General features: G+C 33.7%; 54 protein-coding genes and 1 other RNA gene (2 of these 55 only partly in view). 41 read left to right on the top strand and 14 right to left on the bottom strand.

What is annotated here, in order from left to right; translation table 11 throughout:
• Window positions 1-628, top strand: the final stretch of a protein-coding gene (hutH, locus tag MHI00_RS12670) for a histidine ammonia-lyase (protein ID WP_341114051.1). 932 nt of this gene lie to the left of the window's left edge; only the last 628 of its 1,560 coding nucleotides appear in the window; its start codon lies off the left edge, out of view; its stop codon occupies window positions 626-628.
• A gap of 70 nt (window positions 629-698) precedes the next feature.
• Here hutH and MHI00_RS12665 read toward each other — a convergent pair whose 3' ends face one another.
• Complete coding sequence (locus MHI00_RS12665; protein ID WP_015075741.1) at window positions 699-989, bottom strand: putative quinol monooxygenase; 291 nt, start codon at window positions 987-989, stop codon at window positions 699-701.
• Window positions 990-1,117: 128 nt separating this feature from the next.
• On the opposite strand from MHI00_RS12665, the gene MHI00_RS12660 reads away from it, so the two are divergent.
• The 12 genes from MHI00_RS12660 to MHI00_RS12605 all read left to right on the top strand — a co-directional run bounded on the left by MHI00_RS12660 (window position 1,118) and on the right by MHI00_RS12605 (window position 14,644).
• Complete coding sequence (locus tag MHI00_RS12660) at window positions 1,118-2,077, top strand: DUF4003 family protein (RefSeq protein ID WP_341114049.1); 960 nt, start codon at window positions 1,118-1,120, stop codon at window positions 2,075-2,077.
• A gap of 335 nt (window positions 2,078-2,412) precedes the next feature.
• Complete coding sequence (locus MHI00_RS12655) at window positions 2,413-3,210, top strand: DUF817 domain-containing protein (RefSeq protein WP_056999673.1); 798 nt, start codon at window positions 2,413-2,415, stop codon at window positions 3,208-3,210.
• 171 nt (window positions 3,211-3,381) lie between these two features.
• Window positions 3,382-4,056, top strand: coding sequence for a TIGR00266 family protein (locus MHI00_RS12650; protein WP_010050887.1), 675 nt, complete (start codon window positions 3,382-3,384; stop codon window positions 4,054-4,056).
• A 312-nt stretch (window positions 4,057-4,368) separates the two neighbouring features.
• Window positions 4,369-5,454 (top strand): 3-phosphoserine/phosphohydroxythreonine transaminase, encoded by a 1,086-nt coding sequence (serC, locus tag MHI00_RS12645; protein ID WP_010050888.1) that lies wholly within the window; start codon window positions 4,369-4,371, stop codon window positions 5,452-5,454.
• 1 nt (window position 5,455) lies between these two features.
• Window positions 5,456-6,649 (top strand): 3-phosphoglycerate dehydrogenase family protein, encoded by a 1,194-nt coding sequence (locus MHI00_RS12640; protein WP_015075748.1) that lies wholly within the window; start codon window positions 5,456-5,458, stop codon window positions 6,647-6,649.
• A 63-nt stretch (window positions 6,650-6,712) separates the two neighbouring features.
• On the top strand, window positions 6,713-7,960 hold the full coding sequence (locus MHI00_RS12635) for a DUF1015 domain-containing protein (RefSeq protein WP_056999675.1): 1,248 nt from the start codon (window positions 6,713-6,715) through the stop codon (window positions 7,958-7,960).
• Window positions 7,961-8,119: 159 nt separating this feature from the next.
• Window positions 8,120-8,722 carry a short chain dehydrogenase gene (locus MHI00_RS12630; RefSeq protein ID WP_057000601.1) on the top strand — a complete coding sequence of 201 codons (603 nt, stop codon included), beginning with the start codon at window positions 8,120-8,122 and terminating at the stop codon, window positions 8,720-8,722.
• Between the two features lie 158 nt (window positions 8,723-8,880).
• Complete coding sequence (gene secG / locus MHI00_RS12625; RefSeq protein WP_010050897.1) at window positions 8,881-9,120, top strand: preprotein translocase subunit SecG; 240 nt, start codon at window positions 8,881-8,883, stop codon at window positions 9,118-9,120.
• Window positions 9,121-9,372: 252 nt separating this feature from the next.
• Window positions 9,373-10,128, top strand: a complete 756-nt coding sequence (locus MHI00_RS12620) for an alpha/beta hydrolase (RefSeq protein WP_010050899.1) — start codon at window positions 9,373-9,375, stop codon at window positions 10,126-10,128.
• 3 nt (window positions 10,129-10,131) lie between these two features.
• Window positions 10,132-12,555, top strand: a complete 2,424-nt coding sequence (gene rnr / locus MHI00_RS12615; RefSeq protein WP_057000603.1) for a ribonuclease R — start codon at window positions 10,132-10,134, stop codon at window positions 12,553-12,555.
• 31 nt (window positions 12,556-12,586) lie between these two features.
• Complete coding sequence (gene smpB / locus MHI00_RS12610) at window positions 12,587-13,045, top strand: SsrA-binding protein SmpB (RefSeq protein ID WP_010050903.1); 459 nt, start codon at window positions 12,587-12,589, stop codon at window positions 13,043-13,045.
• 201 nt (window positions 13,046-13,246) lie between these two features.
• A complete protein-coding gene (locus MHI00_RS12605; protein ID WP_010050905.1) occupies window positions 13,247-14,644 on the top strand; it encodes a glycoside hydrolase family 1 protein in 1,398 nt (465 codons plus the stop codon).
• A 185-nt stretch (window positions 14,645-14,829) separates the two neighbouring features.
• Here MHI00_RS12605 and MHI00_RS12600 read toward each other — a convergent pair whose 3' ends face one another.
• The 3 genes from MHI00_RS12600 to MHI00_RS12590 form a co-directional block, all read right to left on the bottom strand.
• Complete coding sequence (locus MHI00_RS12600; RefSeq protein WP_034558278.1) at window positions 14,830-16,434, bottom strand: IS1634 family transposase; 1,605 nt, start codon at window positions 16,432-16,434, stop codon at window positions 14,830-14,832.
• A gap of 123 nt (window positions 16,435-16,557) precedes the next feature.
• On the bottom strand, window positions 16,558-17,880 hold the full coding sequence (locus MHI00_RS12595; RefSeq protein ID WP_318588990.1) for a sensor histidine kinase: 1,323 nt from the start codon (window positions 17,878-17,880) through the stop codon (window positions 16,558-16,560).
• Window positions 17,864-18,583: a LytR/AlgR family response regulator transcription factor gene (locus MHI00_RS12590; RefSeq protein ID WP_010050909.1), complete on the bottom strand. Its 720-nt coding sequence runs from the start codon at window positions 18,581-18,583 to the stop codon at window positions 17,864-17,866. The genes MHI00_RS12595 and MHI00_RS12590 overlap by 17 nt, the downstream gene beginning before the upstream one ends.
• A gap of 142 nt (window positions 18,584-18,725) precedes the next feature.
• On the opposite strand from MHI00_RS12590, the gene rodA reads away from it, so the two are divergent.
• Both rodA and MHI00_RS12580 read left to right on the top strand, forming a co-directional pair.
• The gene (gene rodA, locus MHI00_RS12585) at window positions 18,726-19,874 is read left to right on the top strand and encodes a rod shape-determining protein RodA (RefSeq protein ID WP_010050912.1); all 1,149 of its coding nucleotides are present in this window, start codon (window positions 18,726-18,728) and stop codon (window positions 19,872-19,874) included.
• Window positions 19,875-19,917: 43 nt separating this feature from the next.
• Entirely contained in the window at window positions 19,918-21,042 is a 1,125-nt protein-coding gene (locus MHI00_RS12580; RefSeq protein WP_015075757.1) for an FtsW/RodA/SpoVE family cell cycle protein, read from the top strand.
• 57 nt (window positions 21,043-21,099) lie between these two features.
• Here MHI00_RS12580 and MHI00_RS12575 read toward each other — a convergent pair whose 3' ends face one another.
• On the bottom strand, window positions 21,100-21,519 hold the full coding sequence (locus MHI00_RS12575) for a GNAT family N-acetyltransferase (RefSeq protein WP_010050915.1): 420 nt from the start codon (window positions 21,517-21,519) through the stop codon (window positions 21,100-21,102).
• Window positions 21,520-21,668: 149 nt separating this feature from the next.
• Here MHI00_RS12575 and MHI00_RS12570 point away from each other — a divergent pair, with 149 nt between their 5' ends.
• The 3 genes from MHI00_RS12570 to MHI00_RS12560 all read left to right on the top strand — a co-directional run bounded on the left by MHI00_RS12570 (window position 21,669) and on the right by MHI00_RS12560 (window position 24,813).
• Complete coding sequence (locus MHI00_RS12570) at window positions 21,669-22,388, top strand: hypothetical protein (RefSeq protein ID WP_035064396.1); 720 nt, start codon at window positions 21,669-21,671, stop codon at window positions 22,386-22,388.
• Between the two features lie 72 nt (window positions 22,389-22,460).
• On the top strand, window positions 22,461-23,945 hold the full coding sequence (locus MHI00_RS12565) for a helix-turn-helix domain-containing protein (RefSeq protein WP_341114037.1): 1,485 nt from the start codon (window positions 22,461-22,463) through the stop codon (window positions 23,943-23,945).
• Between the two features lie 151 nt (window positions 23,946-24,096).
• Window positions 24,097-24,813 carry a GntR family transcriptional regulator gene (locus MHI00_RS12560; protein WP_010050918.1) on the top strand — a complete coding sequence of 239 codons (717 nt, stop codon included), beginning with the start codon at window positions 24,097-24,099 and terminating at the stop codon, window positions 24,811-24,813.
• Between the two features lie 36 nt (window positions 24,814-24,849).
• Here MHI00_RS12560 and MHI00_RS12555 read toward each other — a convergent pair whose 3' ends face one another.
• Window positions 24,850-26,136: an HdeD family acid-resistance protein gene (locus tag MHI00_RS12555; RefSeq protein ID WP_010050919.1), complete on the bottom strand. Its 1,287-nt coding sequence runs from the start codon at window positions 26,134-26,136 to the stop codon at window positions 24,850-24,852.
• 267 nt (window positions 26,137-26,403) lie between these two features.
• Here MHI00_RS12555 and MHI00_RS12550 point away from each other — a divergent pair, with 267 nt between their 5' ends.
• The gene (locus tag MHI00_RS12550; protein ID WP_135027191.1) at window positions 26,404-28,368 is read left to right on the top strand and encodes a fructose-1,6-bisphosphatase; all 1,965 of its coding nucleotides are present in this window, start codon (window positions 26,404-26,406) and stop codon (window positions 28,366-28,368) included.
• Window positions 28,369-28,671: 303 nt separating this feature from the next.
• Here the strand turns inward: MHI00_RS12550 and MHI00_RS12545 are convergent, their stop codons facing one another.
• On the bottom strand, window positions 28,672-28,857 hold the full coding sequence (locus MHI00_RS12545; protein ID WP_010050923.1) for a hypothetical protein: 186 nt from the start codon (window positions 28,855-28,857) through the stop codon (window positions 28,672-28,674).
• Between the two features lie 118 nt (window positions 28,858-28,975).
• Between MHI00_RS12545 and MHI00_RS12540 the strand changes: the two genes are divergently transcribed.
• The 6 genes from MHI00_RS12540 to MHI00_RS12515 all read left to right on the top strand — a co-directional run bounded on the left by MHI00_RS12540 (window position 28,976) and on the right by MHI00_RS12515 (window position 36,371).
• Window positions 28,976-29,845, top strand: a complete 870-nt coding sequence (locus MHI00_RS12540; protein WP_035064393.1) for a helix-turn-helix transcriptional regulator — start codon at window positions 28,976-28,978, stop codon at window positions 29,843-29,845.
• A gap of 205 nt (window positions 29,846-30,050) precedes the next feature.
• Window positions 30,051-31,463, top strand: a complete 1,413-nt coding sequence (locus MHI00_RS12535) for a cytochrome ubiquinol oxidase subunit I (RefSeq protein WP_341114030.1) — start codon at window positions 30,051-30,053, stop codon at window positions 31,461-31,463.
• Between the two features lie 8 nt (window positions 31,464-31,471).
• Window positions 31,472-32,488 (top strand): cytochrome d ubiquinol oxidase subunit II, encoded by a 1,017-nt coding sequence (cydB, locus tag MHI00_RS12530; RefSeq protein WP_029451128.1) that lies wholly within the window; start codon window positions 31,472-31,474, stop codon window positions 32,486-32,488.
• 2 nt (window positions 32,489-32,490) lie between these two features.
• Window positions 32,491-34,233 carry a thiol reductant ABC exporter subunit CydD gene (gene cydD, locus MHI00_RS12525; RefSeq protein ID WP_010050931.1) on the top strand — a complete coding sequence of 581 codons (1,743 nt, stop codon included), beginning with the start codon at window positions 32,491-32,493 and terminating at the stop codon, window positions 34,231-34,233.
• A complete protein-coding gene (gene cydC / locus MHI00_RS12520; RefSeq protein WP_341114026.1) occupies window positions 34,226-36,028 on the top strand; it encodes a thiol reductant ABC exporter subunit CydC in 1,803 nt (600 codons plus the stop codon). Before cydD ends, cydC begins: the two co-directional genes overlap by 8 nt.
• 139 nt (window positions 36,029-36,167) lie before the next feature.
• Window positions 36,168-36,371 carry a hypothetical protein gene (locus MHI00_RS12515; RefSeq protein ID WP_057000608.1) on the top strand — a complete coding sequence of 68 codons (204 nt, stop codon included), beginning with the start codon at window positions 36,168-36,170 and terminating at the stop codon, window positions 36,369-36,371.
• Between the two features lie 85 nt (window positions 36,372-36,456).
• Here MHI00_RS12515 and hflX read toward each other — a convergent pair whose 3' ends face one another.
• Both hflX and MHI00_RS12505 read right to left on the bottom strand, forming a co-directional pair.
• Window positions 36,457-37,719, bottom strand: a complete 1,263-nt coding sequence (hflX, locus tag MHI00_RS12510) for a GTPase HflX (protein WP_341114023.1) — start codon at window positions 37,717-37,719, stop codon at window positions 36,457-36,459.
• 483 nt (window positions 37,720-38,202) lie between these two features.
• Entirely contained in the window at window positions 38,203-38,682 is a 480-nt protein-coding gene (locus tag MHI00_RS12505) for a GyrI-like domain-containing protein (RefSeq protein ID WP_056999686.1), read from the bottom strand.
• Between the two features lie 232 nt (window positions 38,683-38,914).
• On the opposite strand from MHI00_RS12505, the gene MHI00_RS12500 reads away from it, so the two are divergent.
• Both MHI00_RS12500 and arr read left to right on the top strand, forming a co-directional pair.
• Complete coding sequence (locus MHI00_RS12500; protein WP_341114021.1) at window positions 38,915-39,874, top strand: helix-turn-helix transcriptional regulator; 960 nt, start codon at window positions 38,915-38,917, stop codon at window positions 39,872-39,874.
• A 528-nt stretch (window positions 39,875-40,402) separates the two neighbouring features.
• On the top strand, window positions 40,403-40,816 hold the full coding sequence (gene arr / locus MHI00_RS12495; protein WP_332631819.1) for an NAD(+)--rifampin ADP-ribosyltransferase: 414 nt from the start codon (window positions 40,403-40,405) through the stop codon (window positions 40,814-40,816).
• Window positions 40,817-40,899: 83 nt separating this feature from the next.
• Here the strand turns inward: arr and MHI00_RS12490 are convergent, their stop codons facing one another.
• Entirely contained in the window at window positions 40,900-41,886 is a 987-nt protein-coding gene (locus MHI00_RS12490; RefSeq protein WP_010050942.1) for a polyprenyl synthetase family protein, read from the bottom strand.
• A gap of 287 nt (window positions 41,887-42,173) precedes the next feature.
• Between MHI00_RS12490 and MHI00_RS12485 the strand changes: the two genes are divergently transcribed.
• The 7 genes from MHI00_RS12485 to ssrA all read left to right on the top strand — a co-directional run bounded on the left by MHI00_RS12485 (window position 42,174) and on the right by ssrA (window position 48,165).
• On the top strand, window positions 42,174-43,082 hold the full coding sequence (locus MHI00_RS12485) for a prenyltransferase (protein ID WP_010050944.1): 909 nt from the start codon (window positions 42,174-42,176) through the stop codon (window positions 43,080-43,082).
• A gap of 108 nt (window positions 43,083-43,190) precedes the next feature.
• Window positions 43,191-43,568 carry a DUF1149 family protein gene (locus MHI00_RS12480; protein WP_010050946.1) on the top strand — a complete coding sequence of 126 codons (378 nt, stop codon included), beginning with the start codon at window positions 43,191-43,193 and terminating at the stop codon, window positions 43,566-43,568.
• 333 nt (window positions 43,569-43,901) lie between these two features.
• Window positions 43,902-45,107, top strand: coding sequence for an NAD(P)/FAD-dependent oxidoreductase (locus MHI00_RS12475; RefSeq protein WP_035064382.1), 1,206 nt, complete (start codon window positions 43,902-43,904; stop codon window positions 45,105-45,107).
• Window positions 45,108-45,229: 122 nt separating this feature from the next.
• Window positions 45,230-45,847, top strand: a complete 618-nt coding sequence (locus MHI00_RS12470) for a class I SAM-dependent methyltransferase (RefSeq protein WP_332490002.1) — start codon at window positions 45,230-45,232, stop codon at window positions 45,845-45,847.
• A 183-nt stretch (window positions 45,848-46,030) separates the two neighbouring features.
• Window positions 46,031-46,699, top strand: coding sequence for a histidine phosphatase family protein (locus MHI00_RS12465; RefSeq protein ID WP_010050950.1), 669 nt, complete (start codon window positions 46,031-46,033; stop codon window positions 46,697-46,699).
• Between the two features lie 193 nt (window positions 46,700-46,892).
• Window positions 46,893-47,669, top strand: coding sequence for a Cof-type HAD-IIB family hydrolase (locus MHI00_RS12460; protein WP_010050952.1), 777 nt, complete (start codon window positions 46,893-46,895; stop codon window positions 47,667-47,669).
• A gap of 129 nt (window positions 47,670-47,798) precedes the next feature.
• Window positions 47,799-48,165: a transfer-messenger RNA gene (ssrA, locus tag MHI00_RS12455) on the top strand.
• A gap of 409 nt (window positions 48,166-48,574) precedes the next feature.
• On the opposite strand, the gene MHI00_RS12450 is transcribed toward ssrA, so the two are convergent.
• Both MHI00_RS12450 and MHI00_RS12445 read right to left on the bottom strand, forming a co-directional pair.
• Window positions 48,575-48,871 carry a bacteriocin immunity protein gene (locus MHI00_RS12450; RefSeq protein ID WP_317912414.1) on the bottom strand — a complete coding sequence of 99 codons (297 nt, stop codon included), beginning with the start codon at window positions 48,869-48,871 and terminating at the stop codon, window positions 48,575-48,577.
• A gap of 224 nt (window positions 48,872-49,095) precedes the next feature.
• Complete coding sequence (locus MHI00_RS12445; RefSeq protein ID WP_341114004.1) at window positions 49,096-49,962, bottom strand: LysR family transcriptional regulator; 867 nt, start codon at window positions 49,960-49,962, stop codon at window positions 49,096-49,098.
• Window positions 49,963-50,088: 126 nt separating this feature from the next.
• Here MHI00_RS12445 and MHI00_RS12440 point away from each other — a divergent pair, with 126 nt between their 5' ends.
• From MHI00_RS12440 to MHI00_RS12425, 4 genes are all read left to right on the top strand, one after another.
• On the top strand, window positions 50,089-50,658 hold the full coding sequence (locus MHI00_RS12440; RefSeq protein ID WP_341114001.1) for a DapH/DapD/GlmU-related protein: 570 nt from the start codon (window positions 50,089-50,091) through the stop codon (window positions 50,656-50,658).
• 30 nt (window positions 50,659-50,688) lie between these two features.
• Window positions 50,689-51,027 carry a cyclophilin-like fold protein gene (locus MHI00_RS12435; RefSeq protein ID WP_015075784.1) on the top strand — a complete coding sequence of 113 codons (339 nt, stop codon included), beginning with the start codon at window positions 50,689-50,691 and terminating at the stop codon, window positions 51,025-51,027.
• A gap of 22 nt (window positions 51,028-51,049) precedes the next feature.
• Window positions 51,050-51,796 carry an SDR family oxidoreductase gene (locus MHI00_RS12430; RefSeq protein ID WP_010050964.1) on the top strand — a complete coding sequence of 249 codons (747 nt, stop codon included), beginning with the start codon at window positions 51,050-51,052 and terminating at the stop codon, window positions 51,794-51,796.
• Between the two features lie 264 nt (window positions 51,797-52,060).
• The gene (locus MHI00_RS12425; protein WP_010050966.1) at window positions 52,061-53,041 is read left to right on the top strand and encodes an aldo/keto reductase; all 981 of its coding nucleotides are present in this window, start codon (window positions 52,061-52,063) and stop codon (window positions 53,039-53,041) included.
• A gap of 40 nt (window positions 53,042-53,081) precedes the next feature.
• Here the strand turns inward: MHI00_RS12425 and MHI00_RS12420 are convergent, their stop codons facing one another.
• The gene (locus MHI00_RS12420) at window positions 53,082-53,882 is read right to left on the bottom strand and encodes an MBL fold metallo-hydrolase (protein WP_332631348.1); all 801 of its coding nucleotides are present in this window, start codon (window positions 53,880-53,882) and stop codon (window positions 53,082-53,084) included.
• Window positions 53,883-53,903: 21 nt separating this feature from the next.
• Window positions 53,904-54,221 carry a carboxymuconolactone decarboxylase family protein gene (locus tag MHI00_RS12415; protein WP_010050968.1) on the bottom strand — a complete coding sequence of 106 codons (318 nt, stop codon included), beginning with the start codon at window positions 54,219-54,221 and terminating at the stop codon, window positions 53,904-53,906.
• Between the two features lie 125 nt (window positions 54,222-54,346).
• Between MHI00_RS12415 and MHI00_RS12410 the strand changes: the two genes are divergently transcribed.
• The 3 genes from MHI00_RS12410 to MHI00_RS12400 all read left to right on the top strand — a co-directional run.
• Complete coding sequence (locus tag MHI00_RS12410) at window positions 54,347-54,727, top strand: MerR family transcriptional regulator (RefSeq protein WP_010050969.1); 381 nt, start codon at window positions 54,347-54,349, stop codon at window positions 54,725-54,727.
• Window positions 54,728-54,761: 34 nt separating this feature from the next.
• A complete protein-coding gene (locus tag MHI00_RS12405; protein ID WP_056999696.1) occupies window positions 54,762-55,655 on the top strand; it encodes a MurR/RpiR family transcriptional regulator in 894 nt (297 codons plus the stop codon).
• Window positions 55,656-55,896: 241 nt separating this feature from the next.
• Window positions 55,897-57,671, top strand: the 5' portion of a protein-coding gene (locus tag MHI00_RS12400) for a beta-glucoside-specific PTS transporter subunit IIABC (RefSeq protein ID WP_015075789.1). It continues 73 nt past the right edge of the window; 1,775 of the gene's 1,848 nt are visible here — the first part of the coding sequence; its start codon is at window positions 55,897-55,899; the stop codon falls past the right edge of the window.

The following is a 57,671-nucleotide window of genomic DNA, read 5'->3' as shown; positions in this document are numbered from 1 at the left end:
AATCAATTCTGTTACAGATAATCCAATTATTACACGCGATAAAGAAGCAATTTCTGGTGGGAATTTCCACGGACAACCAATGGCTTTACCATTTGATTTCTTAGGAATAGCCGTCGCTGAAATTGCAAGTGTTTCTGAGCGTCGCTTAGAGCGTTTAGTTAATGCTGAACATAATAACCTAACCTCATTCTTAGTAGCTAAAAGCGGCTTAAATTCAGGTTTTATGATTACACAATATGCTGCGGCAGCTTTAGTATCAGAAAATAAAATTTTAGCTCATCCAGCATCAGTAGATTCTATTCCATCTTGTGAAAATCAAGAAGATTTAGTTAGTATGGGTACAATTGCAGCTAGAAAAGCTAAAAGTATTGGCGAAAATACCTCACGTGTTGTAGCTACTGAAGTTTTAGCTGCCTGTCAAGCGATTGATATGCGTCGAGCGATTAACCCTGATTATAAATTAGGTAAAGGAACAGAAGCAGCCTATAATGTAGTTCGAAAACATTGTGCTTTCCTTGAAGAAGATAAAAATATTGAAATGTACAAAGAATTAGATACCATTACGAACTTAATCATGAGTGATGAGTTTGTGGATGCTGTTGAAGCAGTCGTAGAAATGACATACTAGATCTAGCATAAATGTAAAAATCCAATCTTATGAAAATGAGATTGGATTTTTTTATGATAGTATTGATTGGCTACTTTTGGAATGCATCCATTCTTAAAAAAGTCCCTGGTTTACTTTGATAAGAATTAATTAATGGAACTAAGCGTGTAAAGTGTTCAGAGTTGCAATGCTTTTCCAAAGCTAGCTCGTTAGGCCATTCTTCAATAAAGATAAAATGTCCTGGATCTTTTTGATCAACAAAAAGATTATATGCGAGACAATCAGGTTCAAGCTGGGTTTTTTCAACCAATTCGCGATAAAGTGGTTTGACTGTTTCAAGATGTTCTAGCTTGATATAATCTTCTGCAATTAATTTTAACATGGCTCTCTTCCTTTCTCTTGTAGCTAAATTGACTGTAGCACAAAATTAGACACAATACGATGAATAAAAGTATAGTAGAATAGATAACGAATGGTATAATGATTAAAAAGAACTTTGGAGGGTGAAAAATGAATCAGAGTAAACAGGTAAATTTATTGCGTGAAAATTATGAAGTAATTAAAAGTAGTGGGGTTCACTTTATTGACAAAAGAATGCGTTACTTAATAGCACGGGTTTTTACAGGAAGTGCTCAACGAATTCAGCCAGAATTATTTTTACATACGAATCTTAAATTAAAGCAACAAAGTGGTTTGTTTACGAATTTAACAAGTACAGTTAGGGCATCAATTGCAAGTTTGCTTATTGCCAATGAAATGAATACAAATCGCTATTACCATGAACTAGCTGATAATTATCAGCTTTTGCTCGATTCAGGATTTAGGCGTTCTGAATTCACTTATTTTTCAGCCTACCAATTGCTACATTCAGAAGCACAAGATCGGAAGAAAATTGTTAGAGAAGGGAAAGCTATTTTCGAAGCAATTCAGAATAATCATCGGTTTTTAAATGGGAGATCAAGTTGCTCAATGGCTATCCTGGTCGCACAATTCAATATTGATAAAAAAGCCACAGAGGTAGCTGAAATAGTAGACTATTACTTCCAAGAATTAAGTCAAATTGGTTTTAGAAAAAATGAACAGTTGTATTATTTAGCTGCTTTGGGAGCTATGTTTTATCAATCCCAGCAACCTATTTTTATCAATCAAATTCAATGTATCTTAAATCAGTTGGATGAAATGGAAATTCCATTAAAACCTCTTTATTATACTACAATTGGTATTCTAGCATATACTCAAGGCGATCAAACTAAATTAATGAATGAAAAGGAATTAAGTGAGTTCATCCAAGAAATACGATTACTACCAGGGATGCGATTCCAAAAAGAGATTTCTTTTGCCTTAGGGTTAAGTTTATATACTGAAAAATTAAATTCAAATTTAAGTAGTCTTGAGATGGAAAGCTTATTATTAGCTTTGCAAATTCAAATTTTTAAAGAAAATCAACGAGTTTACAGTGCTTCAACCTAAGTTCATAAAAAAGCATTTCTTCCTCGCATCATTAGTCTATGTAAAAAAGCACATAAAAAAGCCACCTGTTGGAGTGCAGGTGGCTAAAAGGAGTTGGTTCTCTTTACTTTGGAGGAGTAAAGAAAATGAAAAATAAAAAAGTTTGTTTGTTGTTTGTTGGTATGAAACTAGTATATAACTTAAATATGAATATTTTGTGACCAAAGCATAACGATAATGTAACTTTTTTGTGAAAAAAACGTGACTTTTATAAAATAATTTGATTTAACTTAATAGAAATTTTATGAATAAAGAGGAGAATATAAAGTATCGTTGGTTTCACTAGGAGGAAAAAGATGTCATTTATTAGAGGGTTACTACAATTTACGTATCAGCAAGTTCTGTGTTGTTTATTTCCAGGGGCAATTTTTTTAGCATTAATCGTAACAAAATATTTTTCTATACCCGGAATTGCCAGATATGATTTGCTTTTATTTATTTGTATTTTAATTCAAGTATTGTTACTTTATTTTAAACTAGAGACAGTTGACGAGTTGAAAGTAATTATGTTATTTCATGTAATAGGTCTTGTTTTAGAAATTTATAAAGTCAATATCGGATCATGGAGTTATCCAGGCGCAGGTTTTTGGAAATTAGGTGGCGTGCCTTTATATAGTGGGTTTATGTATTCTAGTATTGGAAGTTATATTTGCAAAGCTTGGAAAGTTTTTGATTTACAATTGAGTAATTGGCCAAATCAAAAATTAGTGATTACTTTAAGTTTAGCTATATATGCTAATTTTTTTACGCATCATTTTATTTGGGATTTCCGTTGGATTTTGATTTTACTTGTTTTTATTTTATTCTATCGAACATGGGTTTATTTTACAGTTGGTGGAAAAGTGTTGAAAATGCCAATGAGTTTTTCATTTTTTTGTATCGCTTTTTTTATCTGGGTAGCTGAAAATATAGCTAGTTTCTTTGGCGCATGGGCATATCCAGATCAATTAGCACGTTGGCAACTTGTTCATATTGGCAAAATAACTAGTTGGTACCTTTTAATCATCATCAGTATTATGATTGTCGCTGAACTAAAATTGAAAAAAACAAGTCAGTTGTTCAATGAAAGTACTGAGATAAAAAGCAATAAATAAGGTTTATAAAAATGTGACGAAGTTAAAATAAATGGAGAGGAGGTCCTATTGTGTTTTAATTCACATTAGAGGGCCGAAAAATTAAGTTTTATGCAAAAAAGCTTTAAAAGCTGATGAAATTAGAGTATAATTAAACAACGTTACATATGTTTATAATTAGGGGGAGTAAAAATGAAGTATTCAATTGAAGGCGATACATTGCCAGTAGTTATTTGTGAGTTGGAAAAAGGTGAAGCGATGGTGAGTGAAAATGGTGGACGTAGTTGGGCATTAGGTGAAATTACTACTGAAACAACCTCTGGTGGCGGGATGAAAAAAATGTTAGGCAGAGCTTTTTCAGGCGAAAGTCTATTTCTAAGTCGTTATGAAGCTCAAAGTAATGCAACAATTGCTTTTGCTTCTTCATTTCCAGGCTGTATCATAGCTAAAGAACTTCAAGCCGGTGAAAGTGTTATTGCGCAAAAAACAGCTTTCTTAGCTGCAACAGAAGGCGTAGAACTAAGCACATTTTTCCAAAAAAAGGGAACAGCAGGTTTCTTTGGTGGAGAAGGCTTTATTATGCAGAAATTACAAGGTCCAGGAACAGTCTTTTTTGAAATTGATGGCAGTACAAAAACGTATGACTTAGCTGCAGGCGAACGTCTAGTTTGTGATACAGGTTTAGTTGCTTTAATGGATGAAACTTGTAAGTTAGAAATTGTAGCTGTTAAAGGGTTAAAAAATAAGTTATTAGGTGGAGAAGGTTTCTTTGATACTGTGGTAACTGGTCCTGGAAAAGTAACTGTCCAAACGATGACATTAGGTGGATTTGCACAAAGTATTTTACCTTTCATGTCTTCTAAATAATAAAATTGTGAAGGAAAAAAACCTAGTCTTATAGCTAGGTTTTTTTTCAAAACTCAATGAGATTAGAATTGGATTAAAAAAAGCGTTTCGCTTTGCTTATAAAGTTGTAAATAGTTCTTTTAGAAAAAAATGGAATTTGTAAAAAGAGAACGTTGTTGTTGTTTGTTAAATTTTTTTAAGAATAAATGCAAAAAAAGCGAATAGATATCATTTTTTTAGTTTTTTTATTCGTTTTTTCTGTTATAATGAAAACTACATTCTTTCTTATAAAATGGTGAGAATGTAGAAATTGAACTAAAAGGGGAAGATAGTGTGGAACGAGTGTATAATTTTTCAGCAGGTCCTGCCGTATTACCGGTGCCTGTCCTAGAACAAGTACAAGCTGAATTACTTTCATATAATGGAAGTGGAATGTCAGTAATGGAATTGAGTCATCGCTCTTCGTGGTTTCAACAGATCATGGATGATGCTGAGGCATTATTAAGAGAATTAATGAACATTCCATCCAACTATCAAGTTCTCTTCTTACAAGGTGGCGCAAGCCTCCAATTTAGTATGGTTCCAATGAATTTAGCTAAAAATAAAAAAATTGCCTTTGTTGATACTGGCTCATGGTCAAAAAAAGCCATTGAAGAAGCCGAAAAAATGAAAGATATGCAAGTGGAAGTGATCGCCAGTTCAAAAGAAAAAAATTATGCTAGCGTTCCAGAAATTCCTGCTGTGGAAACAGATATTGATTATTTACACATTACAACCAACAATACGATTGAAGGAACTTGTTACTTTACGGCACCTACTACAAATGGCGTACCGGTTGTAGCTGATATGTCTTCAAATATTTTATCAAGCGAGTACAATGTAGCAGACTTTGGTTTAATCTATGCAGGTGCACAAAAAAATATTGGACCAGCAGGCTTAACAGTTGTGATTGTTCGAGAAGATCTAATTGCTGAAAGTCTCCCTGGCTTGCCTTCAATGCTAGATTATAAGTTGCAAGCTAAAAACGGTTCTATGTATAACACGCCACCAACATTTGCTATTTATGTGGCTAAATTAGTTTTTGAATGGATTAAAGAATTAGGTGGCGTTTCAGCCATTGAAGCGATTAATCGTGAAAAAGCGGCATTATTATATGATTATTTGGAAGAATCAACTTTATTCTCTTCACCAGTTGAAAAGGCAGCTCGCTCTTTAACCAATATTCCTTTTGTAACAGGAAATCCAGAGTTGGATAAAAAGTTTGTATCAGAGGCGACTGCAGCTGGTTTTGTCAATTTAAAAGGACATCGTTCTGTGGGCGGTATGCGTGCTAGTCTTTATAACGCATTTCCAATTGAAGGCGTAACAGCCTTAGTTGCATTTATGCAGAAATTTGCTGAAAATGAGGGGGAAAAATAAAATGGTTTTTCAAATAAAAACATATAACGCAATTGCTAAAGAAGGACTACAAAAATTTGATGGTCCAGATTATCAAATCGATCAAACTGAAGAGCCAGATGCCCTTTTAATCAGGAGTCAAAATCTCCATGAAACATTTATTCCAAACAGTGTTCTAGCTATTGGTCGTGCTGGAGCAGGAGTTAATAATATTCCTGTAGAAGAGTGCACCGAAAATGGTGTTGTTGTATTTAATACACCGGGAGCAAATGCAAATGCAGTTAAAGAATTGGTATTAGCTAGTTTATTTATGGCAGCACGCCCTATTTTACAAGGTGCAGCTTGGACAAAAACATTGCCAACTAATGATCCTGCAGTTGAAAAGACAGTAGAAGCTGAAAAAAAACGCTTTGCTGGAACTGAATTGCAAGATAAAAAATTAGGTGTCATTGGACTAGGTGCGATTGGTGCAATGGTCGCTAATGATGCCTATCGCTTAGGTATGGATGTTGTCGGATACGATCCATATGTGTCTGTCGATACAGCTTGGACAATTTCTAGTCGGGTAAAAAGAGCCTTGACGTTAGAAGAAGTCTTAGCAACTTGTGATTATTTAACGATTCATATTCCTTTAATGCCACAAACTAAGCATTTAATTAATAGTGAAAAATTAGCTTTAGTTAAAGAAGGAACGGTATTATTAAACTTTGCGCGTGGTGGCTTGGTTGATAACGAAGCTGTTCTTAAGTCTTTAAATGCAGGTGGGTTAAAGCAATATATTGTTGATTTTGCAGCTCCGGAATTATTGGCGGAAGAAAAAGTTCTTGTTTTACCACATTTAGGTGCTTCAACTGAAGAAGCTGAAGTTAATTGTGCTAAAATGGCCGCCCGAACATTAAAATATTATCTAGAAACAGGTAATATTAAACGTTCTGTTAATTTCCCAACTGTGGATATGAAATTTCAAGCGCCAATCAGATTAGCATTGATTCATCGAAATGTGCCAAGTATGGTAGGTACGATGACAATCGAGCTAGCAAATCATAATATAAATATTGTTGATATGATTAATCGTAGTAAAGGCAACCATGCCTATACCTTGATTGATATTGAAGATACTTCTAAGGAGCAGTTAGAAAAAATTGTTGCTAAATTGACCAGTGTTGAAGATATTATTCATGTACGTACTATTGAAAATCAAGCAGTCCACTTTTAAAGGAATAAAAGTTATACTAGATAATGAGTTAAGACTAAGATAGATCAAAGGAGTTAATAGTACATGGTTAAAATTAAAGCATTTAAAGGGATTCGTCCTCAACCAGAACATGCACAAAAAGTAGCTTCATTGCCTTATGATGTCATGAATTCTGCAGAAGCTCGTGTGATTGGAGATGAAAATCCAGAATCTTTTTTACACATTGATAAAGCTGAAATTGATTTGGCAAAAGATATATCTCCTTATGCGGACGTTGTTTATCAAAAAGCTGCTGAAAATCTTAAAGCTTTTCTGGAACGTCAGTGGTTATTAAAAGATGCAACAGAAAAATTTTATATTTATGAATTAACCATGAACGGTAGAAGCCAAACAGGTTTAGTTGTTTGTACAGCAATTGATGATTATTTAGATGAAAAAATAAAAAAACATGAATTTACACGTGAAGAAAAAGAGTTAGACCGTATTCGTCATGTGGATGCTTGTGATGCGAATACAAGTCCAATCTTTTTAACTTATCGTGAAAATCAATCCGTCAATCAAGTGATTGCAGATTGGACAAAAAACAACGCCCCAATTTATGATTTTACAAGTTTTTATGATGTTGAACATAAAGTTTGGATGATAGATGACAGTCAAGTAACGGCTCATTTAGAAAATCTATTTGACCAAGAAGTTGCAGCATTGTATATTGCCGATGGTCATCATCGCACAGAATCAGCTGTTAAAGTTGGTTTGAAACGCCGAATTGAGTTCCCTAAAGCACCAGAAACAGCTGAATTTAATTACTTTCTTTCTGTTTTATTTCCTAAAGAACAATTGGAAATTTTAGATTACAATCGTGTTGTGAATGTTCCTCTTTCAGCTGATTTTATCACACAGTTAGAAAAGAGTTTTACACTCGAAAAAGCAGGTTTAGAGCCGTATAAGCCAAAAGAGCCTAAAACAATCGGCATGTATTTCTCTGGTGAATGGTATCAGTTAAAAGCTAAGCCTGAAGTAATCGTTACAGACCCCGTTGCCGGACTAGATGTTTCAATTTTACAAGATCAAGTCTTAACACCAATTTTTGGTATTGAAGACATTCGAACAGATAAACGAATTGACTTTGTAGGTGGAATTCGTGGTCTGAAAGAATTGGCAGAACTAGTTGATAGTGGAGCTTTTACAGTGGCTTTTTCTATGTATCCAACAACGATGGAAGATTTATTAACGGTTGCTGATAGTGGGCAAATTATGCCGCCAAAATCAACTTGGTTTGAACCTAAGCTATTAAGTGGTTTGTTTGTTCATGATTTAGAAAGTTCTGATTAATAATTAAATAGAAGTTGAAAATAGGGTATGACAGTTGTCTTACCCTATTTTTTTGCAAACAAGTAGAAATGAGAAAAACATAGGTAAAAGTTGCACCAGTTTTAAAAAAAGCGTATGCTGAAAAAAAACAATCAGCCAAAAAGAAAGAGGGAAGGATAAATGAAAAAAGCATTGATAATCGGAGGAAACGGAACTATTGGCTCTGCTGTTTCAAATGCGTTGAATGATTCCTATGAAATAATTACTGCAGGACGTACCCACGGAGATGTTAAAGTCGATATCACCTCAGTCGAGAGTATTACGCGATTATTTGAAACAGTTGGAGAAGTTGACGCAGTCATTATTACAGCTGGCCAAGCTCATTTCGGAGCATTAAAAGACATGACACCGCAAGATAATTTAATCAGTGTTAACAGTAAGCTTTTAGGTCAAGTGAATACTGTTCTAATTGGAACAAACTATGTGAAAGATCATGGCAGTTTTACATTAGTAACTGGAATCATGATGGATGATCCTATTTTAGCAGGCGCTTCCGCTGCCTTAGCCAATGGTGGGGTAAAAGCTTTCGCTAAATCCGCTGCTTTGGAACTGCCACGTGGAATTCGGATAAATACAGTTAGTCCTAATGTGTTAGAAGAATCGTGGGAAAATTATAAAGACTTCTTTATTGGTTTTAATCCTGTCTCAGCAAAAAAAGTAGCAAATGCTTTTGTTAAAAGTGTCAAAGGCGGACAAACTGGACAAAGCTACGAAGTCTATTAAAAAACATTTTCATTCTTAAATCGCTCATTTAACAGGAATTTAGCTCACTTTTATTGCGGCATTTAGTGATTGAGGGGATAAAAGTTTTTCTAGTATTTTAAGTTTAATTATGGTAGAATAAATAGCATATGAAATGTTAAGACGGGAGGGCAATAAATTTGTATAATGCACTTTTACTTGCTATGTTAGTAATTTCGGTTTTATTAATTATTGTTATCACCATGCAACCTACAAAGACAAATAGTGCCTCAAGTGCCTTAACAGGTGGCGCGGAGCAATTATTCGGTAAACAAAAAGCTCGCGGATTTGAAGCAGTTTTGCAACGTGTAACAGTTATATTAGGAATTGCATTTTTTGTAATTGCACTAGTACTTGCTTATGTAACAGCCCAAGGCTAAATAAACTGATTAGTAGTGAACCACCTGTTTGTAAAACAGGTGGTTTTTGCTTTTTTTGAACATGTAAGAGATGAAATTGTTCAAACTTTATAAAAATAGCTAAGAAAAAATTTTTCTTGCTTCATTCAAACGAATAGTTATTAATCAAAGTTAACTCTATTCGGTTTTCTTTCTAAGTAAAATACAGTAAAATAGATGTAGCAAGTGATTTGATTATAAAATATACCTTTATTTATAAGGAGGATAAACTTAATGAAAAAAATAGCTTTACCAGAACCTTTTTTCTTTGAGAACGGGCCAAGAGCAATCCTGTTATTACATGCTTATACAGGCAGCTCCAATGATATGAGAATGTTAGGAAGAGCATTAGAAAAAGAGGGATATACGGTGTATGCTCCCCACTTTAAAGGTCATGGTACATTGGATCCAACAGATATATTAGCAGCAACGCCAGCTGATTGGTGGTTGGATACTCAAAATGCACTAGCTTTCTTAAGAGAAAAAGGCTATCAAGAAATTGCTGTTTTTGGTTTATCATTAGGTGGTATATTTGCTACAAAAGCACTGGAAGAAGAAGGTTTATTGGCAGCAGGTACATTATGCTCGCCGTTATTTTTAAATGAAAATAATCATGTTGTAGATAGCTTTTTAAAGTATGTTGCAACTGTTCAAAAGATTGCTGGGATTGAACCTACTAAAATAGCCGAAAGTTTACCAAAAATAAAAATAGAAGTTCAACAGCAATTACTGGAAATTGGCAATTATTTGCCACCGATTCAAATGAAAATTCCAGAAATTACAAAACCGTTTTTTATTGCCCAAGCTGGGCAAGATGAATTAATTGATTCACAATCAGCCTATGAACTGAAAAAAGCACTAGTACAAGCTGCTGTTTCATTTCATTGGTATGAAGAGAGTAGCCATGTGATAACAGTAGGAAGAGACCATCATGCATTAGAAAATGATGTGTTAGATTTCCTAAATCAGTTACACTGGAATGAGGGATAAAATATGACAATAAAAAAAACAACGAAGGAAGCAATTATTGCTTACCTTGAAGGCAGCACGAAGAAATCATTTGCTGTCAAAGATATCAGTGAAGGCATGGGCTTAACGAGTGCCGCTGATTTTAAGATGTTAGTAAGTGCTCTTGCTGAAATGGAACGTAAAGGTAGTCTTAAATTAAATAAAAAAGGGCATTTTAAATTGCCAACTAAGAAACCTGTTTTAACGGGAATCTTTAGAGCTAATGATCGCGGCTTCGGATTTGTCTCTATTGAAGATGAAGAAGATGATGTGTATATTCCACAAGGGCATACTAATTTTGCTTTAGATGGAGATGTGGTGACTGTTGATATTACTCGTGTACCAGAACCTTGGAATGATAAAGGGGCTGAAGGCGTTGTCGAAACAATTGTTGAGCGGAAATTCCATCAGCTTGTTGGTGAATTTTATGCTTACGATGAAGCAGGAATTGCTGAAACTGATTTATATGGATATGTTCTACCACAAGATAAAAAAATTAACGATATGCGCGTTTTTATCGAAGCAAAAGGGATTAAGCCAGTTGATGGCGCTATTGTATTAGTCGAAATCACCTATTATCCAGATTTAGCTTTTCCAAAAAGCATGCAAGGAATCGTCAGCCAAACAATTGGACATAAAAATGATCCAGGAGTAGATATTTTAGCGATTGTTTACAAGCACGGGATTCCAATTGAATTTCCAGAGGCAGTTTTAGCAGAAGCCGATGCAGTTCCAGAAACTATTTCAGATCAGGACCGGGAAAATCGTCGAGATTTAACTAATGAAATGATTGTGACTATTGATGGAGAAGATGCAAAAGATTTAGATGATGCTGTTACTGTTCGCAAATTGGACAATGGTAACTATCATTTAGGTGTTCATATTGCGGATGTATCTTATTATGTAACGGAAGATAGTGCCTTGGATGGAGAGGCTTTTGAACGAGCAACTAGTGTTTATTTAACGGATAGAGTTATTCCAATGTTGCCTCATCGTTTATCAAATGGTCTGTGTTCTTTAAATCCAAACGAAGATCGTTTGACAATGAGTTGTGAAATGGAAATTAACTCAGCGGGAGAAGTGGTCAACCATGATATTTTCCCAAGTGTAATTCATTCTTCAAAACGAATGACATATACAGCCATAAATCAAATTTTGATGGAAAAAGATCCTGAAGTTCGTGCAGAGTATCAAGAATTTGTCCCGATGTTTGAATTAATGGGAGAATTACATGAACTCTTAGTGAATAAGCGTCAAGCAAGGGGAGCCATTGATTTTGAGGCACCAGAAGCACAAATTATTGTGAATAACGAAGGACATCCAGAAGAAATCGTGATGCGTCATCGAGGAATTGGTGAGCGCTTAATTGAATCCTTTATGCTTTCGGCGAATGAAACAGTTGCTGAGCATTACTTTAAACTAGATGTACCATTTATCTATCGTGTTCATGAGCAGCCAGATAGCGACAGAATGCAACGCTTTATGGAATTTGTGACAGCATTTGGGATATTAATGAAAGGCACTAGTGGTGAAGTTTCACCTAAACAACTTCAAAAAGTTCTACGTGGAGTTAGTGGAGAGCCTGAAGAAGCTGTTATTTCAACGATGTTGTTAAGAAGTATGAAACAAGCCAAATATGATGCAGAAGCTTTAGGACATTTTGGTCTTGGAGCAGAATTTTATACGCATTTTACTTCACCAATTCGTCGTTATCCAGATTTGATTGTACACCGTTTAATTCGAAGTTATGCGACAAAAGGGATAGGTAGCGAAGAAAAAGCTAAATGGGCAGGCTTATTGCCAGAAATTGCAGAGCAAAGTTCTAAAATGGAACGCCGAGCAGTTGATGCTGAACGTGAAACAGATTCTCTTAAGAAAACTGAATATATGTCGGATAAAATTGGTGAAATATTTGATGGCGTTATTAGTTCCGTGACTAAATTTGGTATTTTTGTTGAATTACCTAATACAATTGAAGGTTTAATTCATATTTCAAATATGAAAGAAGATTACTTTACCTTTATTGAAAATCATTTAATGTTAGTTGGAGAACGTACGGGTGTAAGTTACCGTATTGGCCAACCAGTTAAAATTAAGGTGACTAAAGCAGATGTGGAAACGCGGGAAATTGATTTTGAATTAATTCCTGATCCAAATGCACCAAAAGTTCCAGTTATTGAAAGAACTAAAAAAGGCAGAGGCAAGCCCGAAGAACGTCGACGTGGTGCAACATCAAACCGCTCTGGTAAGAAAACAGAGAGTGAACCTAAAAAAACTCATAAGAAAAAAGGCAAATTAAAAGTTGATTTAGCTAGTAAAACAAATGCTGGAAAAGGTAAAAAAACAGCTGCCAAAGGGAAGAACCCGTTTTATTCAGCAGTAGCCAAAAAGAAGAAGAAGAAAAAATAAAAAGTAATCGTTCAAGGAGGCGAACGGTCAAATGCCAAAACACGAAGGCAAATTAGTTGCCCAAAATCGAAAAGCACGCCATGATTATACTATTATCGATACAATAGAAGCTGGTATGGTTTTACAGGGCACTGAAATTAAATCAATTCGAGGAGCTCGAATTAATTTAAAAGATGGTTATGCACGTATTTATAAGGATGAAATCTATTTACACAATGTCCATATTAGTCCTTATGAACAAGGCAATCAATTTAATCATGATCCACTTCGAATTCGCAAACTATTAATGCATAAAAAACAAATTGCCCGTCTAGTAAATGAAACTAAAGGAACAGGAATTACCTTAGTCCCTTTAAAAGTTTATATAAAAAATGGCTATGCAAAAGTCTTAATTGGATTAGCTAAAGGGAAGAAAAACTATGATAAGCGTGAAGATTTAAAACGCAAAGATGCAAAACGTGACTTGGATCGGACGATGAAAATCAGATAGGCTCAATCTACTAAATAATGAAACAAAAAGATTAGGGATATATAACCTGATCTTTTTTTGTTAGCTAATTTTCTCTTTTCTTATTTTTGAACTTATATATGTTTATTATATCAAATGACTAGACAAATTTATTTCGAGATTGTATAATTAAAGTGAATAAATAGATGAACTAAATAGTCGATAACGTGAGGAGAATGTAGCATGGTAAAATATGAATTTCCTGAGAATTTTTGGTGGGGATCAGCAGCAAGCGGACCACAAACAGAAGGTGTTTACCCTGGAGACGGAAAAGGTGAAAGTTTATGGGATTATTGGTACGAAGCTGAACCTGAAAAATTCTTTAATCAAGTCGGACCAGATAAAGCCTCTCGCGTTTATCGTAAATATCCAGAAGATATCCAATTAATGAAAGCAACGGGACACAATAGTTTTAGAACATCAATACAATGGAGTCGCTTAATTCCTAACGGGACAGGAGCTGTAAATCCAGAAGCAGTTACTTTTTATAATAATTTAATTGATGAAATGATTGCTAATGGAATTGAGCCATTTATGAACTTGTATCATTTTGATATTCCAATGGCTTTACAACGTGAAGGTGGTTGGGTGAATCGTAAAACAGTTGATGCTTATGTTGCGTTTGCTAAAACTTGTTTTGAGCTATTTGGCGATCGTGTAAAAAAATGGTTTACTCATAATGAACCAATTGTTCCTGTAGAGGCGGGCTATTTATATCAGTTCCACTATCCAATGGAAATAAATTTACGCCATGCTGTTCAAGTTGGTTTTCATGAGATGTTAGCAAGTGCTAAAGCCATTGAAGCTTATCATGAAATGAAATTAGACGGTGAGATTGGTATTATTTTAAACTTAACACCAAGCTACCCAAGAGATGCTGCAAATCCAGCTGATGTTAAAGCAGCAGCTATTGCAGATGCATTCTTTAATCGTTCGTTTTTAGACCCATCTGTGAAAGGAACATTTCCAACTGAGTTAGTTGAAATTCTTAAAGAGATTGACCACTTACCTGAGTATGAGGCGGATGACTTGAAGACGATAGCTGAAAATACAGTTGATTTATTGGGAATTAATTATTATCAACCACGTCGTATCAAAGCTAAAGAAACACCAATTGATTCAACTAATGGACCAATGCCAGAAGATTACTTTGATAACTACGAAATGCCAGGCCGTAAAATGAATATTTATCGTGGTTGGGAAATCTATGAAAAAGGTATTTATGACATCTTGACAAATGTTCGTGAGAATTATGGAAATATTCGTTGCTTTATTTCTGAAAATGGAATGGGTGTTGAAGGCGAAGAACGTTTTATCAACGATGCTGGTGAAATTGAAGATGATTATCGGATTGAATTTATTAGCGAACATTTAAAATATGTTCACCAAGCAATTGCTGAAGGAAGTAATGTGCAAGGTTACCATATGTGGACTTGTATGGACAACTGGTCTTGGACGAACGCATATAAAAATCGTTATGGCTTTATTTCAGTTAACTTAGATAAAGAAGGCGAAAGAACAATTAAAAAAAGTGGTCATTGGTTTAAAAAAATGACAGATGCCAATGGTTTTAACGATTAATAAAAAAAATTAAAATGAGTAAAGAAGAAACAGACAAATTTTTGTCTGTTTTTTTTTATGCTTTTAAAGGGTTACTATCTCTAAAAAATTTAGTAGGCTTAATAATTTAGTCTAATAAAAAAGTAAATCAAACCTCTAGTTTCAAGTTTGATTTACTTTTTATTTATAGCCTGAATTCCCGGAATTTATAACGAGGGAAGGGCAACGCCTAACGCCTCGTATAATTCCTTCTGCTTCGTCGTAACCTCTCCCAACACGCGACCGTGCCCGGGGGCCTCAAATAATTCAATCATGTCCAGTTCGTCCAGTACACCTTGAAGGGTCCATTGGTTAAATAGCTCGGCATCCTGCATCTTCTTTTTCACGTAGGATAAGTAGATTAAGGCGATGAATTCCACAAAAAGCTTCCCATTCAGGGACAATTCGGATGAAACTTGCATTCTTCTGAAGTTGAGGCGCTCTTTTAAATTGCCGAAGGCTTTTTCAACAACATCCTTGCTGCGATAAAGAGACAACGCTTCAAACGGATCATTGACCTCATTAGAAAGCAAGGCGAAGTAACCATAATTTCTAACCGCATTGCGCATCGCCTCTTCTTTAGGCGTGATTTTCTTCCCTCGTTTAGGTGTCTCAGTAACTTCGAAGTACTTATCATAATCTTTCATACGATAATCTTTTAGTGTATTTTCCTTCAGATCTTGGTGAAGGGCTGTCAGATAGTCGTTCATGTCTACCTGATCTTTAATCGCTTTTTCAGGATTGTAGAACAGATGCAGATACGCGCGCTTTTCCAATTTTATCACATCACCTTTATACGGACGTTCCTGTTCGTATTCCCAGTTTATTGTGCGACATACACCGTAGGTGGTGAACTGTGTTTCGAAGTTTGACCAAAGTTTCAAGTTCTCACGTTCCGCTTCCAACACACCCTTGACATATTTGAGTTTGAGTTGCACTCCTATCACGAATTTCTGGTGGTGTTTATACAAGGCGTTGATATTATCCTTGCTGTAAAAACCTCGATCAAATATCACGTTGACCTTTTTGTAGCCCATTACATCAAATTCCTTCATGAGTTGCCGAACCGTTTTAACATCGGTGATATTTCCGGAGAGCTTGCGGTAATAAAAGGGCAGTCCGGATTGCGCCCCAAACAAGAGTGCCAAGTTGATTTGTGGCAAGCGGTCGTGTTCCTTGTTTCGTCCCTTCTTCACTTGCGATAAGACCTCTGAGTAACTCGATATCGACGTAGTGTCAAATGCCCAATACTCCTTTTCCATCCGGCGGTTGCCTTGTTTCTGAAAGAAGGCCATCCGGCCTTCCTCATCGATTGCTTGGAATAGGTCGCTGCTTCGTTGTGAAGGAATATCCTGGCAATACGGGTGATGATGCAGTTTTTGCCAATGGGAAAAACGACTCAAGGCGTTATTCTCTTCGAGAATCAAGTAATAGGCGATCGACAGAATTTGCTTATAATGCTCCGGGAAGATGGCCTTAAGGTCCGCGTATACGCCTGTCTGCTTGCCAATTTGATCGAGCAGATAACCTGCCCCATAGAAGATTCTTCGGACTTGTGTCATTGGAATCGGCCCTGGCTTAACTTCCGATGAAGTCGGGGCCGGTTTCTTTTTGTACGAACGTGTTGGGACGATTTCACCTGTAACCGGATCGACTTTTCCAATCAGTGTCCTCTTAGCGCGTGATTGTTGCTTTTCCTTATCCCAGTAGGGTTCATTCTGATAGGCATAAGTAATGCCCGTTTTCTTGTTTGTCTGAAAAATAACTGCCATATCAACACTCCTCGTTATACATTATATTATATAACGAGTTATAAGTCTACAAAAAAACCGCTATATATCAATCGTTATAGCGGTTTTTCGAGTGATTATCGTTACACAATTCGGGAATGCAGGTTATAGTGCATCTTTTAAAACTAAAACCAAGGTAAAAGTTTCTTTTTCATTTTTTATTTTTAATTGCCCGTCATATTTACTTACAACTTGCTCCATATTTTTCAAACCAAATCCGTGGTTTTTTTTATTTTCTTTAGTAGTAGGATAAGAGTAGTCTGAATGAAAGTGATAGTGGTTATTTTGGGTATTTTTAAGTGTGATAAATAAATAATTTTTTTTGAAATGCATAGATAAGCAAATTTTCTTTTGGTCCTCTGGAAGTGGTGAAACAGCTTCAAGTGCATTATCAAAAGCATTTCCGAATAGTATCGCTAAATCAATGTCTTTAATTTCTTTTATATTTAATGGTTTGACAACCAAATCCAAATGGATATTTTCAATTAAACAGCGTTCTTCTAATTGAGTTAATAATGCGTCAATTACTAGATTTTCTGTAAAAGAAGTAGGATCAGCTAAGCTTTCCATAGCTAGAAGCTCTTTTAAATAGATTTCAGTACTAGGTAAATCATTTTTTTTGACTAGATAAGAGAGTGAAACAAGATGATTTCGCAAATCATGTTTAAGACTGCGTACCTCTTTTTGAGCTTTGAGCATTTTATCTTGAGTCATTTTTTGATAGTGTAATTGTTGATTTAAGGCTCTATTTTCAAAGTCTAGCTGATAGTGGCGAGCCATTTTTTCGACGAGTTGTATAACAAAATAACTGAAAAATAAAATAACAAAAATCGAAAGAATAGTTAGACTAATATAAATTTTATTTACCTCAAGGAAGATGACTAAGAGTGAATTGTAAATTAAAATTAAATTAATCACAACTAAAGAAAGTGTCATTAAAAAAGTGAGATAGAATTGTTTATTCAAGCCTTTTCTTAGTTGAACAACATTGTAGACAAAGAAAAATTGTAAAATATCACTACAAAAATAAAAGAAAATAATTTTCAAAGAGTCGGAATGTTGAAAATTACTGGATAAAATGTAAATAGCATCGGATACATAAATAACAACTTTTTCAGAAAAGAGAGTCATTATAAAATATAAAGCAGCAGCCTGTAAACGCAGTTTCGTAGATCCTAAAAAAGAAAAACTAATTAGTGTGAGTACACTAATTAAAATTGCTAGATAGATAAAAGGATGCAATTGTTCAAAATAAGTCGTAACAAAGTCTAAGCAAAAGAAACAAGCTAGCAAAAAGACTTTATTTAAACGTGGAACTCCAATGAAGTTCTTAAAAAAATAGAACATTAAAAAGGCTTCAAAACTAGCCTCAAAAAGATGGCTTGCATAAAAAAAGAATGCAGAGTCTATATTAATCAAGCCACTCACCGCCTATAGTTAAATAGTCAAAGAAGGCTTCTTTAAAAGTTTTCCTATGTGCTTTACTAATGGGGAGCAGCAGTTGATTTTCTAATTTCACTTGGTCTTTTATAATTTCAGTGACATAAGGCAAATGAATTAAATAAGACTGGTGACAGCGAGCAAAATGTTTGAACTTTAGTTTTTCCTCTAAATCATTCAGTTTGCCGTACATTTCACTACTTTCCGTAGTGGTATGAAAAAATAATTTACGTTGTCGGCTCTCAATAAAATAAATTTGATCTAAAGCAATCTTTTTTTGACCAAATTTATTGGAAATTGTAAGGCTAGCCTTTGGTTGACTATTTTTTATAGTCTTAAGAAGTTCGTCTAATTGATGTGCTTTAATTGGTTTCAGTAGATAACGTAAGGCTTTGACATGATAGCCTTCTAAAGAATAGTCAAGCATACTTGTTAGAAATACAAGTTCGACCTCAGCATCCATTTGCCTAATTATTTTAGCAGCTTCTATGCCATTTAATTTAGGCAAGGCTATATCTAGAAAAATTAAGTCAAAGCGATTACCAGAATAATGACAAACCTCAATTAAATCCTCAGCGTTACTGAAAACTTCAATAGCTAATGGTGTAGGAAAAAAGCTTTGATAAGCTTGTAATAGGTTGTATAGTTCTTCTTGTTGTACTGTTTCATCTTCACAAATAGCGATATGCATGTAAATGAACTCCAATCTCTAAATAGTTGATTCTGTTCTAATTATTACATTTGGACGTCAAATTACAACCACTCAACTAAATTCTTACTTTTTTCTTTATAAATTTGTGCTAGAAGAACCCGATGATAAGGAGTGTAGATGTATGACAAAAGAAAAAAATAATGAACAAAATTTTGCAATTGTCTTGTTATTGATGATTTTAGCTTTAATTAGTTTAGCAACGATTCATAGTGCGACTGGTGGATGGCACTATGTGATTATGCAAGGAGCATGGTACTTGGTGGGGGCAGTGATTGTCTTTATCGTGATGCAATTTGATAGTGAACAACTTTGGAAACTAGCTCCAGTCGCTTATGGGATTGGAATTATTCTTTTAATTGCTGTTTTGATAGTTGGAGTTGAAATTAATGGGTCTACGAGATGGATCAATTTAGGCTTTATGAATTTTCAAACTTCTGAAGTAATGAAAATTGCATTTATTTTAACTTTAGCTCGACTATTAACTAGCCACAATCGAAAAGTGATGAACCGAACGATAAAATCGGATTGTTGGTTGTTGGCTAAAATTGTTCTTTTAAGTTTACCACCGATCGGATTAATTATGTTACAATCAGATTTAGGGACAACAATTGTTTTTATTGCGATTATTGCAGGAATGACCTTATTATCAGGCGTTAGTTGGAAAATTTTAGGACCTTTAATTGGAATTGTTAGCAGTATTTTAATTGGTATGTTTTGTTTAATATTATTTAATCGCGAAATTCTTTATAAAATTGGGTTTCACAGTTATCAATTTGATCGGGTTGATGTGTGGTTAGATCCTTATCTAGATGTTTCTGGGGACTCTTATCAATCAATTCAGAGTATGAAGGCGATTGGTTCAGGACAAATAGGTGGAAAAGGCTTTGGGATGTCAGAAGTTTATGTTCCTGAAAATCATACAGATTTTATTTTTACCGTTTTAGGAGAAAATTTTGGATTTATCGGAAGTGCTATACTGCTGTTTGTTTATTTTTTACTGATTTATCGTTTTGTTTTAACTTGTTTCAAAATTAGAAATGAATTTTATTCTTACATTGTGACTGGGGTTATTATGCTGGTTAGTTTTCATATTTTTGAAAATATTGGTATGACAATTGGCTTGCTTCCAGTGACGGGAATTCCATTACCGTTTATTAGCTATGGAGGGTCCTCTTTATTAGGGAACATGATTGCCGTTGGTTTAGTATTATCCATGAACCATCATAATCATGATTATATTTTTTCTGAAAAAGATAAAAATTTTGAGTAAGTAGAGTTTGGCTGTCTATTTAGTCAAAAAGAAAGGTGAGAGAATGAAAAAAATAGATTATTATTTGCTAGTACCTTATCTGACATTGATCTTCATAGGTTCTTTAATGGTCTATAGTGCAAGCGCAGATGTTTCTTTGGTACAATATGGCACAGGTACTAAATATTTTGTTGGTCAGCTTGTCTTTATTGGTGCTGGGATGACGATGCTTGTTATAACTAGCCAACTTAAAATGAGCTTTTTAAAAAATAAAAATTTAGTTTTATGTTTATTTTTTGCGATGCTACTTTTGTTAGCTTCAGTTTTAATAATTGGTGAGAATATTAATGGTGCTAAGCGGTGGATCGACATTGGTTTTTTCAATATCCAACCAGTTGAAATTTCAAAGTTAGTCTTGGTTTGGTATACTGCGTATATTTTATCTCGTCGGCAATCACAAATGCAAAGAAATTGGTTTAAAGCTATTTTACCCCCCATTGTTATAGTAGGAATTAGTTCTTTGCTGATTTTGCTGCAACCAGATGCTGGTAGTGTCATTATTATTGCAATTGTTATTGTGGTTCAAATTTTTGCAAGTGGGATGCCTTTTAAAATTGGGATGATTAGTAGTTTGGCTGCTTCAGGAGTGATTGCTGGGTACTTAAAATTACTTACGATTTATGGAGCAAAGATGCCAGGGATGTCAACCTATCGCTATGCCCGTTTTGAAGCTTTTTGGAACCCTTTTGAATTAGCCGATAGTTCTGGTATGCAGTTAAGCGGTTCCTATTTAGCTTTAGGCCGAGGTGGTGTTTTTGGTGTTGGCTTGGGAAAAAGTGTTCTGAAAAAGGGCTACTTGCCTGAGCCACATACTGATTTTATCCTAGCTATTATTGGGGAAGAATTTGGATTGATCGGGGTTTGCCTTATTTTGGTAGCATTAAGTACGCTGATTTTACGTATCTTTTATTTAGCAAATCATACAAAAGATTCTTTTTCTTCCTTACTGTGCATAGGGATAGGGACGATGATGTTGATTCAAACGGGTATTAATATTGGTGGTGTGATTGGACTTGTGCCGATTAGTGGGGTTACTTTACCTTTTGTTAGTTATGGTGGATCCAGTATTTTAATACTATCAATCGCACTGGGGCTAGTTTTTAATGTGAGTCGAAGAATAACTAAATAGATGGATGAGTCACAAAAAACAGGCTGTGGAATTCCCACAAGCCTATTTTTTATTTGCTTAAGATAATCTTTTTTGAAAAGAATATTGTGCCTCACCTTTAATTGGATAATCTTCAACAGTACCAAAAAGAGTATAGCCGTGTTTTGGGTAGAACTTAGGTGCTTGCCAGCTCATGGTTTCTAATAAAATTAATGTACAGTTATTTTCACGAGCAATAAGTTCGATTTGTTCAAGTAAGCGACTTCCAACACCACCTTTTTGGTTATCTGGATGAATGGCTAATAAACTTACATGAAGATGATTCCAAAAAATTTCACCGGTAATACCGCCTAAAAAAGTAGCACCATCATATGCAGCTAACGAAATTTCTTTTTTTTCGTAAACAGGGATGTTTTTATTCTGACTTTGACTGTAATTTTCTAAAAGCGTTGAAAGCATTTCTTGATTTTTTTTACTGTCAACTTCTCTAATTTCCATTTTTTCACCTCATTATTTAGTTGGATACTAATTAGTATACTACAAACTGTATGATAAAATCGTTAAAATTTGACGTAAGCAATCTATTTCTATTATATTTAAGACAGATAGGTTAAAGCTATTTAAATGCTAGCCAAGAGGAGGAAACTATGCGTTATTTGAAAAATCACCTAATGATAATTTCTATTATTTTTATTGGGTTTTTACTTTTATTTATTCCTATTTTCACTGGTGCAGTAGATCGGGAATTAACGATTGATGGGATGTATAATTTTATCGGCTCTTTTTTTGGAATAATTGGCGCAATATTGCTTGCATTTAGTGAATCAAAGACACAGAATACAGCATTGCGTGAAGAAATAGAGCTAAACTCTAAAAAAGAACGCCAAATTCAAGCAGAATTTTTGTATAAAGAAATGTTATTTCAAAAAATTGAAAATTTGTATGCAAAGTTAAATACGAGTATTTATAAAAATGAGGAAATTATTCGCTTTATAAGAGATACCAATTCTATTTTGGCTAATGAACAAATTACAGTACGTTTAGTTCAAAATAGAAATGAAACCGAAAAGCTTATCCATGATATTGAGTTGATTAGCATTTATTTTACTGAAAATGGCAATAAAGTTGAAAAAATAGTCTCGCTATTTAATTATAGTAATAAATATTTAAGTAAACTAGAACACGAATTTTTAATTGATCAAGGAAGAAACTTCAATAAAGAATTATCGAGTTATCAAGCCATATTGAAGCGTTTGGTTTTTCTGCTAGATGATTTGTCGATTGATATGATTACTATTATGAAAAATGAAATTACAAAGTTAAATGATTTAAGCAATTTAAATCAATTTGGAGAAAAACAATCTTAAGTATTTTTTTGAGAAATAGAAGCTATCAAAATTAAGGATATGTTTGGTTGGACTGAGGGTAGGAGGATTAACATGGATATCTTATTAGATAAGCTTGGCACTCGCAAAGTGAAAATTTTAGAATTGTTGATTTCTGAAGATCGTTATTGGCGATTAGATGAAATTGCTGATAGAATTAAGAGTTCTAAAAAAACGGTGCAACTAGATATGAAAATGATTCAGCACGATATTGCAGAGTGGAGTACAGATGAGATTAAATTGGATGTCTCTTCAAGAGGTTCCTTTTTAAAGAAGAGCAATGATTTTTATATGCATAAAATCTATTTATCCTATATTAAATCTGGTATTCCATATCATCTTTTTGATGCTTTATTTCAAGAAGATATTGAGTCGCTAACTTACTTTGCTGAAGATCAGCATGTTAGTTATACTAGTTTTTATAAGCAAATTAAAGAATTAAGAGAATGGTTAGATTATTATGCCATCTCAATAGTGAATAATCCTCCAGCTTTTAGAGGCACCGAAAAGCAAATACGTTATTGTGGTATGCATATCTATTGGCGTGTCTTTAAAGGTTTGGAATGGCCATTTCCTACTATTGATAGGGAACCTATCCTCGAAATGATTATAGCTGCAGAAAAGGTTTACGGGCATACCTTTAATTTAATTGAGCGAGAACAAACTGCTTATTGGGCGGCTTGCGCACAAGTTCGAATTTTGGGTGGTGATTTGATTGACTGTGTGGATGAATTTCAAGGAATTAAAGAAGGAAATCCGCTATATAAAGAGTTAGAACCATTAATTTTGAACATGTTTAAAGAAATGCCATTAAGTGGAGATGCTTTAACAAATGAAGTCGATTACATTTTTTCTTTGTTTAATATTATTCCACATCAAATTGAAACGACAGAGCTTGTAAAAGATACAGTTGGTTTTTTGAAACAAAATCAGCTACCATCCTACCAAGCAACAGAATTAATACTAGATGAGTTTCTAAAAAATTTACACACTATTGGTTTGAAAAAGGATAATCTTTTATTAATTGAAAGTTTAAGTAGTATCCACTATCATGCCTATTTATTTAAAGCCGATTCAATTCGTTTTTATTTTTCTAAATTTGCTTATAATGAGCGCAATTATCATCGTCTTTTTTACAAAAAATTTCAACCAATTGCGGAAAGATTAGCAAAAATACCTGAAGTAGCTCCAATTTTTGAGCAAAGTGAATTCTTATTTAATCATTATATTCCATTTATCGCCCCATATATAGATTGGAGTTATTATGAAAAAATTATCAGAGTCCAAATTTTAACCGAAAATGGTCGCTATACTGAAATTAAATTAGGTAAGGATATCATAAATATCTTGCCTCATAGACTTGAAATAGTTTCTTCTTATCAACTTGAACCAGCTCACGAAGCAGAGGTTGATTTGATTGTGACAGATTGTTTAATTACAGGTATAGATACTCCCGTTTTTATTTGTAAAATTCCTCCAACAATGGGAGACTGGACTCGTTTAGAACGATATATTTCAGATATAAGTATGAGAGAATAAGCCAAAATGTCTAATTTCGTTTGGTAAGTAACACTCGTGAAATCAGAATAAGGCTAGTTTTGCTTAAAAACTAGCTTTATTTGTCTAGTCTTTTGTAAAAAAATCATGTATGATAAAGGAAATCATTAATAATAATGCGAGGGTGAAAAAAATGGTGAAGTACCAAGAAATCGCAAATGAAATCAGACAGCGAATTAAAATGGGATTATATCCAGTTGATACGCTCATTCCAGATCAGATTACATTAGCTAAAGAATTTGATGTCAGCCGAATGACAATGAAAAAAGCACTAGATATTTTAGCTATGGAAGGCTTAATTTATCGTCAAAGAGGAGCGGGAACATTTGTCATGAAGAATGCCTTGGCTCATCCTTTAGATGCTCCGGCTAAAGAATACGAAGGTTTAACGAAACAATTAAAAGGACAGCAATTAACTAGTCAAGTAATCTACTTTAATATTGAATTTCCTAGTCAAGAAGTGATGGATCAGTTGATGTTAAAAGAGAGTCAACCGGTCTACAAAATTATTCGGTTAAGAAGTGTAAATCAAGAGCCATACGTAATAGAGCATACGTACATGCCAGCAGATATTGTTACAGGATTGACTGAAGACGTTCTTTTAGGCTCTATTTATGCCTATTTAAAAGAAGAATTAGGCTTCGTGTTTGGTGGAGCTTATCGGAAAATTCATGCAGATAAGGCATCTGAGTATGATCAAAAATATTTAGAATGTGGGGAGCATGATCCCGTTTTAGAAGTAGAACAACTTGTTTATTTAAAAGATGGACGACCATTTGAATATTCAAGAAGTCGACATCGTTATGATAAAAGAAGTTATACTGTTTTAGAAGTTAGTAATAACAGCTAAAAAACATGAAGGGGATTAGATTCCCTTCATGTTTTTTTAGTTATATATTTCATAGCTAATCACATTACTATCCGTTTTTTTTAGTTCTTGACGTAAATAATGTAAGTAAGTACCTGGGGAAAGGATTCCGTTAAGTTTTAATAAATCAATTCCAGAGGGACCTAAAATTGTATCAGCTAAGAGGACACAATTTGTTGTTAAAACAAAATAAGATTTGAAAGGTTCATTTTTAAATTTATAAAATGAAGCAGCAATTTCCTTGGAAACATCGCTAGCATAATCTGAATAGTCGTTTGGATTTATATTGGGATTATCCATCAAAGCTAATTCTAACTCAGAACGCCAAGGAGTGGCGGTGGACTTTAGTTCGCTAATAGCATTTCGAACTTTTACTACTTGTTCATCCGTTAAGATAATTCCAAATCCAAATAATGTTTTTTGACTGTATTTAATACAAAAAGGAATATAATCCTCTTTACTTGAAGTCATAAGTACACCATCCCCCATGGTATCAAAAAGTCGATAGGAAGCTTCATCGTAATTTCCGTAAGAAATAATCTCGCCATCAAAGTACAGATCCATATGCCCAATAGCACCGAAGCTTTTTTCAGTCACATGAATAAATATTTCTAAATTTGGGACTAAATCATTTTTTTTATCAACAAATTCTGAGATTGAACTAGGATCAGAACTAGTTTTTAAAAAATTATTGGTTTCTTTTAGGACCATCTTAGGAAGAAATGCTTCCACGAAAATGGGTAATGTAATTCGAATTTTTCGTTTAAAATCATCAATCTTTGTCCGTTCAAGCAAATTTAAAAGAAAAAAGTAAAGATTTACAATGCCATACATTAAGAAGTAGAGCCCAAATGTATTTAACGTTTGATTTAAGTGGAAAAAAGGTGAAAATAAAAGTAGAAATCCAATCGTCAAAAGAAAAATACCACTAACGAGTAACTGGTACCAACCGGCTAAATGACTTTTTCGAAGAGTGCGGTAAGCAATAATCTTAGCAAAGCCTTTAATGGCGGTATATCCTCCAAAAATCATCATAACGAGATGGATTGGAACTGTGGGTAAATAATAAATAATTAAGCCAACAAAAACTTTTATTGAGCTATCTTGAAGCAATTTCCAGTCTTTCTGTTTATGGATAAAAAAGCGAATAAGATGAGATAAACCGTCGATAAAAAAGGCAATCGCTACTAAAAAAAATAAAGGCATAAAAATGGTTTCATTAAAAACAATGATGATTCCACCTAATGCGACTAATAAAATTCCAGTGCAAAATAAAATAAATTGATTTTGATATTTTGTAGACATATAATGTAAACCTTTCTAAAAATAAATAATAATAAAGCTATTTTATAGAGATGAAACGCATAAATCATGTAATTGACGTACTCTTCATTCTACCATTTTATTGATTTAAGTTAAAGCCAGCCAATTAGAGTCTGAATAAAAGAAGAACTTGTTTTATAGGTATACTTAGGTTTTTGTTGTATCAACACTGTGTATGTATTGTCTATCTTTATTTTTTTTTCGTGTTATACTAATTGGTATATATATTATTGAAGGTGGATTGATGATATGAATGACCAACAAAAGTACTTAAAATTATTAGCAAAACAATTTCCAACAATTGAGCAAACTGCCAGTGAAATCATTAATTTAGAAGCTATATTAAATCTTCCAAAAGGTACAGAACATTTTATTAGTGATGTTCATGGTGAATACGATGCTTTTCAGCACGTACTGCGAAATGGTTCTGGAAATGTGAAGCAGAAGATCAAGGTACTGTTTAAAGGCAGGTTGAACCAGCAAGAAATGAAGCAATTAGCTACCTTGATTTACTACCCAGAAGAAAAAACAGCTCGTACAATTAGTCAGTTGCAATCAAAAGCAGAAATTGAGTTGTGGTATCAAAAAACACTCATTCAATTGATTGAACTTTGTGAATTTGTAGCTTCTAAATATACCCGTTCTAAGGTGAGAAAGGCAATGCCACAAGAATTTTCTTATATTATTGAAGAGCTTCTTTTTAAATCTAGTACAATTTCTGATAAAGAGGATTACTATCAAGAAATTATCGCGACGATTATATTGTTGGAACAAGGGACAGAATTCATTGCAGCGATGTCTTATTTGATTCAGCGCTTAGTTGTTGATCATCTCCATGTCGTTGGTGATATTTATGACCGAGGTCCTTTTCCTGATAAAATAATCGATACACTTATGAACTATCATTCCGTAGATATCCAATGGGGCAATCATGATATTTTATGGATGGGGGCAGCTAGTGGTTCGGCTGTTAGCTTAGCAAATGTAATCCGTATTTGTGCACGCTATGATAACTTAGCTATTTTAGAAGAAGGTTATGGGATTTCATTACGTCCTTTACTGACTTTTTCAGATATGACTTATGCAGATGATTCCAATAATTGGTTTAAGCCAAAAATGAACGTGAAGAATCAAGAGTATTCAGCTGAAGAAATTCGCCAAATTACAAAAATGCACCAAGCGATTGCAATTATTCAATTTAAATTAGAAGGAGCGATTATTGAACGTCATCCAGAATTTGATATGGATTCTCGCTTAGTTTTATCGAGGATTGATTACAGTGCAGGAACGATTAATTTAAATGGCCGTAAGTATCCTTTGAAACATCATTACTTTCCAACAATTAATCCTAAAAATCCGTATCAACTGACCTGTGAAGAAGAAAAGTTAATTCAAAAATTAGTGGCTGCTTTCAAATCTAGTGAACGTTTGCAAAAACATATTGCTTTTTTATTTCAAAAAGGGAACATGTATTTAACCTACAATAACAATTTATTATTACATGGTTGTTTGCCTTTAAATCCGGATGGAAGTTTTATGCAAATGCAGATTTCGGGGAATAGTTATAGTGGCAAAGGTTTATTGGATCAATTTGAACGAGAATTAAGATTAGCCTATCACAAAAAGGATGGGACTAAGGAAGTTCATTTAGATATGCTTTGGTATTTATGGACAGGAGCCGTCTCACCTTTATTTGGTAAAAATCAAATGACGACATTTGAACGCTATTTTGTAGAAGATGAGGAAACGCATATTGAAAAGAAAAATGCTTATTATCATTTAAGGAACAATAGTGAAATATGTAAAAATATCCTAAGAGAATTTGAAGTTGATCCAGAAATAGGCCATATTATTAATGGCCATACGCCTGTAAAAGAAAAAATTGGAGAGAGTCCGATTAAAGCAGACGGTAAGCTAATTGTCATTGATGGTGGTTTTTCAAAAGCATATCAAAAGACAACTGGTTTAGCAGGTTACACATTACTTTACAATTCTTATGGAATGGAATTAGCTTCACATCAACCTTATAGTTCAAAAAAAGAAGCTATTGAAAATGAGCAAGATATTGTTTCGACTATTCGTGTGATTGACCGAGAGTTGAAACGAAAAAAAGTTCGCGAAACAGATAATGGGAAAGAATTAAAAAAACAATTGATTGATTTAAAAGCACTATTAAATGCCTATCGAGCAGGAGAAATTTTTGAGGAAAGATAACAGTTAGATGACCTTCCGTTAAATCGGGAGGTTTTTTTGCGATTTAAAATATAAAAATGATAGATTAAAGATAATTTAGTGAACAAATTCAAAATTAACAAATTATGACTATCATAATGATATGTATTTTGATAGTATAGGGAAAGTGATGAATTGGAAAATAAATAAGAATAGATTGAGTAGACAAAAATAGAATAAGAACCAATGGGAAAGTCCCAAAAATGCTAAATAAAGGGACGAGAGAATTAAATCTCTAGCCCCTATAATGGTCTTATTTTTGTAAATAACGAATCTTTAGTAGTATTAGCGAGAGCCTTCCAATAAACGGCAGTCGGTTTTACGGACAATCAATTTCCCATGGTATTTCTCATTTAAATCTGTATCAGAGTTGAGAGCAACGACTAAGAATGAATTTTCATAAACTTTTTCGATGTATCCTTCAAATTCTTTGTCTTCAACGGTGAACACGATTTGGTCTGCATATTCCATTTTTTTCGCCTCCAAGCAACTATAACGAACTATTCAAAATTTGAATATCATCATTATGCAGTAAATTTAAAAAATAATAAAATGCAAATTCGCATATTTTTTGAAAGAGAGGTCATTTATGTCTCAACTGGGTCATCGAATTAAAATTATCAGGAAAAAAAATAATATGACACAAAAAATTTTAGCAGATAAAATCTGTTCTCAAAGTGTCTTAAGTCGCATCGAAACAGGAGAAGAAGTCCCAAATGCTGTCGTATTACATCAACTATGTGAACGATTAGGAATCACAGTTGAGCAAGTAATGTCGAATAATATGCAGAGTATTTCGAATCATACAGAACTAATAAAAAAAATGCGGGTATATTTTGACAATAATCGTTACGAAGAACTAGCACTTTTTTTGAAAGAAAGTAATTGCATCAATGAGTTTCACGAAGATGTTGACTTACAATTTTATTACTATTGTTTAGGGAGCTGTCGCTATTACTTAGATAAGGAATATAAAGAAGCCTTACATGATTTACAAATGGCATTAGAGTATACTTACTCCCCCAATAACCATTACTACACAAACTATGAAATTTTAATTTTAAGCTGTATTGGGAAAACGTATTTTTCGATGGGACAAGTCCAGAAAGCTTTTTATTACTTGCATGAAAGTCTAGCTGCATTATCAAGTGTATCCATTAATGAAAATACCTATCTTCTAACGCGAATTTTTTATAACATTGCGACAACCCATGCCTTGAATGGTACTTACGAAGAAGCGCAGATCTATCTAGAAAAGGGGATTCAGTTCGCTAATCAAGTTCACAATAGTTACTATTTATCAGAATTATTCTATGAGAAGGCTATTATTTCTCACTTACAAAGAAATATAGAAGTGGCAATTGAAGAAATGTATATTGCTAGTGGTGTCGCTAAAGCTGTGGATAACCAAGAACTTGTTGCTTTGACCCAAGAGAAAATTGACCTATGGAAAGAATAAAGAAAATCTAAGGCTGAAATACAGGAAATAAATGTGAAATTTAGCCTCATTCATAAAAATGATGGAAAAATAAACTAAGATTAATGGTTAGGTGTTGTAAATATGAATTAGAATGATTATAATATGAGATGACGTCTAAAAATTAATATATGGAAGACATTTATTTACAACATTAGACAAGATAAATAAGAAGGAGGTTTTTTTGATGAGCTTTGATATTGAAAGTTTAGCTCGTTTTCAATTTGCAATGACAACAGTGTTTCACTATTTTTTTGTGCCCTTATCAATTGGTTTAGCTTTAACTGTTGCGATTATGCAAACAATGTATGTTGTTAAGAAAAATGAAATGTACAAAGAAATGGCAAAATTTTGGGGACATATTTTCCTATTAAGTTTTGCAGTAGGGGTTGTAACGGGGATTATTCAAGAATTCCAGTTTGGTATGAACTGGTCGGATTATTCACGTTTTGTCGGTGATATTTTTGGAGCACCATTAGCCGTAGAGGCCTTACTAGCCTTCTTTATGGAATCAACCTTTATTGGTTTATGGATGTTTGGTTGGGACAAGTTTAATAAAAAACTTCACTTAGCATTCATTTGGTTAGTTGTATTTGGTTCAATGATGTCTGCTTTCTGGATTTTAGTAGCCAACGGCTTTATGCAACATCCAGTCGGATATGAGTTAAACAATGGTCGTGCTGAGCTAGTTGATTTTGGAGCAGTTTTAACCAGTCATCAAGTTTGGTATGAATTTACGCACGTTATCTTCTCTGCAATTATGTTAGGTGCTTTTGTAGTCGCTGGACTTTCAGCTTTCAGATTATTGAAAAAAGAGCACAAAGCATTTTACCAAAGTTCATTAAATATTGGTTTAGTTATTGGTTTAGTTGCAGCTGTATTAACAATTGGAGCTGGGGATTTACAAACGAAAGCTTTAGTTAATGATCAACCAATGAAATTTGCGGCAACTGAAGGTTTGTATGAAGATTCAGGAGATCCTGCATCATGGACTTTAATCGGTTTCCAAGATACCGATAAAAAAGAAACTGTTTGGTCTATTGAAATTCCTTATTTATTAAGTATTCTTTCTTTTAACAAGCCAGAAGGTGGCGTTAAAGGAATGTTAACTATTAACGAGGAATTAATTGCACAGTACGGCAAGCAGAATTATTTCCCACCTGTTAAAACATTGTTTTGGAGTTTCAGAATTATGGCAGGAAGTGGCGTATTTTTAGCTTTAGTCGCAGTGGTTGGCTTATGGTTTAGTCGTAAGAAAAAAACATTATTAGAAAAGAAATGGCTTTTATATGTCATCGCATTTTGTACATTTGTTCCATTTATTGGGACAACAGCCGGTTGGTTAATTACTGAATTAGGTCGTTATCCTTGGACTGTCTACGGATTGTTTACAATTGCTGACTCTGTTTCACCAAATGTTTCTGTAACAGCATTACTAATTAGTAATACAATTTATTTCTTATTATTTGCTAGTTTAGGTTCCGTTTTAGTTTATCTAATTACTCGAGAATTAAATCAAGGACCGTATCATGAAGCAAAAGTGAAAGATCATGATCAAAAAGCAAACGTAGATCCATTTGAAAAGGAGGCATTCAAATAATGGCTGATATTAGTGGATTACAGTTTTTCTGGTTTATTTTAATAGGTGTATTGTTCGCCGGTTTCTTCTTTTTAGAAGGTTTTGACTTTGGAGTCGGAATGTCAACACGTTTTCTAGCTCGTGACCGCGAAGAGCGCGATCAAGTCATTGGCACAATTGGGCCCTTCTGGGATGGGAACGAGGTTTGGTTAATAACAGCCGGTGGGGCAATGTTTGCTTCGTTTCCAAATTGGTATGCTGCTGTATTTAGTGGTTATTACTTGATTTTATTCGCAATCTTATTTGGTTTAATTATCCGTGGTGTTTCATTTGAATTCCGTCATAAAATGGCAACTGAAAAAGGCCGTCATTTCTGGGATTGGACGCTATTCTTCGGGAGTATTATCCCACCATTTTTCTTTGGTGTTTTATTTACTAGTATGGTAAGTGGTATGCCTTTGGATGCAGATGGAAATATGATGGCAACTTTTACTGATTATTTCACACCATTCTCAGTAGTTGGTGGAGTAGCTGTAACATTACTTTGCTTCTTACATGGTTTAAATTATATCCGTATTAAAACATTAGGTGACATTCGTGAGCGTGCAGAAGCTCTAGCTAAGAAATTGTATATTCTTTTATTTGTTGGCTTAGTTGCTTTCGCTGGATTACTGTATTTCTATACAGATTTCTTTACAGTTCATTTAGTTTCAACTTTAGTACTTCTAGTAATCATTATCTTGTTAAGTGTAATGGCTACGTATGGTGCTTACAAGAATAAAGAAATGTTATCATTTATTACAAGTGGGTTAACTTTAATTGCTGTTGTAGCATTGTTATTCTTTGGATTATTCCCAAGATTAATGGTCAGCTCACTAGATCCAGCTTATGATTTATTAATTGCTACTGGATCAAGTTCACCTTATACGCTTAAATTAATGACATGGATATCGTTATCGATTCTGCCGTTTGTGTTAGGCTATCAAGGTTGGAGTTACTACATTTTCCGCCAACGTATTTCTAAGGAGAAAGCGGTGAAATATTAATTATGATGGATAAACGTTTATTGAGTTTATCTGGCATGAAAAAAATGATGGTGATGCTTGCAGGGATTTCGTTCCTGCAAGCTTTTATGATTATTTTTCAAGCTAGATATTTAGCTCTTTCAATTACAGGTTTATGGAATGGTGAAGGTTTGACGAGTCAGTTTAGCCATATGCTGTTCTTTTTTTTAGCATTTGCAGGACGTCATTTACTGACTTTAATTCGTGAAAAAGTATTAGACCGATTTTCTTATGAAAAAGGGAAAGAATTACGCAAAGAATTGTTAACAAAAGTCTTTTCTTTAGGACCAAATCTCGTTCAAAAAGCTGGAACAGGTAATGTTGTCACAATGGCTTTAGAGGGAATTCGTCAGGCTGAAAATTATATCACGCTTTTTTTATCAAAAATGATGAATATGATGATTATTCCTTGGTTGGTTTTAGCGTATGTCTTTATGTTAGATGTTGATTCAGGCGTGACGATGATTATTGTTTTCCCAATTATTATTATTTTCATGGTAATTTTAGGCTATGCTGCGCGTGGGAAAGCGGATCGCCAATATGAAACTTACCGTGTTCTTTCTAATCATTTTGTCGACTCTTTACAAGGCTTAGAAACCTTAAAGCTTTTAGGTTTAAGTAAGAAATATCAAAAAAATGTTCATGATGTTAGTGAGAGTTATCGCAAGGCAACGATGAGCACATTGAAAATTGCGATTTTATCCACTTTTGCATTAGATTTCTTCACAACGCTATCAATCGCCGTAATCGCTTTATTCTTAGGACTGCGCTTGTTAGATGGCGGTTTGACTTTATTACCAGCTTTAACTGTTCTAATCTTATCGCCAGAGTTTTTCTTGCCATTACGTGAATTTTCAAGCGATTATCATGATACACTAGATGGAAAAAATGCAATGGGGGCTATTTTAGATGTTTTAGCTTTAGAAAGTCCAACAGATGTGGATATTTTAACAGAAGCGGAAGGGAAATGGACTGTTGATAGTCAATTAGTAATTAAAGATTTAACAGTTCAGTATGAAAATAGTGACACTTCTGCTTTAAAAAATATTGATTTTAACTGGCAAGGCTTTGGTAAAATTGGTTTAATCGGTGCGAGTGGATCTGGTAAATCTTCGTTTATTGAAACAATAGGAGGTTTTTTACAGCCAGAGTCTGTAGCCGAAATTAAAATAAACAATGTTAAGGTTCCTCATTTTGCGCAACGGAATTGGCAAAAAGAAATGCTTTATATTCCGCAAAAACCCTATTTATTTCATGATACATTAGCAAATAATATCCGTTTTTATGTACCTACTGCTAGCGATAATGAAGTTGAAGCTGCTGCTGAAAAAGCTGGATTAAAAGACTTTATTAAAGAGTTACCAGACGGGATAGAAACAATTATTGGCGAAAGTGGTCGTATGATAAGTGGTGGACAAGCACAACGTGTGGCAATAGCTCGGGCGTTTTTAGATACTGAACGCAAAATTTTATTGTTTGACGAACCAACGGCTCACTTAGACATTGAAACGGAAGTTGCTTTGAAAGAAGCAATATTGCCATTAATGGACAATCATTTAGTCTTTTTCGCAACGCATCGACTTCATTGGACGAATGAGATGGATTATATTTTAGTAATTGATAATGGAGAAATTGTTGAGGCAGGAACACATGAAGAACTGCTAGGCAAAGCGGGAGCTTATGTTGCTTTGATGAATCAAATGAGAGGAGGAAACCATCATGAATAAAAAAAGAGGGCAAGAAATTCGTGAAACCTTCTCTCAAGATACTTGGGTGAAGCCTTATTTGACGAAATATCGTAAATTACTGTATCTCGTTTTATTTTTAGGCTTTATGACTTTATTTTGTGGCAGTGCGTTGATGTTTACTTCTGGTTTTTTAATTAGTAAATCAGCTAGTATGGGTATTTCTATTCGAAATGGTAGTAATGAAAACATTATGTTAGTTTATGTGCCGATTGTTTTAACTAGAGCATTTGGAATTGGCAGACCTAGTTTTCGCTATGTCGAACGCTTAACAAGTCATAATTGGGTTTTGAAAATGACATCTGATTTACGTGTTAAACTTTATCGTTCATTAGAAAAAGATGCTATATTCTTTAAGGGCAAGTATAAAACTGGAGATATTTTAGCTGTTTTAGCAGAAGATATTGAACATATTCAAAATTTGTATTTACGTACGATTTTTCCAACACTAATTTCTTGGGGAATTTATGTGGTCGTTGTGATTGCTTTAGGTTTCTTTTCAATCCCATTTGCGATTATGATGTTGATTATGTTGGCTGTTGTAACGATCCTTTTACCGCTAGTTTCACTTTTAGTTAATGGAGCTCGAATGTACTCACAAAAGACAGCACGGACAGGATTATACAATAAATTAACAGATGCTGTTCTAGGTGTAGGCGACTGGTTATTTAGTGGTCGTAAAAGTGATTTTATTGCCAGTTATGAAGGCAATGAGTTTGATGTACGAAAAGATGATGCGAAAATCAAACAATTTGATCGTACACGAGATTTTATTGTCCAGTTAATTTTTGCTCTAATTGCTTTAGTTGTTTTAACTTGGACTAGTATGATTTTTCAAGGAGAGCACGGCGGAGCCGCTAACTGGATAGGTGCTTTTGTCTTAGCTATATTTCCTTTGATTGATGCTTTTGCTCCGGTTCCAAGTGCGGTTTCTGAATTAACTATCTATGAAGATTCAGTTAAACGTATGAATGCCTTGCCAGTTGTAGAAGAGACTGAAGTAAGTCCTGGTACACTAGCAGCGATAAAAGAGTTGGAAACAGAATCATTTAAAGAACTTTTGATTGATGATGTTTGTTTTTCTTATGAACAAGATCAAAAACAAATTTTAGAGAATGTGACTCTTCGTATTCCTAAAGGTAAAAAAATAGCGATTTTAGGCAAAAGTGGAGCGGGTAAAAGCACATTAGGAAAATTAATTCGTGGTGACTTAAAACCGCAACAAGGAAGAGTTTTATTAAATAATGTTTCAACTTACCAACTGCAAGATACCGTTGCAAATTGGATAGGGGTCATCAATCAAAATCCTTATCTTTTCAACACAACGGTCTTAAATAATGTTCGTTTAGGGAATATAAATGCAACGGATGAAGAAGTTATCGCTGCTTTATATCAAGTTGGTTTAGGCGAGATGCTAGCAGCTTTACCTGATGGTTTTCATACAATTGTTGAAGAAGCAGGTGGACGCTTCTCAGGAGGCGAAAGACAACGTTTGGCGTTAGCTCGGATTTTATTACAAGATGCACCAATTGTCCTATTGGATGAACCAACAGTTGGCTTAGATCCGATTACTGAACAAGTCCTATTAGATGTTCTTTTCAATGTGTTGTCGGATAAAACCATTATCTGGATTACCCATCATTTACAAGGTGTTGATCAAATGGATCAAGTTGTGTTTATTGAGTCTGGAAAAATTGAAATTGAAGGCACTCCAAAAGAGTTATTAGCCAACAATAAACGTTACCAAACACTCTACCATTTAGATCGTGGCGAATAAAATTAAATGACTAAGAAGCCTCTCATTTTTATGTGAGGCTTTTTTTTTTTGAAAAATAGCGTGAAAATAAAAAGATAAGTTCCTTTTTACATATAGTTTAGTTGAGTAAGATCAAATAAATCAATTGGAAGGTGTAAGTATGTATAAGAGTAAAAGGGGTTACCTAGCTAAAGAAGATGGTCAGAACTATATCGATTTTGCGCGAGATATTAAAGTAGCCAAGTATTTATTACGGAAAAAATTTCCTTTTCAACAGGTATTAGATGCTACAAATTTAAATCCTAAAGAGCTTAGTATGGTGATTAAAGAAGTACGTAAAGAAGCTAATTATCAATACGAATAGAGAGGATGGTTAGTAAACAATAGAAAAAAGACTAGGATTATAGATAAATCCTAGTCTTTTTGTAAATTTACGAATTAGTTGTTGCTTAGTCAGAGTCAATATGAAACATAGTCAATTTATTTAAATCAATAGGGCTCACTTCTGCGACTATTTTTGTTCCATTGTCCAAGTATTCTTCGCTTTCAACGGCTGCTTTTTCATTTAAATAAGCAACATATTGTGTTTGATTATAGGGAATTAAAAAGGTAGCTTTTGTATATTCCTTAAAAATCGTACTTTTGATGATCTCAACTAGCATACTTAAAGATTTTTCATCACGTGCAGAGTAGATAAAATGATTATCCTCATAGGTTGGATAAGAAATTTCAGGAATTAAGTCTGCTTTATTATAAGCTAAGATGACGGGAATATCTAATATCCCAATTTCAGCTAATGTTTTATCGGTTGTATCCATCATTAATTGATAGTTAGGATCTGAATAATCAACCACATGAATTAACAAATCCGCTTGTTTGGCTTCCTCAAGTGTTGAGCGAAAGGCTTTAACTAATTGATGCGGTAATTTACTGACAAATCCGACAGTATCACTTAATAAGAATTTTTTCCGATCAGGTAGCACAATTTCTCTGACACTTGTATCTAAAGTAGCAAAAAGCATATCTTTTTCAAAAACAGTTTTGGCTTCTTGAGAATGAAAATGCTGAAGTAATTGATTCATCGTTGTTGATTTTCCAGCATTTGTATAGCCGACTAAGGAGACTAATGGAATCTGATTTTTTTGTCGCTTATGTCTTCTAGTTTGCTGTTCTTTTGTAATGGATTCTAATTCCTGATTTAAACGTTTAATTTGATTTTTTATTGTTCGACGATCCAGTTCAATTTGTTTTTCACCAGAACCACGATTATTAAGACCAGATCCACCACCTTGTTGATCCAAAATTGTTCCTTGATCTGTACGAAGTCTAGGCATTTCGTAGTTTAGTTGAGCAATTTCAACTTGTAATTTAGCTTCTTTACTTTGAGCTCGCTCTGCAAAAATAGCCAATATTAATCGTGTTCGATCAATGACTGTTAATTCAAGTTGTGCTTCTAAGTTGCGCAATTGAGTAGGAGTTAATTCATCGTTCGTTACAATAGTATCAACTTCTAATTCAGCTGCTAAGTTGATAATTTCGGTTAATTTACCTTTTCCAACGTAAGTGGCAACATGTGCTTTGGCTAGATTTTGACGAATCTCACCAACAACCTTAAGTTGGTTAGCAAAAGCTAATTCTTTTAATTCGGTCATTGAATAATCAAAATTTTCTTGATTTCCACTGACACCTACAATAATAATATTTTTTTCCATATAAAAAGACCTCCTGAAATTTTAGTTTCAGTGCGGTCAGGAAAGGCAAACAGAAGTCATACTCATGATGGAGAAGAGAGTACAAAAAAGAAGCCTGATCGTTTCAGCGCTTCTTCAATAATTTATTCAAGAATGAAAAAATGGACGCACTATACCAATCCCAACCTGTAAAATTACAGGTTATCCGCACTATTTAGTTAGTTAGGCATGAAACTGGGAAACGTAAGCGTATAAAGTACATTTTTTTTCAAGCTCCTTTGTAAGTTCAATTTGTCAACGATATCATTCTAACACGGAGAAAAAAAGAATGCAAATCTTAGAGTACAGCTAAATCTTATTCAAGCTTGTTTTGTGCAGAAGAGTAGTAAATAAGTTAAAAGACGATTCACCTTAAAGGTGAATCGTCTTAAATAGTGATTAAAAAAATGCTAAAAAGATTTTATTAGGAAAAGTAGAGTGATTTTTACAAATAATTAAGTCAAATTATTGTTTTACAACTGGAATCCACATTTCGCCAACTAAAACGCCATCGCGAGTTCCCATTTCAACACTTGTATTTGGTCCACCAACATAAGCAACATTGGTTACCTCTGGTAGCACTTGGCCAAATGTCATCCCTGTTAAATTGTTACTTAATTCCTCAGAAGTCGCACCTTCACCTTTAACTACTAGATACTCTCCTTTAGGGAATTGAATCAACCTTGTAGCTTCTGGTAACTCTTCCTTTGACATAACCCCTACATAATACATCATTTTATTGTTCACAGCTTCATTGACAATAAAGAAATAACTATTTGAAGCAACTGATTTTAAGGTATCAATTGTTCCATCCGCTTGTACTTTTTGAAGAAAATCTGATTTTTCTTGGTTGATACCAACAAAATCGGTATAGTCACTTTTTAGCTCAACCCCAAATCCTAGAATTGTAAAACTTTCTTTTTCCTCTAATACATAATTTGACATGTCGCATCCTCTTTTCTTTAATTATTAAAAAGTTCGTTGAGCCGATTAGCTCTGACAAAAAGATAGGAAAATACACACAAAGTATCTTTTTACTTTGAGGGGATTTTATCTTCTTTTCGAAGAGTTGGCTCAAAAGAACTAGCCTACTAATTCAAATGTTTTCTTTTTTCATTTGATAAGTATATAATAACTTTAAACCATGTCAAAAAATGATACTGTTTAGGAGGAATTGATGAATAAGGTAGAACGAATTAATACTATGATGCGTTATATCAACAATCGTGCTCATTTTACTATTTCCGAAATTATGTCAGAATTTAATATTTCTCGATCAACAGCGATTAGAGATATTAATGAAATAGAGACTATTGGTATTCCTTTGGTATCAGAAGTTGGAAGAAGTGGTGGCTATTTTGTCATGAACAATTCTTTTTTACCCGCAATTCGTTTCACTAACAATGAGGTGAAGGCTCTTTTTATTGCATTTATGGCAACGAGAAACCAGCAGCTTCCTTATTTAAGTAGCCGCCAGTCATTAGCTGAAAAGTTAATCGGTCTAATTCCAGAAAATCAGCAAGATGATTTAGTCAATTTAAATCAAATGCTATTGTTCGAAGGAACCAATCCTTACAATCCTGATTTACTTGATTTATCCGATTTACCTCACCCAATCTTAGAAAAATTAATTCAATTTTTTCTAATTGATCGTTATTTAATTTTAACTATTAATGAAGAAAAAAAACTGATACAAATAAAATTTTACTTGGTACATCTCTACAAAGAAAAAAATAGTTGGCATTTAGAGGGACTTGATTTGACTAGCAAAAATAAACGAAAATTTCAAGTAGACAGCTTAGAAGATGTAGAAATTTATCCTACGAAAAGCAGGTTGAGCGCTAAGCAAATTCAGGAACATATGACAAAAATTGAAAAGGCACCAAATATTATTATTGAAATGGGGCTTGAAGCTATTTTACAGTTTAAAAAATACAGCCCATATCGGTTGTCGTTATTTTATATCAATCCTTTTCAAACAAAAGCGCTATTAAAAATAGTTGTAGATGTAACTAAACAAGCAGAATTAGTAGAAATGGCTAATTGGTTATTATTTCTTGGAGAAGATATGCACATAAAAAAGTTACCCAAAGAAATAGAAGACTATATTCAAACAAAAGAGTTAGTTAATCGGTAGTTAATAAAGTTGAAATTACACTGGTTAAGGCTAGTTTTTATGATCCAGACCTTCGTAAAAAAGATAAATTCCCAAAAAAGTAAAAAAAACACTTTTCTTGGAATTTTCTATTTTTCGGTCAGGCCTAACCGGCTCAACAAACTTTTTATCAAGGCCAGTTCTTATGAGCCAACTCTTCGAGAAAAAGATAAAAATTCGAGAGGACAAAAAGCGTCCTATCAATTTTTCCTATTTTCTTGCCAGAGCTAATCGGCTCAACAAACTTTTTATTAAGGCCAGTTCTTATGAACCAACTCTTCGGAAAAAAGATGAAATTTCGAGGTGACAAAAAGCGTCACATCAAATTTTCCTATTTTCTTGCCAGAGCTAACCGGCTCAACAAACTTTTTATTAAGGCAAGTTCTTATGAGCCAACTCTTCGGAAAAAAGATGAAATTTCGAGGTGACAAAAAGCGTCACATCAAATTTCCCTATTTTTCTGCCAGAGCTAATCGGCTCAATAAACTTTTTATTAAGGAGTAGATAGGTATGGAAGAAGTATTAGACAAAGGGCCTTTTTTTCATGGAACAAAGGCAAATCTAGCGATAGGAGAGTTTTTAGAGCCTAAGCACGAATCAAATTTTGAAGAAAAGAGAATTTCAAATTATATTTACTTTACTGGGACGTTAGATGCTGCCAAATGGGGAGCAGAATTGGCTGTAGGAGCTGACTTAAAAGAACGGATTTATCTAGTTGAACCACTAGGTGAGTTTGAAAATGATCCAAATCTGACGGATAAAAAATTCCCGGGAAACCCAACTCGATCTTATAGAACGCTGGGGCTTTTGAAAATAGTTGGGGAGCTTGCTTCTTGGGAAAGACACTCTGAAGAAAGTATAAATACGATGCTGACTAATTTAGAAGCTTTACGGAATTCTGGTTTGGCTGAAATAGACGACTAGACAAAACTTGCTAGATAGTAGCTGATTTTAGAATGTGAATAAAATAAATAGCCCCTTCGGATAAAATGACGAAGGGGTTATGCTTAATGGTCTCGATTCAGTAACTGCCTTGTTAAGGTGCATAGAATTTCTTTTTCTGGTTGATTTGGTAATTTTTCTAGGGATTTTAAAGCTTTATTCGTATAGCGTTCTGCTAAGTCTTTTGCTAGTTCAACACCTTTATAGCGTCTAATTAAATCTAGAATAGCAGCAATGTCAGCTTGATCCATAGATGCACCTTTATTTAAATAAGGTTCAAATTCTTTTTTATGGTCTTTCATAGCCAAAATTAAAGGCAGTGAGTAGACTCCTTGTTTGACATCTTCAAGAACTGGTTTTTTTAGCGTTTCACTATTTTCAGTATAATCTAAAATATCATCTAAAATCTGAAAAGCAATGCCAATATTATGGCCAATATGATAGCTAAGTGTTGTCACAGCAAGGTCTGCTTTGCCAACTTTAGCTCCTTCAAAACAACTTAAAGAAAAAAGTTGCGCCGTTTTACCTGTAATACGGCGTAAGTATTGGCGAAGAGTCACTTCAGTATTGTAACGTAAATGCATTTGATCAAGCTCACCAATTAATATCCGCTTCATGGTAAAGGCATTTAGTTTAAGTGTTGAAAAAGAATCGATTGAGTCAGCAATTAAACCAAAATAAACGGCAAACAGAAAATCACCAGTATAGACAGCAATATCTTTCCCATATTGGGATTGGACAGTTTGACTGCCACGACGTGTAGGTGAATCATCGATAACGTCATCGTGAACAAGAGTAGCCATATGCAAAATCTCTAGTGAGGCTGCAGTATATACAATTTTTTTATGGTTTTTTTTATCAAGGGAACCAAATCGTGAAAAGAGAATAAAGTATGCAGGGCGTAATAATTTTCCACCAGAATGCAATAAATCATTGATGGTTTGTTGAATATCTTTATTTCGAATGCGGACTTTTTTCTCAATTACATCGTAGGTCTCTGCTAAATCATGTTTGATTTCAGGGAACGGTTCCCACATTGGATGAATCGGCATAGTTGAGGTCCTTTCAATAGGAGTTAATCCTGAGCTTATTTGAGTACAGAACTAGCTAGACTTTTTATCGACTCTATTTATTAAATAGGAATGATTATTTATAATTTGGCTAGTAACAGTCTTAAATTTATCGTATTCCAGACCAAGTGTCAATGATTGTTGTTTAAAAAGTTGGAAAATTCATAATTTCAAAAAAACGTAAATGATTTTCCTTGACTTTAGCTAGGCTTCACTGCATATTTAAGAGGCTGATAAATCTAGTTTATTATAGAAAAAGGAAGGTTTTTATGAAATTTAAAACATTTTTAGAACTCGTTGAAATGCAGGCCAAAACTGCGAGTATTTTACCTTATTTTATGGGGATTCTCTTTGCTTGGTACCATTATGAAGAGCTACATTTAATCAATTTAGTCTTATTTTTTATTGCGATGTTTTTATTTAATATGGCAGTTGATGCGATTGATAATTATATGGATTATAAAAAAGCTTCAAAAGAACATAATTATCGAGAAGAAGTCAATGTTATCGGGAGAGAAAAAATCCCAATGCCATTAGTAGCGACGCTAATTATTTTGATGGTTGTTGTTTCAGCTGGATTGGGTTTATATTTGGTTAAACAAACAGGGCTACCTTTATTGTATATGGGCCTGTATTGTTATTTTGTTGGAATATTTTATTCATCTGGTCCAAAGCCAATTTCTAGTATGCCACTTGGAGAACTGTTTTCTGGTTTTACAATGGGTTTTATGATTTACATTATTAGTATCTATGTCAATGCCTACAACGTTATGACTTTTGACTTAAGAACGTTCCTTATTATCTTATTTGCCTCAATTCCAAATATGTTTGCGATTGCGAATTTAATGTTAGCGAATAATATTAGTGATTTGGATGAAGATAGAACAAATAAGCGCTATACACTACCGCATTACATTGGTAAGAAAAATGCCTTATCTTTATTTAAATGGTTGTATATTTTAGCATTTGCAGCTTTGATCATTGCGGTCTGGCTAGGTATTTATCCAAAAATGATGTTATTCACTCTAGTAGCGATTCCATTAGTACGCAAAAATACTAAAAGATTTTTAGCTAAGCAAGTTAAGTCAGAAACATTTGTGTATGCCGTTCAAAATTTAGCTGCGATTACTTCGTTACAAGTGCTAACATTTGCACTAGGAATTTGGTTAAATTTTTAAAAGAAGTTGGAATTTATAAACAAAAATATTTATTGATAAATACTGAGAATACTGCGATAATATAACTATGGTTAAATAAATTAAAGAACAAGAGGGAGCCACAACAATATGAACGTATTAAGAGGTCAAATTCAAGTTGAAAAATATAATTTTGAACTTGCTACAGGATCATCAGCAGCAGAAACTAAAGTTGAAGTATTAATTAATGAAGTTGTACCTACAGAAGAAGCAGATAAAGGCATTTTGGAAGAAGGAAAAATGTTTCGTATGGAAGTCCCTTTTGCATTGCAATTGGAACGTTTTAAGATTGATGGACAAATCAGCCAAATTATCCAAATACCAGAATTTTTTGGTGTACCAAGTGAGATAGCTGTTGAAGATATGCGTGAATTATCACGACCTTTAATTAAATATATTGAACGTTTAACGTATGAAGTAACTGAAATAGCTTTTGATGAACCAGGCTTCGCTTTAAACTTTGAATAAAATATTTTTTCCTCACTTATTCTTTTGAGTAAGTGAGGAATTTTTTTATTTCTAAGAATAAAAAATAGTGCTTATTATAGATAGCCTAAGTCTACAAAGCTTGTGAAATCACTATTTTATTTTGTTCTAACGTTGTTTAAGATAACAGTGACCTCTTGTTTTTCGGTAAGTTCGTGAATAATAATCTAAGTGAAATGTTGTTAAATTAGTATTTATGTACAAATATTCACAAACTATCTAGTTGACTTTGCTTACTATAACGCTGTATACTAACTACGGTTTACTAAACAAACATCGTAAAAAGTATGATGAAAAAGAGAGAGAGTGTATTTAATGGATAAAATGAAAATTGTCATTCTAGGTGCTGGATATGGTGGCTTACGTGCACTGAAAGGATTGCAGAAAAAACATCTTAATGCTGAAATTACCCTTGTGAATAAAAATGAGTATCATTATGAAGCAACTTATTTACATGAAGTTGCAAGTGGTGCAAATCCGCCAGAACGTATTAGTTTCGCAATTAAAGATGTTGTAGATACGAAACAAACAACTTTTATTCAAGATACTGTTATTAAAGTGAATAAGGATGACAAAACAGTTGAGTTAGACAAAACTGGACTGATTTCATATGATTATTTAATTTTTGCACTTGGATTTGAGTCAGAATCTTTTGGTATTACTGGAGTAGATGAATATGCATTGCCAATGGTTGATATCAATACGGCTGTAGCTATTAAAGAACATATGCATCGCCAATTTGCACAATATGAAGCTACCAAAGATGATGCTTTATTAAGTATCGTTGTTTGTGGAGCAGGCTTCACTAGTATTGAGTATTTAGGTGAACTTACTCAGCAAATGCCAAAATTAATCAAACAATATAATTTACCAGCAGATAAAATTCAATTAACTTGTATTGAAGCTATGCCAACATTGTTGCCAATGTTCGTTGAAAAACTATCAACTTATGGCATTCAAAAACTTAAAGATCGTGGCGTTAAATTCTTAGTTGGTACACCAATTAAAGAGGTAACGGCTGATACTGTTATTTATGAAGAAAATGAAGAGCGCAAATCAATTAAAGCGAAAACGATTGTCTGGACAACTGGTGTTAAAGGAAGTAGCGTAGTTGGCGGTTCTGGATTTGAAGAGCGCCGTGGTCGCGTAATGGTTGAAGCTGATTTAACTGCTCCTGGTTATCCAGAAGTCTTTATAATTGGGGATTGTTCAGCAGTTATGAACCCAGAAAATAATCGTCCTTATCCAACGACTGCTCAAATTGCTTTAAAACAAGCAGATGCAGCAGTGGCAAATTTAGTTGCTAAGGTGAATAATCAACCGATAGTTCCATTTACATTTAAATCGCAAGGTTCAGTTTGTTCAATTGGAAATAATGAAGCGATTGGTGAAGTCTTAGGGGCTAACTTAAAAGGCTATCCAGCTTCAATGATGAAAAAAGTAATTGAGGACCGCTCATTAAGCCAAACGGGTGGATTAAAGATTATGTTTAGTAAAGGTCGTTTTGATTTATACCATTAAAATAAGTAGATTATAGCATTACTAGGCAACTCTAGAGAGATTCTGGAGTTGTTTTTTTATATTTTATAGAGTAATATGCTATACTTTTAACTAAGTAGAAAAATTTAAAAACGGGGTGCAAGATGGGGAATATTGATGTATTTAATCGAGTAGCTAGTAAGTACGATACACCTGAGAGAAGTGAAATTGCAAAAATCACAGCTAAAGAAATCCAAAAGCATATTGTGAATGGAAAAGATAAAACAGCGATTGATTATGGCTGTGGAACAGGCCTAGTTGGACTGGAATTGGTAGCTGATTTTGAGACACTTCTTTTTGCGGATGCCTCTCAAAGTATGGTAGAGGTTGTGGAAACAAAAATTGAACAGGCTACTATTAAAAATGCTAAAACCCTTCTTTTAGATATTGAAGAGGTGTCAAATAGTGATATACAAGTAGATTATATCTTTTTAGTACAAGTGCTTCTTCATGTACAAGATATTCAACCCTTACTATCAAATTTATATAAATTATTAAAGCCGAATGGTCATTTGTTGATTGTTGATTTTGATTATAACGAACAGGTTAATTCAGATAAAGTTCATAATGGCTTTAAACAGCAAGAGCTCATTCAACTAATGGAAAAAATTGGATTTGTAGAATCAAATGCTGAAATATTTTATCATGGGAAGAATATTTTTATGAATCAGGATGCCTCTTTCTTTATTTTAGATGCAGTTAAGCCTGATTTAAACGATTAGAAGTGCGCACCATGTAGTATCAAGATAATTATTTCTAAAAAAAGCTAGCAAAACTTTGCCAGTTTGTTACAATAGTAAAGGTAGGAAATAAGTTCAAGTTGCTTTTTATAGAGGCATTTTATTTTCAATGTAAGTATTTTAGTAGTTAAGCGTATGGTTTTTAGAAACTGGAGGAGATTTATTTTGGGAAAAGGATGTACATTTTATTTTGTCAGACATGGGGAAACTTATTTTAATCGTTATATGAAAATGCAAGGGTGGTCAAATACTCCGTTAACAAAAGATGGTCGTTTTACTGTGATTAGAAGCGGCAGAGGCTTATCGGATATTCGTTTTGATGCTGCTTATTGTAGTGATTTAAGTCGGACGAAAGAAACGTTAGAGATTTTATTAGAAGAAAATTTCACTTCACGTAATTTAAAAATTCAAGAAATGCCTGAATTTAGAGAAGCATTCTATGGCTCTTTTGAAGGTTCTGATGTGGACGAAAGCTGGGCAACAATTAGTAAGGAATTAGGTTATGAAACGGCAGATGAGATGCGTGAAAAAGCGACTTTAGCAGATCGAATGGATGGGACAAAAGCAGCTGATCCCTTACATGATGCAGAAGATTTTTTAACTTTTTGGTTACGTGTTGAAAAAGGCATGTTGCAACTGATTGAAAAGCATCGTGAGACGGATCAAAATATTTTGATTGTCGCTCATGGAAATACGATTCGGAATCTGTTAAATGGAATTGTACCTGAATTAGAAATGCCGACTTCTGTTGACAATGCCAGCGTTTCAGTCGTGAATTATCATGATGGCCAGTATCACCTAGAGCGCTTTAATGATACAGGACATTTTAGATAGAAATAAATGTAGCGTTAGGGGTAATTCCTAGCGCTTTTCTCTAGTTATAAGAATTGATTTAGGCTAGTTTTTATGAGCCAGTCCTTCGGGAAAAAGATGAAATTTTGAGGTGGCAAAAAGCGCCACATCAAATTTCCCTATTTTTCTGCCAGGCCTAACCGGCTCAACAAACTTTTATTAAGGAGGAATATAGTTGAAACCAACAGCATTAGTTTTTTTTGATTTAGATGGAACTCTATTAAATCAACATTCCGAAGTTGAAGAGGAAGTAGTTGAGGCCTTAGAGGCAGTTAAAGCCAAGGGTGGAGTACCAATTATCGCGACCGGACGAACGAATATTGAATTTGAGCATATTGCGGATGCGACTGGAATTGATTCTAGTGTCTCAATGAACGGCCAGTTTATTACTTATGAAGGCACCGAAGTGTATCGCAATGTTTTGCCAAGCGAATCGTTAAAACGCTTAAAAGCTGCAACGGATGAACGTGAGCTAGGGCTATCATTTTATACAAATAAATGGGTGAAAACAAGTGTAGAAAATGAGACTCTCCACAGAGCATATGCTTTTATTCATGCAGATATTCCTGAAATAGATCCAAAAGCTCATTTAGTAGATGACATTTTTATGGCATTAGTTTTAAATGAAGATCCAAGTCATGATGACTATTTTAGAACCTCTTTTCCAGAATTTTCTTTTTATCGCAATACTCCCTTTAGTATGGATACGATTATTAAAGGCAATTCAAAAGCAACAGGGATTCGGCAATTACAAAAAGCAATGGGGTTAGAATCTGTGCCAACCTATGCTTTTGGTGACGGACCTAATGATTTAGAAATGTTTCAAGTGGCAGATTATTCAGTAGCGATGGGAAATGGAATTGCTGCTTTAAAAGAGCGAGCTAGTTTTATTTCGGCAAGCAACATTGATGGTGGAATTGTTAAAGGTTTGGACTATTTCAATTTAATCTAGACAAAACTAGCAGGGAAAAAATATCTCTGCTTTTTTTTTATGGTGATTCGTGTTAGAATAGGAACAGAGAGTATTTTAGGAAGACACAAGGTCATTCCTATCCGTTCAAACTAAACCCAGCTTTTTTACGGGGGCGTTACGGATTCGACAGGTGTAGGTCGAGCTTGGATTGCGTTTCGTAGGTTACGTCTACGCAAAAACGTTACCAGTTAAATATAACTGCTAAAAACAATAATAACTCTTACGCTCTAGCTGCCTAAAAACAGTTGACGTAGATCCTCCCGGCATCGCCCATGTGCTCGGGTAAGGGTCCTATAATAAGTGGGATACGCTAAATTTTTCCGTCTGTAAAGTTTAGAAGAGATTATCAGACTAGCGATGCATGATGCCTGTTAGGCGGCTAATGTTCAGCGAAACCTTAATAGCATGACTATGAACGTAGATGTCTAAGTGCCGATATGCTTGGACAGGGGTTCGACTCCCCTCGTCTCCATATTGTGGTTATTTTAGATGATAACCTAAAAATGAAACCTATTTAAAACGTTGATTTAACAACGATTTAAATAGGTTTTTTTGTTTTAGGGAAATTAAAATAATAGTTAGTTTTAATTATTTCAGTACACTAATTGTACACTGAAATCAAATTTAATAATTTCCATAAAAATTCTATTTTTGTTATTAGTGAATTGACAGAATCCGATTCACTTTTTTCTAATCTGTTTAAAATACCTTCATAAATAGTTAAACTTGTAATAATTTACTATGACCTGATCATTTTGACGCATATTTACTGGCATTATTTTCTTAACTATTTTTATGAATAGTCGTAAAAATTTATAAGCCGATTTAAAGTAAATAGATCAAATTTAATTAAGATAGTGGGAGTTATATAGGTATATGCAGTACTAATATCCATATCTAATATTGGAGATAGAAGTCAACTCTTTAAGTTTTTTTGATTGATAGTCAGATAAAGTAACGCCATCATTTCTGATTGCTTTAGAAATATCTAAGTTCATTCGACTTAAAATCAGAGGAACAGAAGCGCCCTTTTGTTTTAACTCTTCAAGATAATTTTCTAACACTTTTTTTAGCGATTCGTTGCCTAAGTCTGTTTTTAAATCATCTAATAAATCAGTGATAATGTTTTCTGCCTGATTTGATCGTTCTTTTCCTCCAGAAAACCATTTTAACTTACCCATAAAATATCACTCCTTAATTTTATATATTTATGATTTTAGTTGATAGTATAAGTTTCTTTACATCATGTTGAAACTAGCCTATTTTTGTTAGTATAACATAATTCCTAAGACTATAAAAAAATATTTTTATATATTTATTTTTGTTTTAAATGTAACTTACAAATATAAAAAGTGCAAAATGTTTTAGGAAAATGTATGAAATATCGACTTAAACAAGTAGAACGCTAAACCAACTTCAGTAAACGTAGAAATTCCTTTGAAGCACTTGAAAATATTTGGCCCTTTTTCCAAACAATATTAATATTTGCCGTTAATGGGGGATAAAAGGGAACAAAAGTTAGGTTTGTATTCGCCGTATTCACAATACCATCAATACAAAGTACACTTGCAACTCCCTCTTTTACCAACAACGAAGCGTTATAAAGTAGGTTATATGTGCCAATAACATTCAGATGCTCTATATTTCCTCCAAACCATTCAGAAAGCTGGTTATCAACAAAAGATTGATTTGAAATAAGCAAAGGAGTTTGTTGAATATCTTTTGGTGTGACTGTTTTTTTATAAGCTATAGGATGTGATTTATTAACTAAAATTCCCCACGAATCAACTAAAGGTAATCGGATATATTCGTATTTTTGTTTTTCTACGGGGTCGATAACGAGTCCAAAATCTAAAAGCCCTTTATCAATTTTTTCCAATACATCATCAGCATTTCCACTGTAAAGGTGGATATTAATTTCTGGGTAATCGTTCCTAAGTCCATGTAAAATACGACTAAGAAAATCAAATGCTTGTGATTCCCCACCGCCAATCGTTAATTCTCCACTAATCACTTCATTTTTAATAAGGTTCGTTGTTGTTGATTCAACCAAAGATAAAATTTCTTTTCCTCTATTCATTAAATAGATGCCATCCTCCGTTAATGTGATAAATCGATTTCCACGAATAAATAGTGTGACACCTAACTCTTCTTCTAATTCTTTTAATTGTTTTGAAAGAGTTGGCTGAGATAAATGTAAGACTTCAGCCGCTTTACTAATTGTTTTCTCTCTTGCAACAGTTAAAAAGTAAGTTAACACGCGTAGTTCCATTTAATACTCCTTCCTATAGCTAAAAAGAATAGTTAACCATGTTTTATTGGTATTAGTTAAGTATAACTGATTCAAGTATAATTTAGATAGTAGAAAGTTAATAAATAGGTAAGGAGGGGAAAAGAAATGTCAAACATAAGTTTATTACAAAAGATTATAGGAAAAGAAATACTAAAAGATTCACCCTTATTTGAAGAAATCCATTCAGTGAAGAAAAATAATGAGCGATTGCTAATGATGTTAAATGCAGACTATTATCCTAATGAAGAAGTTTTAAAACATCTAGAGAAAATTACAAGTCAAAAAATTGACTCATCGGTAAAAATTTCACAACCTTTCTATAGTGATTTCGGTAAACATATCAGATTTGGAAAAGATATTTTTATCAATCAAAATGTAACATTTGTCGATTTAGGTGGCATTACGATTGAAGATCAAGTATTGATAGGTCCAGGTTCTAGATTAATTACAGTGAATCACTTGATTTCTCCTAAAAAAAGACGCGGAATTAAAGTAGAGCCAATTTATATTAAGAAGAACGCATGGCTTGGGGCAAATGTGACTGTTTTACCTGGGGTTACAATTGGAAAAAATTCGATTGTTGCTGCAGATTCAACCGTAACGAAGGATGTTCCGGATAATGTTATTGTGGTGGGAAGTCCAGCCAAAGTAGTTCGAGAGATTGAAGAAGAGTAAGGAATATAAAAAAACGGAGAGCTAACTGTTATGAATATAATAATCGGCAAGCAACTCTTTCAAATTGAATTGGTATCTAATCAAGCAACAAAAGAATTAATTGCTAGACTTCCAATAAATCTAAAAATGAATGATTTACATGGCAATGAAAAATATGCTTATTTTTCAGAAATATTGCCAACACAGGAAGAAAAAGTAGATGAAATTAAAAAAGGAGATATTATGCTTTATGGTTCAGATTGCCTTGTCCTCTTTTATAAAACATTCTCTACCAATTACTCATATACTAAAATAGGCAAAGTTAAGGAAGTTGATCAACTCGATTTCATTTCAGAAATAGAAACAATCAACGTCATATTAGTAAAATAAAAGTAACAAAGGAGCGAAAATAATGTCAATTAAAGATAAAGTAATAATTATTACAGGAGCCTCATCAGGAATTGGAGAAGCAACAGCAATTTTATTAGCCCAAAAAGGAGCAAAATTAGTATTAGCAGCACGTAGAGAAGAAAAACTACAAACAATTGTTGAAAAAATTAAAGAAAATTCAGGTGAAGCAGTTTATTTTGTAACAGATGTAACGAAACGGATTGATAATCAGAAATTGGTAGATTTTACTATTAAGACTTATGGAAAAGTAGATGTTATCTTTTTAAATGCGGGTATCATGCCTAATTCCCCATTGTCTGCACTTAAAGAAGATGAGTGGGATCAAATGATTGATATCAATATTAAAGGGGTACTAAATGGTCTGGCAGCAGTCTTACCTTACTTTGTTGAGCAAAAGTCGGGACATGTACTGACTACATCATCGGTAGCAGGACTTAAAGCTTATCCAGGCGGTGCTGTTTATGGGGCAACGAAATGGGCAATTCGTGATTTGATGGAAGTCTTACGAATGGAATCGGCGCAAGAAGGAACTAATATTCGCACAGCAACAATTTATCCAGCTGCAATTAATACAGAGCTACTTGATAAAATTACAGACTCAAAAACGGCTGAGGGAATGACTAGTTTATACGATAAATATGGTATTGCGCCAGAACGAGTTGCAAGCATTGTTGCTTATGCAATTGATCAACCAGAAGATGTGAATATCAATGAGTTTACTGTAGGTCCAACTAGTCAACCCTGGTAATTTATTGCTTGTTTAAATGAAATACCAAAACCGAATCAAGGCTAAGATTCGGTTTTTATTTCATGGAGAAAGTGAAATTGGTACCAATCTTAATTATGGTATTCTAGCAAAAAACTGGTTTGATGTATAGTTGCTCTAATTGTTTGTATCAAATCAATTAGAAAATTAAAGAGTATTGGATTAAACTTTAACCCTTGCATTAAAGTGCACTTTAAGTTGTATAATATATAATAGAACAAGTACGAGACTGAGAGGATGATAAAAATGGAGTATACAAAATTAGGAAATACTGGTCTAGATGTTTCAAGGATTTGCTTAGGTACAATGAGCTTTGGAGACCCTAAAAATTGGATTCATAAATGGGTCCTTGAAGAAGAAGATAGTAGACCGCTAATTAAAAGAGCACTAGAACTTGGTATCAACTTTTTTGATACTGCAAATGTATATTCTTTAGGTAGAAGTGAAGAAATTTTAGGTCAAGCATTGAAAGACTATGCAAATCGGGATGAAATTGTACTAGCAACAAAAGTTCATCAAAAAATGTTTGATGGTCCAAATGGACAAGGATTATCAAGAAAAGCTATTATGTCTCAAATAGATCAAAGTTTGAACCGTTTGCAAACTGACTATGTAGATTTATATATCATTCATCGCTGGGATCCATTTACACCAATTGAAGAAACAATGGAAGCATTAAATGATGTTGTTAAAGCTGGAAAAGCAAGATATATAGGGGCTTCTGCGATGTATGCTTATCAATTTCAAAAAGCAAATAATATAGCAGAAAAAAATGGATGGACAAAATTTGTCTCAATGCAAAATCATTTAAATTTGATTTATCGTGAAGAAGAACGTGAAATGATACCTTATTGTCTTTCAGAGAAAATTGCACTCACACCATATAGTCCAATGGCATCAGGTCGATTAATTCGAAGCGCTACAGAAGCAACCAAACGAAGCACTACAGATAATGCACAAAAAGCTAAATATGATGAAACGGCTGACAAAGATCAGATGATTATAGATCGAGTGGCTGAGTTAGCAGCTAAATATGAGACGAATAAAGTTAATATTGCCTTAGGATGGTTACTTCAAAAAAATCCTGTAGTGGCACCTGTCATTGGTGCAACTAAAATGAACCATATTGAAACAGCTGTAGGAGCTGTGGATTTCAAATTAAGCCAAGCAGACATTCTTTATTTGGAGGAACCTTATATTCCTCATAAAGTAATAGGGCATGCTTAAAAAAGAACTTCCCATTCATTAATGAATGGGAAGTTCTTTTTTATTTTTCTAAAATAAAAACATCTCCAGCAGCAACTATCTGGATTCTTTCAGGATTGTCTACTCTATGAAGTAGGTCAGCTGGATTTCCATTAAAAACATTCATTTGAGGAGCATCAACTGTGCCCCAATGAGATAAAATCAAATCAGAATTTGGATAGGTATTAGCAAGTTTAATCGCGTTATCTAAGCCAATATGCCATTCATTATCAGAAAAATCAAAGAGAATAGCATTAGGTTCAGGCATTTCTAAATGGGATGGCAACAATTTGGAATCTCCAGGAATCCATAAGGTTCCATCGGGTGTTTCAATCCAAAATCCGCAAAAGTCTTCTAATTTAAAGATACGATCATATTTTTTACTTTCATTTTGCCATAAATGATCAGCAGGTGTTAAAGTTATTTTTAAGGGACCATCATCAAAAGAAGCATGTATATCATGACCAATTGCCTCATGATTTATTTTTTCTTTGACCAAGCCCGCTACATATTTTGGTGCGTGGAGAGCCGTTGTCAAAGGCAGTAATTTTTCTAAAGTTGGTATACTAAAATGATCATTGTCTGAATGGGTGATAAGAATACTATCTAAATGTGGCACTTGATCTGTTTTTATTGGCATATCAATCAATAAAGGTAAATCGAAGCCCTCTAAAACTGGATCGACCATCATGCAATAGCCTCTACTATTTAAAAATATACCTGAATTTCCCAGCCATCTGATTTCAGTATGATTACTTTTTTGAAAAGCTTCTGGGCCAAAAGGAATTGTTTTTGGTGGTGTTGCTTGTGGTAGTTTGTTCATCATTTTCTCCCTCCAAAATAATTATTTTTCATAAATCTCTTTAGCGATAGTAAAAGCTGACCAAGCTTTTGGCCATCCAGTATAAAAGGCAAGATGAGTAATGATTTCGGATATCTCTTCTTTAGTCACACCATTTTCTTTTGCTTTTCCCATATGAAAGACTAACTGCTCAAAGTTACCACCAGAAATTAAGGCAGTAATCGTAACAATTGAGCGATCACGAGGGTTAAGCTTATCTTCTCTTGACCAAACTTGTCCAAATAAAACATCATCATTTAGTTCAGCGAATTTTGGTGCAAATTCACCGAGTTGGTCACGTCCTGCTGTAATTTTTTCCATATTGAAAACCTCCTAATAATACATCTACTTAAAGTATACACTATAAAGTGCACTTTAAATCAAGAGGAAATATTGGTAAGATAGATGGAACAAGTACTTAAAATATAGAATAGGGATGAGTTGCTATGAATATTTCAGAAGTTGCAGCAAAATATAATATGACACCAGCTACGATTAGGTACTATGAAAGTCAAGGATTAATGCCAGCAATTACCCGTAACAAGTCAGGAACAAGAGATTTTCAAGAAGAGGATTTAAAGTGGGTTGAATTTATTAAATGCATGAGAGATTCAGGTTTATCCATTCATTCTCTTTCAAAATATTCAGAGTTGTATCAAATTGGTGAAGAAACTTTAATTGAAAGAAAAGAGATTTTGATGGATGAATATCAGAAACTTTTAAAGAAACAGGCCACGATTAATGGAACTGTTGCTAAATTAGAAAAGAAAATCGAGAATTACAATTATAAAATCAAGCAGTCTAGTGAAAATCTATATACAGAATAAAAACTTAACTAGTTTAAAATGGAGGTTAATGAAAATGTATCTTTTTCAAAGAATTGAAGAAGCAGTCTTTAAACAAAATGATGCTCGTCGGGTGATAGGCGAATTTATTCTTGAAAATCGTGATCAATTAAAATCTTATACAATGGAAGAGATTGCCAAACAAACTTTTACGTCTAAACCAACCTTAGTCCGATTTGCTAAATACTTTGGATATTCTGGCTGGAAGGAATTTATGTATGCTTTTAGCCATGAAGTAGCTTATCATGATGACAATGCCTATTTAGATGTTGATCCAAATTTTCCTTTTTCAGCGCAACATGATACATTAGAAATTATTGAAAGCATTGCTACTTTGAAAATTCAGAGTATCAAAGATACTGTTTCTTTGATTGTAGCAGAAGATCTTAATAAGGCGGCAGAACTTCTCCATCGTGCTGATAGTGTTGTGATTTATGGGACGAGCCCAAACTATTATTATGGTGAACTCATTAAAAGAAACTTGTTATCCATTCAAAAAAAAGCAATCATGGCAAATTCTGGTGAAAGTGGTGTTATTACTCAAACATTAAATGATAAAGATTGTGCAATTATGATTTCTTATTCAGGAAATAGTCATGATGACAATCCAACGAGTAACGTAAAGTTATTAATGAAAAATTCTGTACCAATCATTAGTATTACAAGTGGTGGTGAAAACTACTTAAGGGATTACTCAGATGTCATACTCAATATTTCTAGTAAAGAAAAATTATACTCTAAGATTGCTAATTTTGCGACACAAGAATCAATTTTATTTATTCTGGATGCTTTATTTGCAAAAGTATTTTCACTTGATTATGAAGTCAACAAAAAGAATAAAATTTCAAATTCAAAATTATTAGAGTCTAAAAGGCAAGCAACCTTTAAAGAGCTATCTGAAAAATTTTAGCATGATTAAGTATTTAGAAGAGTGAAATCTTCTGAATGCTTTTTTATTTTGTAAATAAAAGACTTAAGGGTGAAATAAATTTCAGTGAAAGTAGCTTATTTTGGTTTTTTATGGAATATGTTTCGATATGTTTTGAAACTATTGGAAACGTTATCAATAAGTGGTAAAGTTCGATTATAAACAAGAGTTGAATAACCAGTTTATTCAAAATAGGATCTTGTTACATTGAAGGGAGAAATCCATGAGTAAAAAATATGAAAAATTAGCTCAAGAAATTGTTGAGAAGTTAGGTGGAAAAGAAAATATTTCAGATGCGTATCATTGTCAAACTCGTCTTCGTTTTAAATTAATAGATGAGCAAAAAGTAGATAAGGAAGAACTTGAGGAACTAGATGGAGTAGCAACTTATTTGGTTAACGCTGGGGTTCATCAAGTTGTAATAGGCACACATGTGAAAGATGTCTTTGAAGAAATTGATAAGAAAGTTGATGTTAGTGAACAAAATAAGGCACCATCAGATAAAAAAAGTGTGTTTAATATCATTATTGAGTTTGTAGCTGGTACATTCCAACCAATTATTCCTGCATTATCTGGTGCTGGTATGGTGAAGGCTGTTCTAGCATTGCTAGTTGTTTTTAAAATTGTTTCTGTAGAGTCACAAACCTATTATTTATTGAACTTATTTGCGGACGGCGTCTTTTTCTTCCTACCGATGATGTTAGCTTTCACAGTTGCTCAAAAGTTGAGATGTAATCCAATTTTAGCAGCATCTGTCGCAGCAATGATGATGCATCCAAATTGGGGCACATTAGTTGCAGCAGGGGAACCAGTTAAATTTTTTGATATTATTCCTTTCAATTTAGCTACATATACTGGATCTGTAATTCCAATTCTTTTAATTATTTTGGTTCAGTCTTATGTGGAAAAATTCCTCAATCGAGTCATACCAAAATCAGTTGAATTAGTTTTTGTACCGATGCTGACATTTTTAATTATGGGAACATTAGCATTTTCAGTTCTAGGACCAATTGGTAGTATTATTGGCGGTTACCTTGCAGGATTCTTTATGTTTTTAAGTATGAACGCAAGTTGGGTACCAGCTGTCTTGATTGGTGGTTTTCTACCAATTATGGTAATGTTTGGCCTTCATAATGGTGTGGCTCCGTTAGGCGTGATGCAAATGGCAGAACTTGGTTATGATAGTATTTTTGGACCAGGCTGTGTTTGCTCAAATATTGCTCAAGCAACTGCTTCAGCAGTAGTTGCTTTTAGAACGAAAGATAAAAAAATGAAGCAGTTGGCTGTTTCTGGGTCAATTACTGCTTATATGGGTATTACTGAACCAACATTATATGGTGTGAATTTACCGAAAAAATACCCATTGGTTGCTGCTATGATTGGTGGTGGAGCAGGTGGTTTATATGCTGGATTAACCAATACACACCGCTTTGCAACCGGCTCATCAGGTTTGCCTGCAATTTTACTTTATATTGGCGATAATTCGATGGTTTTTTTCTGGAATATCGTGATTGCTTTGTTAATTTCAGCAGTGGTCTCAGCAGTTTTAACTTATATTTTAAGTTTCAAATTTGAAAAAGAAGTAGATTTACCATCCGTTAAAGAAGTTATTTTAGAAGATGCAACAGTTAGTAATCCGATTAAAGGAAATATAATTCCTTTGAATGAAGTAAAGGATGGAGCCTTTGCTTCTGGCGCTCTTGGAAAGGGATTTGCTATTGAGCCAATTGAAGGAAAAGTAATTGCACCATTTAATGGGAAAATTGAAGCAGTTTTTCCAACAAAACATGCGATTGGGCTTGTATCAGAAACAGGAATAGAACTTTTGATTCATGTAGGATTAAATACTGTAGAGTTAAAAGGCCAATATTTTGATACTTTGGTAGAGCCGGGGCAAACAGTCAAAAAAGGACAAGCAATCTTAAATTTTGATTTAGAAAAAATTAAAGAATCAGGCTATGAAACTCAAGTCCCAGTTGTTATAACAAATAGTCCACA

Source organism: Carnobacterium sp. FSL E2-0243, from assembly GCF_038003605.1.
Lineage (GTDB): Bacteria > Bacillota > Bacilli > Lactobacillales > Carnobacteriaceae > Carnobacterium > Carnobacterium maltaromaticum.
The sequence above is the reverse complement of the archived record's forward strand: the minus strand, read 5'-3'. Positions and strand labels throughout refer to the sequence as shown.

Coding starts and splice junctions, on each gene's coding strand:
- MHI00_RS12665 (WP_015075741.1), bottom strand. CDS start 989: ATGTTAAAATTAATTGCAGAAGATTATATCAAGCTAGAACATCTTGAA.
- MHI00_RS12660 (WP_341114049.1), top strand. CDS start 1,118: ATGAATCAGAGTAAACAGGTAAATTTATTGCGTGAAAATTATGAAGTA.
- MHI00_RS12655 (WP_056999673.1), top strand. CDS start 2,413: ATGTCATTTATTAGAGGGTTACTACAATTTACGTATCAGCAAGTTCTG.
- MHI00_RS12650 (WP_010050887.1), top strand. CDS start 3,382: ATGAAGTATTCAATTGAAGGCGATACATTGCCAGTAGTTATTTGTGAG.
- MHI00_RS12640 (WP_015075748.1), top strand. CDS start 5,456: ATGGTTTTTCAAATAAAAACATATAACGCAATTGCTAAAGAAGGACTA.
- MHI00_RS12635 (WP_056999675.1), top strand. CDS start 6,713: ATGGTTAAAATTAAAGCATTTAAAGGGATTCGTCCTCAACCAGAACAT.
- MHI00_RS12630 (WP_057000601.1), top strand. CDS start 8,120: ATGAAAAAAGCATTGATAATCGGAGGAAACGGAACTATTGGCTCTGCT.
- MHI00_RS12620 (WP_010050899.1), top strand. CDS start 9,373: ATGAAAAAAATAGCTTTACCAGAACCTTTTTTCTTTGAGAACGGGCCA.
- rnr (WP_057000603.1), top strand. CDS start 10,132: ATGACAATAAAAAAAACAACGAAGGAAGCAATTATTGCTTACCTTGAA.
- smpB (WP_010050903.1), top strand. CDS start 12,587: ATGCCAAAACACGAAGGCAAATTAGTTGCCCAAAATCGAAAAGCACGC.
- MHI00_RS12605 (WP_010050905.1), top strand. CDS start 13,247: ATGGTAAAATATGAATTTCCTGAGAATTTTTGGTGGGGATCAGCAGCA.
- MHI00_RS12600 (WP_034558278.1), bottom strand. CDS start 16,434: ATGGCAGTTATTTTTCAGACAAACAAGAAAACGGGCATTACTTATGCC.
- MHI00_RS12590 (WP_010050909.1), bottom strand. CDS start 18,583: ATGCATATCGCTATTTGTGAAGATGAAACAGTACAACAAGAAGAACTA.
- rodA (WP_010050912.1), top strand. CDS start 18,726: ATGACAAAAGAAAAAAATAATGAACAAAATTTTGCAATTGTCTTGTTA.
- MHI00_RS12580 (WP_015075757.1), top strand. CDS start 19,918: ATGAAAAAAATAGATTATTATTTGCTAGTACCTTATCTGACATTGATC.
- MHI00_RS12575 (WP_010050915.1), bottom strand. CDS start 21,519: ATGGAAATTAGAGAAGTTGACAGTAAAAAAAATCAAGAAATGCTTTCA.
- MHI00_RS12570 (WP_035064396.1), top strand. CDS start 21,669: ATGCGTTATTTGAAAAATCACCTAATGATAATTTCTATTATTTTTATT.
- MHI00_RS12565 (WP_341114037.1), top strand. CDS start 22,461: ATGGATATCTTATTAGATAAGCTTGGCACTCGCAAAGTGAAAATTTTA.
- MHI00_RS12560 (WP_010050918.1), top strand. CDS start 24,097: ATGGTGAAGTACCAAGAAATCGCAAATGAAATCAGACAGCGAATTAAA.
- MHI00_RS12555 (WP_010050919.1), bottom strand. CDS start 26,136: ATGTCTACAAAATATCAAAATCAATTTATTTTATTTTGCACTGGAATT.
- MHI00_RS12550 (WP_135027191.1), top strand. CDS start 26,404: ATGAATGACCAACAAAAGTACTTAAAATTATTAGCAAAACAATTTCCA.
- MHI00_RS12545 (WP_010050923.1), bottom strand. CDS start 28,857: ATGGAATATGCAGACCAAATCGTGTTCACCGTTGAAGACAAAGAATTT.
- MHI00_RS12540 (WP_035064393.1), top strand. CDS start 28,976: ATGTCTCAACTGGGTCATCGAATTAAAATTATCAGGAAAAAAAATAAT.
- MHI00_RS12535 (WP_341114030.1), top strand. CDS start 30,051: ATGAGCTTTGATATTGAAAGTTTAGCTCGTTTTCAATTTGCAATGACA.
- cydD (WP_010050931.1), top strand. CDS start 32,491: ATGATGGATAAACGTTTATTGAGTTTATCTGGCATGAAAAAAATGATG.
- cydC (WP_341114026.1), top strand. CDS start 34,226: ATGAATAAAAAAAGAGGGCAAGAAATTCGTGAAACCTTCTCTCAAGAT.
- MHI00_RS12515 (WP_057000608.1), top strand. CDS start 36,168: ATGTATAAGAGTAAAAGGGGTTACCTAGCTAAAGAAGATGGTCAGAAC.
- hflX (WP_341114023.1), bottom strand. CDS start 37,719: ATGGAAAAAAATATTATTATTGTAGGTGTCAGTGGAAATCAAGAAAAT.
- MHI00_RS12505 (WP_056999686.1), bottom strand. CDS start 38,682: ATGTCAAATTATGTATTAGAGGAAAAAGAAAGTTTTACAATTCTAGGA.
- MHI00_RS12500 (WP_341114021.1), top strand. CDS start 38,915: ATGAATAAGGTAGAACGAATTAATACTATGATGCGTTATATCAACAAT.
- arr (WP_332631819.1), top strand. CDS start 40,403: ATGGAAGAAGTATTAGACAAAGGGCCTTTTTTTCATGGAACAAAGGCA.
- MHI00_RS12490 (WP_010050942.1), bottom strand. CDS start 41,886: ATGCCGATTCATCCAATGTGGGAACCGTTCCCTGAAATCAAACATGAT.
- MHI00_RS12485 (WP_010050944.1), top strand. CDS start 42,174: ATGAAATTTAAAACATTTTTAGAACTCGTTGAAATGCAGGCCAAAACT.
- MHI00_RS12480 (WP_010050946.1), top strand. CDS start 43,191: ATGAACGTATTAAGAGGTCAAATTCAAGTTGAAAAATATAATTTTGAA.
- MHI00_RS12475 (WP_035064382.1), top strand. CDS start 43,902: ATGGATAAAATGAAAATTGTCATTCTAGGTGCTGGATATGGTGGCTTA.
- MHI00_RS12470 (WP_332490002.1), top strand. CDS start 45,230: ATGGGGAATATTGATGTATTTAATCGAGTAGCTAGTAAGTACGATACA.
- MHI00_RS12450 (WP_317912414.1), bottom strand. CDS start 48,871: ATGGGTAAGTTAAAATGGTTTTCTGGAGGAAAAGAACGATCAAATCAG.
- MHI00_RS12445 (WP_341114004.1), bottom strand. CDS start 49,962: ATGGAACTACGCGTGTTAACTTACTTTTTAACTGTTGCAAGAGAGAAA.
- MHI00_RS12440 (WP_341114001.1), top strand. CDS start 50,089: ATGTCAAACATAAGTTTATTACAAAAGATTATAGGAAAAGAAATACTA.
- MHI00_RS12435 (WP_015075784.1), top strand. CDS start 50,689: ATGAATATAATAATCGGCAAGCAACTCTTTCAAATTGAATTGGTATCT.
- MHI00_RS12430 (WP_010050964.1), top strand. CDS start 51,050: ATGTCAATTAAAGATAAAGTAATAATTATTACAGGAGCCTCATCAGGA.
- MHI00_RS12425 (WP_010050966.1), top strand. CDS start 52,061: ATGGAGTATACAAAATTAGGAAATACTGGTCTAGATGTTTCAAGGATT.
- MHI00_RS12420 (WP_332631348.1), bottom strand. CDS start 53,882: ATGAACAAACTACCACAAGCAACACCACCAAAAACAATTCCTTTTGGC.
- MHI00_RS12415 (WP_010050968.1), bottom strand. CDS start 54,221: ATGGAAAAAATTACAGCAGGACGTGACCAACTCGGTGAATTTGCACCA.
- MHI00_RS12410 (WP_010050969.1), top strand. CDS start 54,347: ATGAATATTTCAGAAGTTGCAGCAAAATATAATATGACACCAGCTACG.
- MHI00_RS12405 (WP_056999696.1), top strand. CDS start 54,762: ATGTATCTTTTTCAAAGAATTGAAGAAGCAGTCTTTAAACAAAATGAT.